52 protein-coding genes and 1 tRNA gene (1 of these 53 cut by a window edge) are annotated in these 55,459 nt (G+C 65.0%); 23 read left to right on the forward strand and 30 right to left on the reverse strand.

Going from position 1 to position 55,459, the window contains the following annotated elements; translation table 11 throughout:
- Positions 1-212: 212 nt before the first annotated feature.
- From tkt to trmFO, 12 genes are all read right to left on the reverse strand, one after another.
- The gene (tkt, locus tag ACQRBR_RS10095; protein ID WP_427812906.1) at positions 213-2,207 is read right to left on the reverse strand and encodes a transketolase; all 1,995 of its coding nucleotides are present in this window, start codon (positions 2,205-2,207) and stop codon (positions 213-215) included.
- Between the two features lie 19 nt (positions 2,208-2,226).
- Entirely contained in the window at positions 2,227-2,958 is a 732-nt protein-coding gene (gene rpe / locus ACQRBR_RS10100) for a ribulose-phosphate 3-epimerase (RefSeq protein WP_168935532.1), read from the reverse strand.
- Between the two features lie 71 nt (positions 2,959-3,029).
- Positions 3,030-3,371 (reverse strand): MerR family transcriptional regulator, encoded by a 342-nt coding sequence (locus tag ACQRBR_RS10105; RefSeq protein ID WP_006008090.1) that lies wholly within the window; start codon positions 3,369-3,371, stop codon positions 3,030-3,032.
- 156 nt (positions 3,372-3,527) lie between these two features.
- The gene (gene pheT, locus ACQRBR_RS10110; protein WP_427812907.1) at positions 3,528-5,930 is read right to left on the reverse strand and encodes a phenylalanine--tRNA ligase subunit beta; all 2,403 of its coding nucleotides are present in this window, start codon (positions 5,928-5,930) and stop codon (positions 3,528-3,530) included.
- Between the two features lie 41 nt (positions 5,931-5,971).
- Positions 5,972-6,355, reverse strand: a complete 384-nt coding sequence (locus ACQRBR_RS10115) for a translation initiation factor IF-2 (RefSeq protein ID WP_427812908.1) — start codon at positions 6,353-6,355, stop codon at positions 5,972-5,974.
- A gap of 10 nt (positions 6,356-6,365) precedes the next feature.
- Positions 6,366-7,409 carry a phenylalanine--tRNA ligase subunit alpha gene (gene pheS, locus ACQRBR_RS10120; RefSeq protein ID WP_204625616.1) on the reverse strand — a complete coding sequence of 348 codons (1,044 nt, stop codon included), beginning with the start codon at positions 7,407-7,409 and terminating at the stop codon, positions 6,366-6,368.
- A 262-nt stretch (positions 7,410-7,671) separates the two neighbouring features.
- Entirely contained in the window at positions 7,672-8,022 is a 351-nt protein-coding gene (gene rplT, locus ACQRBR_RS10125) for a 50S ribosomal protein L20 (RefSeq protein ID WP_006008100.1), read from the reverse strand.
- Between the two features lie 273 nt (positions 8,023-8,295).
- Positions 8,296-8,493, reverse strand: a complete 198-nt coding sequence (gene rpmI, locus ACQRBR_RS10130; protein ID WP_006008104.1) for a 50S ribosomal protein L35 — start codon at positions 8,491-8,493, stop codon at positions 8,296-8,298.
- 160 nt (positions 8,494-8,653) lie between these two features.
- Complete coding sequence (gene infC, locus ACQRBR_RS10135) at positions 8,654-9,184, reverse strand: translation initiation factor IF-3 (RefSeq protein ID WP_006008106.1); 531 nt, start codon at positions 9,182-9,184, stop codon at positions 8,654-8,656.
- Between the two features lies 1 nt (position 9,185).
- A complete protein-coding gene (thrS, locus tag ACQRBR_RS10140; protein ID WP_427812909.1) occupies positions 9,186-11,132 on the reverse strand; it encodes a threonine--tRNA ligase in 1,947 nt (648 codons plus the stop codon).
- A gap of 159 nt (positions 11,133-11,291) precedes the next feature.
- Positions 11,292-11,368 (reverse strand) — tRNA-Val (locus ACQRBR_RS10145).
- Between the two features lie 238 nt (positions 11,369-11,606).
- Entirely contained in the window at positions 11,607-12,968 is a 1,362-nt protein-coding gene (trmFO, locus tag ACQRBR_RS10150; RefSeq protein ID WP_427812910.1) for a methylenetetrahydrofolate--tRNA-(uracil(54)-C(5))-methyltransferase (FADH(2)-oxidizing) TrmFO, read from the reverse strand.
- A gap of 849 nt (positions 12,969-13,817) precedes the next feature.
- On the opposite strand from trmFO, the gene dut reads away from it, so the two are divergent.
- The 3 genes from dut (at position 13,818) to ACQRBR_RS10165 (ending at position 16,162) form a co-directional block, all read left to right on the forward strand.
- Positions 13,818-14,318, forward strand: a complete 501-nt coding sequence (dut, locus tag ACQRBR_RS10155) for a dUTP diphosphatase (protein ID WP_239463900.1) — start codon at positions 13,818-13,820, stop codon at positions 14,316-14,318.
- Positions 14,319-14,497: 179 nt separating this feature from the next.
- The gene (locus ACQRBR_RS10160) at positions 14,498-15,700 is read left to right on the forward strand and encodes an aspartate aminotransferase family protein (RefSeq protein WP_427812911.1); all 1,203 of its coding nucleotides are present in this window, start codon (positions 14,498-14,500) and stop codon (positions 15,698-15,700) included.
- 243 nt (positions 15,701-15,943) lie between these two features.
- Positions 15,944-16,162 (forward strand): TraR/DksA family transcriptional regulator, encoded by a 219-nt coding sequence (locus ACQRBR_RS10165; RefSeq protein ID WP_040369802.1) that lies wholly within the window; start codon positions 15,944-15,946, stop codon positions 16,160-16,162.
- A gap of 442 nt (positions 16,163-16,604) precedes the next feature.
- Here the strand turns inward: ACQRBR_RS10165 and ACQRBR_RS10170 are convergent, their stop codons facing one another.
- The 4 genes from ACQRBR_RS10170 to ACQRBR_RS10185 form a co-directional block, all read right to left on the reverse strand.
- The gene (locus tag ACQRBR_RS10170) at positions 16,605-17,810 is read right to left on the reverse strand and encodes an FprA family A-type flavoprotein (RefSeq protein WP_303879173.1); all 1,206 of its coding nucleotides are present in this window, start codon (positions 17,808-17,810) and stop codon (positions 16,605-16,607) included.
- A 113-nt stretch (positions 17,811-17,923) separates the two neighbouring features.
- Entirely contained in the window at positions 17,924-18,058 is a 135-nt protein-coding gene (locus tag ACQRBR_RS10175; RefSeq protein ID WP_006008124.1) for a rubredoxin, read from the reverse strand.
- A gap of 19 nt (positions 18,059-18,077) precedes the next feature.
- Positions 18,078-18,458: a desulfoferrodoxin gene (locus tag ACQRBR_RS10180; protein WP_006008126.1), complete on the reverse strand. Its 381-nt coding sequence runs from the start codon at positions 18,456-18,458 to the stop codon at positions 18,078-18,080.
- Positions 18,459-18,684: 226 nt separating this feature from the next.
- Entirely contained in the window at positions 18,685-19,860 is a 1,176-nt protein-coding gene (locus ACQRBR_RS10185) for a phosphodiester glycosidase family protein (RefSeq protein WP_427812912.1), read from the reverse strand.
- 153 nt (positions 19,861-20,013) lie between these two features.
- Between ACQRBR_RS10185 and ACQRBR_RS10190 the strand changes: the two genes are divergently transcribed.
- The 6 genes from ACQRBR_RS10190 (at position 20,014) to ACQRBR_RS10215 (ending at position 28,603) form a co-directional block, all read left to right on the forward strand.
- Positions 20,014-20,886: a methylenetetrahydrofolate reductase gene (locus ACQRBR_RS10190; protein ID WP_427812913.1), complete on the forward strand. Its 873-nt coding sequence runs from the start codon at positions 20,014-20,016 to the stop codon at positions 20,884-20,886.
- Positions 20,887-21,188: 302 nt separating this feature from the next.
- Complete coding sequence (locus tag ACQRBR_RS10195; RefSeq protein ID WP_427812914.1) at positions 21,189-22,577, forward strand: MFS transporter; 1,389 nt, start codon at positions 21,189-21,191, stop codon at positions 22,575-22,577.
- 17 nt (positions 22,578-22,594) lie between these two features.
- Entirely contained in the window at positions 22,595-23,257 is a 663-nt protein-coding gene (locus ACQRBR_RS10200) for a flavodoxin family protein (RefSeq protein ID WP_427812915.1), read from the forward strand.
- Positions 23,254-23,733 carry a hypothetical protein gene (locus ACQRBR_RS10205; protein WP_427812916.1) on the forward strand — a complete coding sequence of 160 codons (480 nt, stop codon included), beginning with the start codon at positions 23,254-23,256 and terminating at the stop codon, positions 23,731-23,733. The genes ACQRBR_RS10200 and ACQRBR_RS10205 overlap by 4 nt, the downstream gene beginning before the upstream one ends.
- Before the next feature lie 417 nt (positions 23,734-24,150).
- Positions 24,151-24,486, forward strand: coding sequence for an ArsR/SmtB family transcription factor (locus ACQRBR_RS10210; protein ID WP_168935491.1), 336 nt, complete (start codon positions 24,151-24,153; stop codon positions 24,484-24,486).
- A 67-nt stretch (positions 24,487-24,553) separates the two neighbouring features.
- Positions 24,554-28,603 carry an MFS transporter gene (locus ACQRBR_RS10215; protein ID WP_427812917.1) on the forward strand — a complete coding sequence of 1,350 codons (4,050 nt, stop codon included), beginning with the start codon at positions 24,554-24,556 and terminating at the stop codon, positions 28,601-28,603.
- A 277-nt stretch (positions 28,604-28,880) separates the two neighbouring features.
- On the opposite strand, the gene dnaJ is transcribed toward ACQRBR_RS10215, so the two are convergent.
- Together dnaJ and rpoZ are read right to left on the reverse strand one after the other, a co-directional pair.
- Positions 28,881-30,002, reverse strand: coding sequence for a molecular chaperone DnaJ (dnaJ, locus tag ACQRBR_RS10220; RefSeq protein WP_168935493.1), 1,122 nt, complete (start codon positions 30,000-30,002; stop codon positions 28,881-28,883).
- A gap of 5 nt (positions 30,003-30,007) precedes the next feature.
- Positions 30,008-30,247: a DNA-directed RNA polymerase subunit omega gene (gene rpoZ / locus ACQRBR_RS10225; protein ID WP_006008148.1), complete on the reverse strand. Its 240-nt coding sequence runs from the start codon at positions 30,245-30,247 to the stop codon at positions 30,008-30,010.
- Positions 30,248-30,475: 228 nt separating this feature from the next.
- Here rpoZ and ACQRBR_RS10230 point away from each other — a divergent pair, with 228 nt between their 5' ends.
- Positions 30,476-31,282: a tRNA lysidine(34) synthetase gene (locus ACQRBR_RS10230; RefSeq protein ID WP_427812918.1), complete on the forward strand. Its 807-nt coding sequence runs from the start codon at positions 30,476-30,478 to the stop codon at positions 31,280-31,282.
- A 398-nt stretch (positions 31,283-31,680) separates the two neighbouring features.
- Here ACQRBR_RS10230 and ACQRBR_RS10235 read toward each other — a convergent pair whose 3' ends face one another.
- The 5 genes from ACQRBR_RS10235 to ACQRBR_RS10255 all read right to left on the reverse strand — a co-directional run bounded on the left by ACQRBR_RS10235 (position 31,681) and on the right by ACQRBR_RS10255 (position 35,166).
- Positions 31,681-32,307, reverse strand: a complete 627-nt coding sequence (locus ACQRBR_RS10235) for a tetratricopeptide repeat protein (protein WP_303879185.1) — start codon at positions 32,305-32,307, stop codon at positions 31,681-31,683.
- On the reverse strand, positions 32,304-32,708 hold the full coding sequence (locus tag ACQRBR_RS10240) for a hypothetical protein (protein WP_006008157.1): 405 nt from the start codon (positions 32,706-32,708) through the stop codon (positions 32,304-32,306). Before ACQRBR_RS10240 ends, ACQRBR_RS10235 begins: the two co-directional genes overlap by 4 nt.
- Before the next feature lie 10 nt (positions 32,709-32,718).
- Complete coding sequence (locus ACQRBR_RS10245) at positions 32,719-33,387, reverse strand: YkgJ family cysteine cluster protein (RefSeq protein ID WP_303879187.1); 669 nt, start codon at positions 33,385-33,387, stop codon at positions 32,719-32,721.
- A gap of 87 nt (positions 33,388-33,474) precedes the next feature.
- Positions 33,475-33,663, reverse strand: coding sequence for a ferredoxin (locus ACQRBR_RS10250; RefSeq protein ID WP_040369804.1), 189 nt, complete (start codon positions 33,661-33,663; stop codon positions 33,475-33,477).
- A gap of 147 nt (positions 33,664-33,810) precedes the next feature.
- Positions 33,811-35,166, reverse strand: a complete 1,356-nt coding sequence (locus ACQRBR_RS10255; protein WP_427812919.1) for a trypsin-like peptidase domain-containing protein — start codon at positions 35,164-35,166, stop codon at positions 33,811-33,813.
- 222 nt (positions 35,167-35,388) lie between these two features.
- Between ACQRBR_RS10255 and cobT the strand changes: the two genes are divergently transcribed.
- The 3 genes from cobT (at position 35,389) to ACQRBR_RS10270 (ending at position 38,058) form a co-directional block, all read left to right on the forward strand.
- Positions 35,389-36,486 (forward strand): nicotinate-nucleotide--dimethylbenzimidazole phosphoribosyltransferase, encoded by a 1,098-nt coding sequence (gene cobT / locus ACQRBR_RS10260; RefSeq protein WP_302260184.1) that lies wholly within the window; start codon positions 35,389-35,391, stop codon positions 36,484-36,486.
- Positions 36,486-37,472, forward strand: a complete 987-nt coding sequence (locus ACQRBR_RS10265; protein ID WP_303879271.1) for an ABC transporter ATP-binding protein — start codon at positions 36,486-36,488, stop codon at positions 37,470-37,472. Before cobT ends, ACQRBR_RS10265 begins: the two co-directional genes overlap by 1 nt.
- A 277-nt stretch (positions 37,473-37,749) precedes the next feature.
- Entirely contained in the window at positions 37,750-38,058 is a 309-nt protein-coding gene (locus tag ACQRBR_RS10270; protein ID WP_303879190.1) for a hypothetical protein, read from the forward strand.
- Positions 38,059-38,112: 54 nt separating this feature from the next.
- Here the strand turns inward: ACQRBR_RS10270 and ACQRBR_RS10275 are convergent, their stop codons facing one another.
- Positions 38,113-39,825 (reverse strand): DUF6056 family protein, encoded by a 1,713-nt coding sequence (locus ACQRBR_RS10275; RefSeq protein ID WP_427812920.1) that lies wholly within the window; start codon positions 39,823-39,825, stop codon positions 38,113-38,115.
- Positions 39,826-39,829: 4 nt separating this feature from the next.
- Entirely contained in the window at positions 39,830-41,746 is a 1,917-nt protein-coding gene (gene speA, locus ACQRBR_RS10280) for a biosynthetic arginine decarboxylase (protein WP_040369942.1), read from the reverse strand.
- 227 nt (positions 41,747-41,973) lie between these two features.
- On the opposite strand from speA, the gene ACQRBR_RS10285 reads away from it, so the two are divergent.
- Positions 41,974-43,056 (forward strand): efflux RND transporter periplasmic adaptor subunit, encoded by a 1,083-nt coding sequence (locus tag ACQRBR_RS10285; protein ID WP_427812921.1) that lies wholly within the window; start codon positions 41,974-41,976, stop codon positions 43,054-43,056.
- 275 nt (positions 43,057-43,331) lie between these two features.
- Here the strand turns inward: ACQRBR_RS10285 and ACQRBR_RS10290 are convergent, their stop codons facing one another.
- Together ACQRBR_RS10290 and ACQRBR_RS10295 are read right to left on the reverse strand one after the other, a co-directional pair.
- Positions 43,332-43,961, reverse strand: a complete 630-nt coding sequence (locus ACQRBR_RS10290) for a YigZ family protein (protein ID WP_427812922.1) — start codon at positions 43,959-43,961, stop codon at positions 43,332-43,334.
- Positions 43,958-44,527, reverse strand: a complete 570-nt coding sequence (locus tag ACQRBR_RS10295) for a cupin domain-containing protein (protein WP_303879198.1) — start codon at positions 44,525-44,527, stop codon at positions 43,958-43,960. Before ACQRBR_RS10295 ends, ACQRBR_RS10290 begins: the two co-directional genes overlap by 4 nt.
- 256 nt (positions 44,528-44,783) lie before the next feature.
- Here ACQRBR_RS10295 and ACQRBR_RS10300 point away from each other — a divergent pair, with 256 nt between their 5' ends.
- Complete coding sequence (locus ACQRBR_RS10300) at positions 44,784-45,296, forward strand: rubrerythrin family protein (RefSeq protein ID WP_168935504.1); 513 nt, start codon at positions 44,784-44,786, stop codon at positions 45,294-45,296.
- A gap of 345 nt (positions 45,297-45,641) precedes the next feature.
- Here ACQRBR_RS10300 and ACQRBR_RS10305 read toward each other — a convergent pair whose 3' ends face one another.
- From ACQRBR_RS10305 to ACQRBR_RS10315, 3 genes are all read right to left on the reverse strand, one after another.
- Positions 45,642-47,207: a sigma-54-dependent transcriptional regulator gene (locus tag ACQRBR_RS10305; RefSeq protein WP_427812923.1), complete on the reverse strand. Its 1,566-nt coding sequence runs from the start codon at positions 47,205-47,207 to the stop codon at positions 45,642-45,644.
- Positions 47,189-48,316 (reverse strand): sensor histidine kinase, encoded by a 1,128-nt coding sequence (locus ACQRBR_RS10310; RefSeq protein ID WP_427812924.1) that lies wholly within the window; start codon positions 48,314-48,316, stop codon positions 47,189-47,191. The genes ACQRBR_RS10305 and ACQRBR_RS10310 overlap by 19 nt, the downstream gene beginning before the upstream one ends.
- Positions 48,317-48,395: 79 nt before the next feature.
- Positions 48,396-49,379 carry a YIP1 family protein gene (locus ACQRBR_RS10315; RefSeq protein ID WP_427812925.1) on the reverse strand — a complete coding sequence of 328 codons (984 nt, stop codon included), beginning with the start codon at positions 49,377-49,379 and terminating at the stop codon, positions 48,396-48,398.
- Between the two features lie 280 nt (positions 49,380-49,659).
- Between ACQRBR_RS10315 and ACQRBR_RS10320 the strand changes: the two genes are divergently transcribed.
- The 8 genes from ACQRBR_RS10320 to ACQRBR_RS10355 all read left to right on the forward strand — a co-directional run.
- Positions 49,660-50,901 carry a sodium:calcium antiporter gene (locus tag ACQRBR_RS10320; protein ID WP_427812926.1) on the forward strand — a complete coding sequence of 414 codons (1,242 nt, stop codon included), beginning with the start codon at positions 49,660-49,662 and terminating at the stop codon, positions 50,899-50,901.
- A 234-nt stretch (positions 50,902-51,135) separates the two neighbouring features.
- A complete protein-coding gene (locus ACQRBR_RS10325; RefSeq protein ID WP_427812927.1) occupies positions 51,136-51,891 on the forward strand; it encodes a DUF3298 domain-containing protein in 756 nt (251 codons plus the stop codon).
- The gene (locus ACQRBR_RS10330) at positions 51,888-52,202 is read left to right on the forward strand and encodes a hypothetical protein (protein WP_427812928.1); all 315 of its coding nucleotides are present in this window, start codon (positions 51,888-51,890) and stop codon (positions 52,200-52,202) included. Before ACQRBR_RS10325 ends, ACQRBR_RS10330 begins: the two co-directional genes overlap by 4 nt.
- A gap of 300 nt (positions 52,203-52,502) precedes the next feature.
- Positions 52,503-53,231, forward strand: a complete 729-nt coding sequence (locus ACQRBR_RS10335; RefSeq protein ID WP_427812929.1) for an SDR family NAD(P)-dependent oxidoreductase — start codon at positions 52,503-52,505, stop codon at positions 53,229-53,231.
- Complete coding sequence (locus tag ACQRBR_RS10340) at positions 53,231-53,629, forward strand: acyl carrier protein (protein WP_303879215.1); 399 nt, start codon at positions 53,231-53,233, stop codon at positions 53,627-53,629. Before ACQRBR_RS10335 ends, ACQRBR_RS10340 begins: the two co-directional genes overlap by 1 nt.
- Positions 53,629-54,843 (forward strand): beta-ketoacyl-[acyl-carrier-protein] synthase family protein, encoded by a 1,215-nt coding sequence (locus tag ACQRBR_RS10345; RefSeq protein WP_427812930.1) that lies wholly within the window; start codon positions 53,629-53,631, stop codon positions 54,841-54,843. Before ACQRBR_RS10340 ends, ACQRBR_RS10345 begins: the two co-directional genes overlap by 1 nt.
- Entirely contained in the window at positions 54,840-55,313 is a 474-nt protein-coding gene (locus ACQRBR_RS10350; RefSeq protein WP_427812931.1) for a hypothetical protein, read from the forward strand. The genes ACQRBR_RS10345 and ACQRBR_RS10350 overlap by 4 nt, the downstream gene beginning before the upstream one ends.
- A protein-coding gene (locus ACQRBR_RS10355) for an aminotransferase class I/II-fold pyridoxal phosphate-dependent enzyme (RefSeq protein ID WP_427812932.1) crosses the window boundary here: on the forward strand, positions 55,274-55,459 show its beginning. The gene runs 1,011 nt beyond the window's last position; 186 of the gene's 1,197 nt are visible here — the first part of the coding sequence; its start codon is at positions 55,274-55,276; its stop codon lies beyond the right edge, outside the window. Before ACQRBR_RS10350 ends, ACQRBR_RS10355 begins: the two co-directional genes overlap by 40 nt.

Consider the following 55,459-nt stretch of genomic DNA (forward strand, 5'->3'; position numbering starts at 1 on the left):
TCATGTTCGTCCCGCTCTTGGCGGCAGGGACATTGTTGCAGTCAGATGCCGCCCACGCCCTCTACCATCGGACCGTCCTCTCCGGAGAGGACGCAAAAAGGCCCGGGACCTGGGGATATTCATCCCACGATCCCGGGCCTTAGTTTCCATGCGTGTTTTTGGGGGGCCTAAAGCACAGGCCTTTCCCCTCAACAGATCATGTCAGTCCCGCGTTAGCCCAGCAGCTGGCGGGCCATGTCGGCCAGGTGGGCGGCGGTGAAGCCGAAGTGTTCGGCCAGGGCCTTGCCCGGACCGGAAGCACCGAAGGTGGTCATGCCGAGCACGGCACCGTCCAGGCCCACATACTTGCGCCAGTAGTCGGCGGCAGCGGCTTCCACGGCCACGCGGGCACGCACGGCGGCGGGCAGCACGCTTTCGCGATAGGCGGCATCCTGGGCGTCGAAGCGTTCGCAGCAGGGCATGGAGACCACGCGCACCTTGCGGCCTTCGGCGGTCAGGGCCTCGGCGGCCTCAAGGGTGATGCCCACTTCGGAGCCGGTGGCCATGAGGATGAGCTCGGGGGTGCCGTCGCAGTCACGCAGCACGTAGCCGCCGCGGGCGATGGCCTGCACCTGGGCCTCGTCGCGGCTGACGAAGGGCAGGTTCTGGCGCGAGAGCGAGAGGCAGGTGGGACGGTGGGCGTTTTCCAGGGCGCACTGCCAGGCAACGGCGGTCTCCACGGTGTCGCAGGGGCGCCAGACATCCAGGCCGGGCATAAGGCGCAGACCGGGCACCTGTTCGATGGGCTGGTGGGTGGGGCCGTCCTCGCCCACACCGATGGAGTCGTGGGTGAAGACCCAGACCGCACGGGTGCCCATGAGGGCCGCCAGACGCAGGGCGTTCTTGGCGTAATCGGAGAAGACCATGAAGGTACCGGCGTAGGGGATGAAGCCGCCGTGCAGGGCCAGACCGTTCATGATGGCGCTCATGCCGAACTCGCGCACACCGTAGGCCAGATAGTTGCCGGTGCAGGTGGCGGGATCGAAGTTCACGGAGTGGCTGGTCTTGGTGCCCACGGAACCGGTCAGGTCGGCGGAACCGCCCAGCATCTCGGGCAGGTTGCCCACCAGTTCTTCCAGGGCCTTCTTGGAGGCCACGCGGGTGGCGATGCTCTCACCGGCTTCCACGGCCTTCTTGACCATGGCGGCGGCGATGTCGGCCCAGTCGGCGGGCAGGTCGCCCTTCATGCGGCGTTCCAGTTCGGCGGCCAGTTCGGGGCAGGCGGCGCGGTAGGCGTCGAAACGGACCTGCCATTCGGCTTCGGCCTTCTTGCCGGCTTCACGGGCGTCCCAGGCCGCGGCGATGTCGTCCGGCACGGAGAAAGCGGGCTGATGCCATTCCAGAGCGGCACAGGTGGCGGCGGCCACGTCCACGCCCAGGGGCGAGCCGTGGCAGGAGGCGGAGTCGGCCTTGGAGGAACCGAAACCGATGTGGGTCTTGCAGATGATGAGGCTGGGATGCTCGGCGTCGGCGCGGGCTTCGGCCAGGGCGGCGTCCAGGGCCTCGGCGTCATGGCCGTCCACGGGACCGATGACCTGCCAGCCGTAGGCTTTGTAGCGGGCGGCCACGTCTTCGGTGAACCAGCCGTCGATCTTGCCGTCGATGGAGATGCCGTTGGAGTCGTACAGGGCGATGAGCTTGCCCAGGCCCCACACGCCGGCCAGGGAGCAGGCCTCGTGGGACACGCCTTCCATGAGGCAGCCGTCACCAAGGAACACGTAGGTGTGGTGGTCGATGACCGTGTGCTCGGGGGTGTTGAAGCGGGTGGCCAGCATCTTTTCGGCCAGGGCCATGCCCACGGCGGACGAGATGCCCTGACCCAGGGGACCGGTGGTCATTTCCACGCCGGGGGTCACGTCGCATTCGGGATGGCCGGGGGTGCGGGAGCCCAGCTGGCGGAAGTTGCGGATGTCGTCCATGCTCAGGTCGTAGCCGGTGAGGTGCAGCACGGCATAGAGCAGCATGGAGGCGTGACCGTTGGACAGCACGAAGCGGTCACGATCCATCCAGCCGGGATTGGCGGGATTGTGTTTGAAGCCGTGGCGCCAGAGGGCTTCGGCCATGTCGGCCATGCCCAGGGGGGCGCCGGGATGACCGGAACGGGACTTCTCGATGGCGTCGATGGCAAGGGCGCGGATGGCGTTGGCACACTGTCTGCGGGTAGGCATGATGCGGTCCTTTGTTGAGTTATTTTTTCAGGGCGCGGCCGGGCTGCCATAGGGCGGCCGCAGCACAACGGGCATTGTGGGCGTTGTCGGCCGCAGCCTGGGCAGCGGCCTGGAATTTCTGATGGCACTGGTCATAGGGCGGATGGCCGAAGAAGGCCGAGCCCGAGACCAGTACGTCGGCACCGGCGGCCACCAGCTGCGCCGTGTTCTCGGGGCAGGCGCCGCCGTCCACCTGGATGAGCACGTCCCCGGCACCGGCGGCGTTGAGCATGGCGCGGGTGGCGCGGATCTTGTCGAAACTCTGGGGGATGAACTTCTGGCCGGAGAAGCCGGGGTTCACGCTCATGACCAGCACCATGTCCAGATCGGGGGCCAGCCAGCGCAGAGAGGCGATGTCCGTACCGGGGTTGAAGGCCAGACCGGCTTTCATGCCCAGGCGACGGATCTCGCTGAGGGTGCGTTGGGGATGGCGGTCGGCCTCGGCATGGATGACCAGCATGTCGGCCCCGGCGTCACGGAAGGATTCCAGATAGCGGGCGGGCTCCTCGATCATGAGGTGCACGTCGAAGAAAAGTTTGCTGCTGCGTTTGCGCAGGCTTTTGATGACGGGCTGGCCAAAGGTGATATTGGGCACGAAGGCCCCGTCCATGATGTCCAGGTGCAGCCAGGAGATGCCCGCGGCCTCAAGGGCGGCGAGCTCGTCGGCCAGACGGGAGAAATCGGCGGAGAGCAGGGAAGGAGAAAGGATCATGCGGCATCCTGTGTAGGCTGCCTGTCGTGCAGGACCGCCGCGGCGTACTGCCGGAGCGGCAGGACAGGGGATCACCGGCCGGCCAGAACGCGGCGCAGCTCGGTCAGCTCGTTTTTCAGCTTCAGCATCAGGGCCGGATCGCGCTTGCTGGCGGCGCGTTCCGGCAGGACCTCGTCCAGGGTGGCGCTGCCGTCCAGGATGCGGCGCGCGCCTTCTATGGTCATGCCCTTCTGGTGCAGCAGCTGCTGGATGCGGCGCAGCAGGGCCATGTCCTCTTCGGTGTAGAAACGCTGGCCCGAGTCCGTACGCCGGGGAGCCAGCTGGGGAAACACCGTTTCCCAGAAACGCAGCACGGAAGTATTGAGGTTGAGCAGGGCGGCGGCTTGGCCGATCTTGTAGAGTTTTTCCGACATGCTCCCTCTCTTGCGGGTTTCACCGCGCGGGCCGGGGCCGCACGCAGTGCCACGGACCGCGGCCCCGCAAGGGGGCCGCAGCCCGTGGAAAACCGTATCAGCAGCACTTCCGTCACGGGGCGGGCAAGACTCGCCCGGTACGGAAGGGGCAGGGGGCTAGATGCGTACGCCCAGCGCCTGCACCAGGGATTGTGCCACCTTTTCCCGCACTTTGTCCACTTCCGCATCCTTGAGGGTGCGCTCGGCATGACGGAAGGTCAGGCGGAAGGTGAGGTTGCGTTCGTCGCTGCCTTCGGGGCTGAAGCTGTCCACCAGCACGGCGCCTTCCAGCAGGGGCTGCTTCTGGCCCATGATCTGGTCCAGAATGGCGCCCACGGTCACGCCCACAGGGGCAGCCACGGTGATGTCGCGGCGCACCGGCGGGAAGACGGCCAGGCTCTGGAAGCGAACCTGGGCGGCATCATGCAGGCGGCGCAGCACGTCGAGGTTGAGCTCGGCCAGCCAGACGTCCTTGCGGGCGTGGAAGCTGTCGGCCATCTCGGGACGCACGCGGCCCATGAAGCCCACCTCGGTGCCGTCCACGCTCAGGCGCACGCAGGGCAGCAGGTAGGGGTGGCTCTCGGCCAGTTCGCACACGGGGGCGGACAGGTTGAGGAAGTGCAGCAGGTGCTCCACGATGCCCTTAAGGTCGCTGTAGTCCATGTCGGCTTCCACATGCGGCCAGGCGCTGTCGTGGCGCTGGCCGTAGAGGAGCACGCCCAGCATGCCGGTCTCGCTGGCGCCGGTGGCGTGGGGATCGTCGCTGGGAGCGGCCGTGAAGGTGTTGGCCAGCTCGAACAAACGCACGCCCGCGGCACCCTGGGCCAGGTTGTTGCGCAGGTCATGCAGCAGGCCGGGGGCCAGCACGGTGCGCAGGGCATCCTGTTCGGCGGAGAGCGGGTTCATGATGGAGATGCGGCCTTCGGCGGGCAGGCCCAGCAGGTCCAGATCCTTGTGGCCCACGAAGCTGTAGTTGACGGCTTCGTTGAGGCCCAGACCGGCGCCCCAGTGGCGCAGGCGGGACCAGAACTGGAAGGTGGACATGGGTTCGCCGGCGCGGCCCAGATCCTGCAGAAAGGCGGGCAGTTCGGGGGCGATGGTGTCCAGACCGTGCACACGGCCCACTTCTTCGATGAGGTCGGCTTCGCGGGTCAGGTCGGGGCGCCAGCTGGGCTGGGTGACCTGCCAGCTGTCGTCGCTGGTCTTCTCGATGGCGCAGCCCATGCCGGAGAGCACCTTCTCGTCGAAGTCGCGGCTCAGTTCCACGCCCAGCAGGGCGTTGGCGCGGGCGGGACGGAACTCGATCTGCACGGGCACGAAGGGCTTGGGCTCGGCCAGGGTGTAGCCGGGGCAGACCTTGCCGCCGGCAGCGGCCACCATCATGGCGCAGGCACGGTCCAGGGCCCAGATGGAGCGCTTGTGGTCGATACCGCGCTCGAAGCGGTAGGAGGATTCGGACGACAGGCCCAGACGGCGCGAGGTCTTGCGGATGGTGCCGGGACGGAACACGGCGCTTTCCAGGAAGACGTTGGTGCTGGCATCGTCGATCTCGGTGGCCTGGCCACCCATGACACCGGCCAGGGCCACGGCGCGTTCGGCGTCGCGGATGCAGAGGTCACGGGGATCGAGGGTGCGTTCCTGGCCGTCCAGGGTGACGATCTTCTCGCCCTGGGCGGCGGGGCTGACGATGATGCGGTTGCCGCGCAGCTTGTCCAGGTCGAAGGAATGCAGGGGCTGGCCGCATTCGAAGAGGATGTAGTTGGTCACGTCCACGATGTTGGAGATGGGACGCACGCCCACGGCATGCAGACGGTGACGGATGCGCATGGGCGAGGGAGCGATCTTGACGCCGGCGATGACGCGACCGGCGTAAAGGTTGCACAGCTCGGGATCGCTGACTTCCACGCTGGGCAGGTCGCGGGCCGGGCCGTCCTCGCACAGGGGCAGTTCGGGGATGGTCAGGGGCAGGTTGAAGGCCAGGGCGGTCTCGCGGGCCAGACCCAGCACGGAGAGACAGTCGGCGCGGTTGGGGGTGATGGAGATGTCCAGCACCTCGCGGTCCAGCTCCAGGGTGTCCACCAGACGGGTGCCGGGCACGGCGCTGTCGGGCAGGACCATGATGCCGCTGTGGTCTTCGGTGAGGCCCAGCTCGCGTTCGGAGCAGATCATGCCGAAGGAGGGAGCGCCGCGCAGCTTGGCCTTTTTGATGACCAGGCCGCCGGGCATGGTGGTGCCCACCAGGGCCACGGGGACTTTCTGGCCGGCGGCCACGTTGGGGGCGCCGCAGACGATGTCCAGCAGTTCGCCCTGGCCGGCGTCCACCTTGCAGATGTGCAGGTGGTCGGATTCGGGATGGTCGACGCATTCCACCACATGGCCCACCACGATGGGGGCGATGGCGTCATAGGGGCGCACGATTTCTTCCAGTTCCAGGCCCAGCATGGTCAGCCGGTCGCCCAGCTCCTGTGCCGTGCCTTCATACGGGACGAATTCGCGCAGCCACGAAAGAGAAAGCAGCATATGTCATCTCACTGGCCCCGCAGGGCCGGTTAGCAGTTGATTCAGTTGAAGTCCCAAGCCGGTTTGCCCGGCGTGTCGGCGTCGGGATCCGGCAGGGGGCGGCTCTGTTTGCGTCCGTAAGTGCCGTAGGCGCCGCCGCGGGGGCGCTTGCGGGGTTTCACTTCCTCGGGGCCGTAGTCCTTGAGCGGGCGGCCGTAGGCATCGGTATAGCCCATGCCGCGCTCGGTGGTGTTGCCGGCATTGCCCATGGCGGGCAGGCCTTCTATGGGCTTGGGCCCGCCGGGCGGCTCAAGGCCGCTGTGGCGGGGGCTCAGGGCCGAGGCGGCCCAGGCATCACCGGCATCCAGCGCGGCGCTGCCGGCGGCGCAGAACAGGGCCAGCAGCACGGGGACGCAGGCACGGCGGAGGCAGACGGACAGAGGCACGGGACCCACCCTAGGCGTGCAGGCCGAACTGGCCGAGGAAGCGCACGTCGTTCTCGAAGAACATGCGCAGGTCGCCGATGCCGTACTTGAGCATGGCCACACGTTCCACGCCCAGGCCGAAGGCGAAGCCGCTCACATCGGCGGGATAGCCCACGGAGGCGAACACGGCGGGGTCCACCATGCCGCAGCCCAGGATCTCCACCCAGCCGGTGGTCTTGCACACGCGGCAGGGTTCGCCGTTGATGTGGCCCTTGCCGCCGCACATGCAGCAGCTGATGTCCACTTCGGCGGAGGGTTCCGTGAAGGGGAAGAAGCTGGGGCGGAAACGCACTTCGGTATGGCCGCCGAACACGGAGCGCACGAAGGCCGTGAGGGTGCCGCGCAGATGGGCCATGCTGATGTTCTGGCCCACCACCAGGCCTTCCACCTGATGGAACATGGGGGTGTGGGTCAGGTCGGAGTCGCGGCGGTAGACCTTGCCGGGAGCCACGATGGCCAGGGGAGGCTTGCGGCCCAGCATGGTACGCACCTGCACGGGGGAGGTGTGGGTGCGCATGAGCACGCGCTCGGTGATGTAGAGGGTGTCCTGCATGTCGCGGGCGGGATGTTCCGGCGGCATGTTGAGGGACTCGAAATTGTAGAAGTCGTTTTCCACTTCCGGGCCGGAAGCGATGTCGAAGCCCAGCTTGCTGAAGATGCCGCAGATTTCTTCCATCACCAGGGTGGTGGGGTGCAGAGAACCGCGCCAGGGGGCGCGACCGGGCAGGGAGGGGTCGAAGCGCTTGAGGGCCTCGGCTTCGCGGGCCGCTTCCAGGGCGGTCTTGCGGGCGTCGAACAGGGCGGTGAGGCGCTCCTTGACGCTGTTGGCCTTCTGACCCACGGCGGGGCGTTCCGCGGGGGGCAGCTTGGCCATGGAGCTCATGGCCTGGGCCAGTTTGCCCTTGCGGCCCAGAAAGTCCACCCGCAGTTCTTCCAGTTCATCCAACGAAGAAGCCCGGTCAAGACCTGCTTCGAGGTCTGTAACCAGGCTTTCCAGTACAGTCATCAAATCCATGCGAATTCCCGGAGCCGCCGCAGGCGGCGTTACGGTCAAAGGGACGGCCCTGACGGCCGCACACAACAGCGGCGGAGGGACACCATGTCCCGCCGCCACACGACAACAGGGCGCATGCCGCCGGGGCCGCATGCCGCGGCATCCGGGGCGCGCCCGATCTTACCGGAATCTCCGGCGGAAAAAAAGAGCGCGGCATATCCCGCACGAGGAAAAACCTCACGCCAAGACATGCCGCGCACTCAAAAAAGCTGTGGCGTGCCGACTACAGGGCAGCCTTGGCCATTTCCACCACCTTGGCGAAGTCGTCCTTGTGGTAGACGGCGAGGTCGGCCAGAACCTTGCGGTTCAGGGCGATGCCGGCCTTGTTCAGGCCATGCATGAGGCGGCTGTAGGACAGGCCGTTCAGGCGCGCGCCGGCGTTGATACGCAGGATCCACAGGGTGCGGAAGTCGCGTTTGCGGTGCTTGCGGCCGATGAAGGAATACTGGAGCGAACGCTCCACAGCCTCACGGGCGGTACGATACAGACGGCTGCGGCCACCACGGAAACCCTTGGCCGCGCTCAGGTACTTTTTGTGCCGACGATGAGCGGCGAGACCTCTCTTCACACGCATGGGGGGTACCCTCCTTTCGCCCGGCCAAGGCGGAGGTATTGTGCCTGCCGGGGAAAAAAATTGATCCCAGATGGGGCGCAAATTGCTTGAAAAGAACGGCTTTGCGCTGGCCGTCGCCCCTGTGGGGCGCTGCGCCGCGCGGCGGTGCTGCGGCGGTCATGCCGCCTCCCGCATGCGGGCGCGCAATCCGGACGGATCAGAATTCACGCCGTCACGCTCTCGCGTTCCGGCACGGACGCTCCGCGCACGGAGCTTCCGCAAGGCTCGGGATGACTAGCCGTTGGGCAGCATCCGGCGCACGGCCTTCTCGTTGGTGCGGTCAACGATGGCGGCCTGGCCCAGGCGCATCTTGCGGCCGGGAGCCTTCTTGGTGAGGATGTGGCGCAGATTCTGACGACGACGCTTGAACTTGCCGCTGCCGGTGAGCTCGAAACGCTTGGCCGCGGAACGCCGGGTTTTGATCTTGGGCATGATATACTCCTTAGCGAATAACCTGTCCGTACACTACGGGCAGGAACGGCATATTGCCTGAAAAAGCCGTGCGGCGCAAGTGCAAAAATGCAGGGGCGCGCAGGCAGCCCTGACGGCACAGGCCACCTGTGACGTCAGGAAAAAAGGCTCTGGCGAAGGACTACTTCTTGGGCACCAGCAGCATCTGCAGGGTGCGGCCTTCGGCACGGGGCTCCTGGTCCACCTTGGCCACATCGGCCAGGTCCTGCACGACGCGTTCGAGGATGCTGATACCACGGTCCTTGTGGACGATCTCGCGGCCACGGAAGAACACCGTCACCTTGCAGCGGTCGCCGTCTTCCAGGAAACGGCGGATGTGGCGCAGCTTGGTCTCGTAGTCATGGTCGTCGGTCTTGGGACGGACCTTGATTTCCTTGATCTGCACCACGCTCTGGCGCTTTTTGGCTTCCTGCTTCTTTTTCTGCTGCTCGTACTTGAACTTGCCGTAGTCCATGATGCGGCAGACAGGCGGTTCGGAGGTGGAAGCGACTTCCACCAGGTCCATACCGGCTTCCTTGGCAAGGGCAATAGCCTCGTTGCGCTGCAAAATACCCAGTTGTTCCCCATCGGCGCCGATGACGCGCACTTCGCGGGCGCGGATCATCTCGTTGCGACGCACGCCGTCCTGCGGCACGTCGCGCCGGGGTCTCATGTTAGGAGAAGCTATAGCGCATCCCTCCATTCTTGAAAGGCTCTTCGCTGTCCGTGCGGATCAGGGCAGCCACTTCCGCCACGGACTTGAGCCCCAGGTTGTCCCCATTGCGCAGACGCACATTGACGCCGCCCGCCTGCGCTTCCTTTTCTCCAACCACCAGAATATACGGCACCTTGGCCAGCTGCGCCTCGCGCACCTTGAAGCCCAGCTTCTCGTTGCGCGTATCGGCCGTCACGCGGATCCCCAGAGCTTTCAGCTCCTCGCAGGCCTTGAGCGCGGCTTCGTTGTGGGCATCGGTGACCGTCAGGATCCGGGCCTGTTCGGGCGCCAGCCAGGTGGGCATGGCACCGGCGTACTGCTCGATGAGCACACCGATGAAGCGCTCCAGCGAGCCCATGATGGCCCGGTGCACCATGACAGGACGATGACGTTCGCCGTCCTGGCCCACATAGGTCAGGTCGAAACGTTCGGGCAGGGTGAAGTCCACCTGGATGGTGGAGCACTGCCATTCGCGACCGATGCAGTCCAGCAGGCGCACGTCGATCTTGGGACCGTAGAAAGCGCCGTCGCCCTCGTTGATCTCGTAGGGCATGTCGGCCTTTTTCACGGCCTCGATCAGGGCATTGGTCGCCAGTTCCCAGGCTTCGTCGGTACCGATGCTGTCCTTGGGACGGGTGGAGATGCCCACCTTGTAGTCGAAGCCGAACAGATGCATCAGGTCGCGGATCAGGTGGATGACACCGAGGATCTCGCCTTCCAGCTGTTCGGGCGTGCACAGGATGTGGGCATCGTCCTGGGTGAACTGACGCACACGCAGCAGGCCGTGCAGGGTGCCGCTCTTTTCGTGGCGGTGCACCACGCCCAGCTCGAAGTAGCGCTGGGGCAGGTCACGGTAGCTGCGCAGATCGTTGCGGTAGATCAGCATGTGCGAGATGCAGTTCATGGGCTTGATGCCGTACTGATCGTCCTCGATCTGGGTGAAATACATGTTCTGGCGATAGTGGTCGTAGTGACCGGAACGCTGCCAGGTCTCCACGCGCAGCAGCTGCGGGCCCTGCACCAGGTCGTAGTTGCGCTTGATGTGCTCGCGACGCCAGAAGTCTTCCAGGATGGTGCGCATCAGCATGCCCTTGGGCAGCCAGAAGACCATGCCGGGGGCCACGTCTTCATGGAAGGTGAAGAAGCCCAGTTCACGGCCCAGCTTGCGGTGGTCGCGGCGCTTGGCTTCTTCCAGCTGCTTCAGGTAGGCGTTGAGGGACTTCTCGTCGGCAAAGGCGGTGCCGTACAGGCGGGAGAGCATGGGATTCTTTTCGTCGCCGCGCCAGTAGGCGCCGGCAGCGGAAAGGATCTTGCTGGCCTTGGAGAAGCCGGTGTGCGGCACGTGGGGGCCGCGGCACAGGTCGGTGAAATCACCGCAGGTGTACAGGGAGACCGTGTCGCCCTCGATGCCTTCGATGATCTCCACCTTGAAGTTCTCGCCCATCTTGCTGAACTTCTCGATGGCGTCGGCCTTGCTCATGGTGGTGCGCACGAAGGGCAGGTGTTCGTTGACGATGCGCTGCATCTCGGCTTCGATGGCCGGGAAGTCTTCGCTGGAGAAGGGCTTTTCCACGTCGAAGTCGTAGTAGAAGCCGTTTTCCACAGCGGGACCGATGGTCACCTTGGCCGAGGGATAAAGCTTTTTCACCGCGGCGGCCATGACATGGGCCGTGGAATGGCGGATCATGCTCAGGCCTTCGGGAGAATCAGCGTACACGGGAGTGATGTCGGTACACTGGGCGGGAACGGTGGCGGAAAGATCGCACAAAGTCTCCGTGCCCTCTGCGGTCACACGCGCAGCCACCACGGATTTGAATTTTTTGCCGCTCAGCGCTTTCTGCAGAACAGCGGCCACATCACCCTGTTCGGGGGCGTCCACCACCTGTCCTTCCACGCGGACATCCATGCTTATACTCCTTCAGGCGCCCTTGTCGGGCGTATGGTACAAAAAAAGGAATGGGGAGGCTGAAAAACCTCCCCATCTTCAAAAAACGTGCTGCTTTCGTGCAGCTATCTGGCGGGCACCGCCCCTGTCGCCACGGGCTCATGCCCTTATTATTTTATTTGGTAGGAACGAGCAGACTTGAACTGCTGACCCCTTCCGTGTCAAGGAAGTGCTCTAGCCACCTGAGCTACGCTCCTACTCCAAGAGGCGAAGTCTTATCTAGCGAAAACGACCCCCTGAGTCAACAACTTTTTTTAATTTTTTTTTATTTTTTATTTTCAATGGGTTGTGGACTCATTTTTATCTCTCATTTTGCCCGTTTTTTTCGGTGGTCGTCAAAAATGGGCAAAACGCTCTGGAAGCGGGGAACAAAAAAAGCGCATTTTTTTCGAAAAAAATGCGCTTTTTTTGCAACAGAGCCGAAAGTCGAGGCTGCTACAGCCCCTGTTCCGCACGCCAGGCGGCGAAACGTTCGCGCGCCCGGGCCGAGTAGAGGGCCTTGCGGTCCTTCTTTTTGGCTTTTTCGTCCAGCTCCGGCATGAGGCCGAAATGGGCATTGGACGGCTGGAAGTGCTTCACCGGGGTGCGCAGATGGTTGAGCAGGGCACCCAGCGCGCATTCCAGCGGCGGCAGGGCCAGCTCCCTGCCCTGGGCGCGGGCGGCCAGCAGCATGCCCAGCCACATGCCGCAGGCGGCGGATTCCAGATAGCCTTCCACACCGGTGATCTGTCCGGCCAGGAAGACGCGGGGCCGCGCCTTGAGCGACAGGTCTTCGTTCAGGGCCACGGGCGAGTTCACATAGGTGTTGCGGTGCATGCTGCCGAAGCGGGCGAATTCCGCCTTTTCCAGACCGGGCACCATGCGGAACACGCGCGCTTGCTCGCCGTAGGTCAGCTTGGTCTGGCAGCCCACCAGGTTGCAGGTCTCGCCGTTGAGGGTCTCGGCCCGCAGCTGCAGGATGGCCCAGGGACGGCGGCCGGTGCGCGGGTCCACGAAGCCCACGGGCTTCAGCGGGCCGAAGGTCAGAGTGCGCGGGCCGCGTTCGGCCAGGGCCTCCACCGGCATGCAGCCTTCGAAATGCTTTTCCTTCTCGAATTCCCGTGCGCCCACCTTTTGCGCTTCCAGCAGGGCATTATAGAATGCTTCGTATTCTTCCTTGTTCATGGGGCAGTTGAGGTAGTCGCCGCCCGTTTCGCCCTTTTCCTGCCCGTAGCGCGAGGCACGGAACACGATGTCCATATTCAGGGAGTGCGTCCAGACGATGGGCGCGATGGCATCATAAAAATAGCAGTGGTCGCCGCCCACCACCTCGGCCAGCGAGGCGGAGAGGTTCTCCGAAGCCATGGGCCCGGCCGCCAGCACTACGGTCTCGAAGCCGTCCAGCGCGGGATCGTCCAGAGACGTGATTTGCCGGTGCACCAGCGTGATGCCGGGCGTGGACCGGATACGCTGCGTCATGGCCGCCGAGAAAGCCTCGCGGTCCACGGCCAGCGCTTTGCCCGCAGGCACGCGGTGGGCGTCGGCCAGCTCCATGAAGTCGCTGCCCAGTTCGCGCATCTCGGCCTTGAGCAGGCCGATGCCGGACGTCAGTTCGTCCGAGCGCAGAGAATTGGAACAGACCAGCTCCGCCAGCCCGTCATTGACATGGGCCGGGGAACGGAACTCCGGCTTCTGTTCGAACAGGGTCACTTGCAGACCGGCCCGCGCCAGACGCAGGGCACATTCGCAACCGGCCAGGCCGCCACCAATAACCGCATAGCTGTGTTCAGTCACGCCATCTCCTTTTGTTGGCCGCATCTTTGCCCAATCTGGGCCTGGAAGGCAAGGGGGAGCAGGAGCGGAGACGGGGGAAGTGGGGCCTGTTCGCTTTATTGGAGGAAAGGTGGGCTGTCGCGGGGGAAGGGAGGCCTTTTGGAAAAGGCTCCCCTTCCCCCGTGCCCCCATCCCCGCGAAAACTTTTGTTCTGGTCAGTGCAAGGGAGTTTGCGGGCGGTGAGCCTTCCGAGCACGACGGTCCCCAGAGGAGATGCTGACCCCGCTCATCGGCCATACCCGGGCGTCCCGGAACGTATGGGGCCCCTCGCGTGGCTCCATTGCCGGTCGTGATGCGGATGAGGTCTTGATGCCGGCGGGGATTGAGCCTGCGGGTTTGGGGTACCGGAGGGAGAGGGCGTTTTGTGGAATCTGTCGTTAGGGCAGTGCCTCAGCTCATAAGGGGGGTATCTGGAGGAGACGGGCGGGGCAGCGCCACACTGTTTTATATTATAGGAGGTGAGAGGGGGAGACGGGGCTCGATGCGCGGAGGGGGTGTCCGCCGTATCCCGACCGGAAGGGAAAGCACGTTTGCTGGTGGGGCATACCTCTTTTGCAGGGACATGGCTGGAGGAGCGTATGCCGGACAAGGGAACGCCTGGAAGGATTAAAAAAATTTTTTTGCAGATGTTCCAGCTGGGAACTTGCTGGCAATGTTTCCTGAAAATCCCCGCAGATGGCCTAGTTGCTCACTGAAAGAGCGAAGGGGGGACCGCTGTGTGGAGCCGGCCGCCGGGCCGGCGGGGGCCTGTCCATGAGCACGGGCACAAAGCGGCTGTCCTGTGGCCGTATCCTGCGGGCCCGCAAGGCTTTGGGCCTCTTGCCCGCTGTCCGCATGTGCGCTACATCTCACGCCATGAGCAATTTTTCCGTACCCACCTGCCCCGTGCGCCTCGCTTTCGTGCGCGAAGGGGCCCGTTCCCTGTACGCCGGTCAGCTTGAACCGGCCACGGCCTTCTCGGCCGGTATCGACCTGCGCGCCTGTCTGGACGAGGACTGTGTGCGCATCCCTGCCGGAGGCCGTTTTTGCGTGCCTGCGGGCATCAGCGTGCAGCCTTGCGAGGCCGGTTTCGCGGGTTTCCTCTATTCCCGCAGCGGCCTTGGTGCGCGTGAGGGCCTGACCGTGGCCCAGGGAGTGGGGGTCATCGACCCCGACTATACGGGCGAGATCCTCGTCATGCTGCTCAACACCTCGGGCGAGGAGCGCATCCTCAAGCGTGGGGAGCGCATGGCCCAGCTTGTTTTCCAGCCCTTTGTCCGCCCTGTCTGGCAGGAGGTGGAGAGCCTTTCTGCCACGGAGCGCGGTGCGGGCGGCTTCGGACATACGGGGCGCTAGTCTCCATCAGGGGATGCCGCCGGTCGGGGCCGCGTGTGCCGCGGGTATATCCGCCGTCGGGCCGGGACGTCTGTTTTCCCGGCAGGTCTCCCGTTTTTTCCCAAGCCTTTTCTGTTTCACGATTGCCGGGGCGCGTGCCCCGTGGGATGGCGCAAGGCCTCCCAGCAAAGGAGTTGACCATGTCCGACACATTTTCCGCCGTCAAAGCCCAGGAAGAAGCACTGCTTTGCCGTTCCTACAGCCGATATCCCGTGGCTGTGGTCCGAGGCAAGGGCTCGCGGTTGTGGGACGTGGACGGTAAGGAATATGTGGACCTGCTGGCCGGCATCGCGGTGACCGCCCTGGGCCACTGCAACGACGAGGTCTGCGCCGCCCTGGAAGCCCAGGCCCACAAGCTCTGGCACGTCAGCAACCTTTTCTATCAGGAAGAACAGCTGGAACTGGCCCGTCTGCTGCTGAGCACCAGCCATCACGGCAAGGCCTTCTTCTGCAATTCCGGCGCCGAGGCCAACGAGGCCTGCATCAAGCTGGCCCGCCGTTACATGCGCAAGGTCAAGCAGCGCGACGCCTACGAGATCATCACCCTGGGCGGCTGCTTCCACGGCCGCACGTTCGGCGCGCTGGCCGCCACGGGCCGCGAGAGCCTGAGCGACGGTTTCACGCCGCTGCCCGAAGGCTTCAAGCAGGTGCCCGCCAATGACCTGGCCGCGCTGGAAGCCGCCATCACGCCCGCCACGGCGGCGGTACTGGTGGAAGTGGTGCAGGGCGAAGGCGGCATCGTGCCCCTGCCGGGCGAGTACCTGCGCGGTGTGGAGGCCCTGTGCCGCAAGCACGACATCCTCTTCATCTGTGACGAAGTGCAGGCCGGTCTGTGCCGCACCGGTACCTTCTGGGCCTTCCAGCAGCATGGCCTGACCCCGGACGCCATCAGCATGGCCAAGTCCCTGGCCAACGGTCTGCCCATGGGCGCCATGCTGGCCACCGACGAGATGGCCAAGGGCTTCGAGGCCGGCAGCCATGCCACCACCTTTGGCGGCGGCGCGCTGGCCTCCGGTGTGGCGGCCAAGTGCGTGGAGATCATGCTCCGCGACAAGCTGGCCGACCGTGCCGCCGAGCTGGGCAAGCATGTGATGGACCGCGTCCGCGCCATCCAGGACAAGCTGCCCGGTACCGTGCGTGAAGTGCGCGGCCTGGGCCTGATGATCGGCATCGAGCTGGCTGTGGATGCCGCTGCCGTGTGGCGTGAGCTCATCGCCCGCGGCTTCATCTGCAATCTGAGCCACGGCGTGACCCTGCGTCTGCTGCCTGCCCTGACCATCGACAAGGCCGACCTCGACGCCTTCATCGACACGCTGGAAGATATCCTGCGTACGGCGAAGTAAGGCGGCGTTTCCCGGTACATATCCAGGCTCCCGTGCCGCTGACCGGTGCGGGAGCCTCTTTTTACCGTTTTCCAGGGGCGGCCATCACGGTCGCCTCAGGAGCCTGCCGGCCCTGATTTTTTCCTGGTGGCTGCGGGTGGGCTCTTTACAGGATGGGGCGCCTGTGCTACACAGGCCCGCACCAATCCACTACGGCAATCCCGGCTCATGCGGGATTGCCGCTTGCTTTAAGGAGACAGATGCATGGATGTTTTTGACCAGGCCACTGAACTTGAACGTCTGGACCGTGAAGCTGCCCTCTCCCGCGCCCGCGCTGCCATGGACCAGGGCGGTCCCGACTGGATCGACGGCGTGGCCTGCTGCCGCGAATGCGGCGAGCCCATCCCCCAGAAGCGTCTGGAGGCCCTGCCCGGTGTCGGCCTGTGCCGTGCCTGTCAGGAAGAACGCGAAAGCGGACGCTAGCATTTTTTGATAACGGACAACCGGAGGCCGGGGCCCTTGAGGCTCCGGCCTTTTTGTTTTGGGGCTGCAAGCTGTTGAGCCGCGCAGGCGTGGCGCAAGGATACCGATCATGCAGGGCGGGGCCGGGCGCATGCGTCCGGAAAGATGCCTGGCTACGGGCAGGAGCCTTGTCTGCTTTCTGGCCGGGGTCCGAAGACGGGCAGCAATGCTGATACGCCTCTCATTGCTGTCTTTACGGTGAGTTCTGATGAAGCTGGAGGAACAGACCCGCTCATCAGGGATGGAAGCCTTTGCCTGAGAGGGGACGCAGGTCAGGCCCGTCACGCTGCCGGGTCTGGCCCGCCTGCCGGATGGGACGGGGCTCTGTGCCGCTTCTCGCTGGGCATAAAAAAACGGCGCCCCCGTTTTGGGGACGCCGTAGGGCATTCGGAAGGCTGCGGGCTTATTCGCCCTGGCACTTCTTCTTCAGGGCCTCGCCCACGGTCTTGCCCAGTTCCACGCAGGCGCGCAGGGCTTCGTGGCGCGGGGTCCAGTTGCACTTCACGAAATCGGCGGGCATTTCCATGCCCATGGAAGCCAGCATCTCGTGCAGGACCTTGGCGGATTCACCGGACCAGCCGAAGGAACCGAAGGCGCCGCCCACGCGGTTCTGGGGACGCAGGCCCTTCATGTAGGTCAGGGTGGAGGCCATCAGGGGCATGATGGTGTTGTTGTGGGTGGGGGAGCCCGCGATCACGGCGCCGCAGTTGGCCAGTTCGGTCATGATCTCGCTGTGATGGTTGCTCTTCACGGACATCAGGCGGGTAGGCACGCCCACTTCTTCCAGACCGCTGCACACGGCATAGGCCATCTTTTCGGTGGAATGCCACATGGTGTCGTAGATCACCATGGCGCGCTGCTGGGGCTTCTGTTCGGCCATCTGGCGGTACATATCCACGATGAACTTCACGGACTTTTCGCCGCGATGGATCAGGCCGTGGTCAGGGGCGATCATGTCGATGTCCAGGCTCTCCACGATGGGCAGGGTCTTCAGCACCTGGGGAGAGTAGGGCAGCACAATGTTGTAGTAGTATTCCTTGATGGCGCGCACGAAGTCGCCCTGGTCGTGCTCATCGGCATAGCGGTAGCTGGTGGCGATGTTCTGACCGAAGGCGTCGTTGCTGATGAGCAGCTTGTCTTCGGGGATGTAGGAGACCATGCTGTCGGGCCAGTGCAGCATGCGGGTCTCCTGGAAGATGATGTTGCGCTTGCCGATGTTCAGCTTGTCGCCGCTCTTGACCACTTCGATGGGCCAGTCCTTGCAGTCGAAGTAGCCCTGCATGGACTTGTAGCCCAGGGTGGAGACGAAGATCTTTTCGGGCTTCACGCGGGCCACCACTTCAGCCAGGCTGCCGGCGTGGTCGGGTTCCATGTGGTTGCAGACGATGTAGTCGATCTTTTCAGGGTCCATGATCTTGGCGATGCGGCACAGCATGTTGCCGGCCCAGCCGGGATACACGGTATCCATCAGGACGTTCTTTTCGTCGCGGATCAGGTAGGCATTGTAGGTGGAACCTTCGGGGGAGCGGGAATAGCCGTGGAAGTCACGGTGATCGTAGTCCACGCAACCGACCCAGAAAATATCTTTTTTGATTTCAACGGGCTGCATGAAAATTCTCCATTAGGGGATATTGTTCACGGTCAGGATGCCGCAAAGGGCATAAACGAGCCTGCCCTGCCGCAGGGCGGCAGGGCAGGCGGAAAGAGCGGAAGAAACAGGGCTTAGGCCTGTTCGAACTGATCCTTGCTCACGCCACAGACGGGGCAGGTCCAGTCATCAGGCAGCTGATCGAAGGGCACGTTGTCGTTTTCGGCGGGATCGTATTCGTAACCGCACACGCTGCAAACGTATTTCATGGTGTCTCTCCTTATGAGCCTAGTTTTCGGCCTTCCAGTGGCCGTGAAGGTTGCAGTATTCGCGGGCAGTGACCTTTTCGGCGTCGGTCTTGAACACCGCTTCAGGCTTGTCGCCCGGCTTCAGGAAACAGGTCAGGCTCTGGTTGTCGGCCAGCAGTTCGATCCACTCGATGTAGTGGTTTTCGTCCATGGGATGGGCCACGCTGCCCACGGTCACCTTGTAACCGCCTTCGATCTTTTCGATCACGGGCACGTGCTTTTCCATGGCGCCGTCGGTGGAGCCTTCCTTCATGAGCTTCATGTTCTCGCCACAGCAGACCAGGCTGGCGCCGCCGCCGTGGATGACTTCAACGATATTGCCGCAATGGGTGCACTTATAAACTTCAAGCTGATTCGGCATGATATTTGTCTACCTTTGTCCGCAGCCGGACAGTTGGGATCGGTGTTTACATGTTGCCGGAACTCCTTCCGACGGAGCTACTTTGAACCAAGACGGCCCCGCTGTAAAGAGGTTTTCCGGCTATAATAGTAATTTTTCTTAATAAAGAAGTTTTTCACAAAAGTCGTGTCCGTCCTGGCGCAGAGGATGCAGAGGAAAAAGTCTGTCTATCCGGTATGTTCCGCCATCATTCGGCGGGAGCGGCGGGGACGGCCGTCTGCTGGAGCATGGTGGGACAGTCAGGCAGGGCCGGAGCATGACGGCGACGGATGCCCAGCACATTGGGCAGCTGGGCCCGCACATTGCCCGTGACCCAGAAATCGGCTAGGTGCCGTCCGCGCAGTTCCTGATGCAGCCCGGGGGAGCGGATCACCAGCCCGGCCTGCATGCCGCCTTCCACATACATGACGGTACGGACATCCAGCGGCAGGTGGAGCAGGGCGTGGGCAAAGCTGTAGGCTTCCAGCGGTTCGCGGCAGTGCAGGAACAGGATCTTGCCCGCCCCGTCCTCGGCCACCGCCGAGATGGCGTACAGGGGGCCGCCGGGAGACCAGAGGATGCGGCGCTCGTCATTGATCATGCGGTAGTTCTGGATGACCAGGCGGTATTGCTCCAGCAGTTCCTGCCACTGGGGATCCTCGCGGGTCAGGATGTCGGCGCGGGGCAGGCCCTCCTGGCGGGGACCGGCCACGAAGAAGGCGCCGAAGCGGCGGACCAGGCGCTTGTTGTTGATGTAGTCGTCCTGCCGCATGTAGCCCGTACTGGTGACGCCGTCGGGAAGATACATGCTGGCATTGATGGCGGCCACCAGATCATGGCTGTCGGCCCACTGGCCAAGGGTCAGGGCCGGATGCTTGTGGGCCGCGCTGGCATAAAGGCGAAAGTCGAACAATTCCGGGTCGATACGCAGGACGGTCAAAGAGGCCTGCTGCCCGGCTTCGGATTGCAGGGAAAACTCCGCATATTCGAGTCCCTCTTCCAGGGCGTTCCAGCGGGGGGCTTCCGGCAGGGCCGCATCGGCCTCGGCGCTGGCGTCCGCTGCCGGGGCCTCGTCCGGGAGCGGCAGGGCCTGGGTGGCTGCCGCAGGCAGGACTTCATCCTCGGCGGGCAGCGGGGGCAAGCCGGGCAGGCCGGAAAGATCGAGCTGTTCCAGTTCCAGACTCAGGGAAGGCGCGGGTGGAACAGGGGGAAGGTTCTCTTCCGCTTCGGCTTCGGCAGGGCAGAAGACCAGCAGGCAGACCAGCAGGCAGAGCAGCAGGCAGAGCGAGCGAAGGCAGCAGGCAAGAAGGGCGTGCTGCCTGCGGCGGAGCAGAGCGGCAGGGAAGGCGGAATGGCAAAAAGCGGGTGCGACCGAAGCGTCCATACCTGCTGACATAGAGCGCCCTTGTTTTTTTGGCAAGCATCGGGCGCTGGCAGGAAGGGGTGGGCAAACTATATTGACTTATCAAGTTATATTGATATAGTTGGAGGCATCGAAACCGTTTTTTTATGATTCACAGTTCCCAGGAGTTTTGTCATGCAGATCGCCCAGGCTCTCCGCCAGACAACCAAGCCTTTTGTTTCTTTGGAATTTTTTCCCCCTGCCGCGGAAAGTCATCTGCCGGAGTTCTACGAGACCGTGGAGCGCCTGCGCTCGATCGATCCTCTTTTCCTCTCCGTCACCTACGGTGCGGGGGGCGGCAAACAGCAGAACACGCTGAACGTCACGGCGGAGCTGGCCCGTCGGGGCTTCACCGTCATGGCGCACCTGACCTGTGTGGGCGCCGAGCCGCAGGCCATCAGCGATTTTGTGAGCCATCTGCGCGCTGCCGGGGTCCACAACGTGCTGGCCCTGCGTGGGGATGCGCCGCGCGGCGTGAGCGACTGGGACTGGAATGCGGGGCATTTCCACAACGCCCGTGACCTCGTGCGTTTCCTGCGTTCGGAGCATCCTGACCTGGGCATCGGTGTGGCGGGCTATCCCGCGCCCCATCCCGATGCGGCCACCTTCGCGTCGGACCGGGCCTATCTGGCCGACAAGCTGCGCGCCGGAGCGGATTTCGTCATCACCCAGCTTTTCTTCGATGTGCGCGAGTATGAGTCCCTGGTCAGCTCGTTGCGCGCCGCCGGTCTGGAGACGCCGGTCATCCCGGGCATCCTGCCCATCCAGAGCTTCGATTCCCTGCGCCGTGTGCTCTCGCTGTGCGGGGCCAACATCCCGGGCAAGCTCTATCTGGAACTGGAAGCGGCCCACAACGAAGGTGGTGTGGAGGCCGTGCGCGAAGCGGGCCTGCGTTTCGCCGCCCACCAGATCCGGCAGCTGCTGGATTGCGGCGCGCCCGGCATCCACCTGTACAGCCTCAACAAATCCGAGATGTGCCTGCGCCTGGTGGAAGAAGCGGGCCTGTAGGCCGCTTCCCCGGTGGGGGAGAATATGAATGATGACGGGAGCTGCCGGGACCGTGCGGCTCCCTGAAAAAACGGGAAGGGACAGGTTGCCTTCCCGTTTTTTCGTCGCATCCCGATAGCCCCCGCAGGGAAGGGGACCGTGCTCCGGACCGGCATCGCCTGCGTCACTGCTGCGGGCATGGCCCGGCCCCGGGCCGCCGTCTTGTGCCCTGCACGGAGGCGCCGTCTCCCGCCATAACTGTTCTTTTTTTCACGATTTCACATCCGGTTGACCACCCCCGGCCTCCGGTTTTAGGGTTGTCCATGAGTATCGCAAAAGAACATCGCTGGTTGTTGCTGGCCGTCTGCGCGGCGCAGTTTTTCATGCCGTTCATGGTGGCCGGGGTCAACGCCGTCCTGCCGCCCCTGGGGGAAAGCCTGGGGGCCAGTGCCCGTGAGCTCAGTCTGCTGGGGGCCGTCTATACGCTGGGGCTGGTCGTGTTCCAGCTGGCCGGAGGCACCCTGGGGGATATCTACGGACGGCGCCGGGTCTTCCTTTTTGGCCTGAGCCTGTTCAGTGTGCTGGCTCTGGTGCTGGGCTTCATCCCGCATATCGACGTATTCATCGGCCTGCGCCTGTTCCAGGGGATGGGGGCCGCCATGCTGAGTTCCTCCAGTCTGGCCCTGCTGGCGTCCGCCGCGCCCAAGGAGATGCGGGCCAGTTATCTGGGCCTCAGCAATGTGGCCGTTTATGCGGGCATCGCCTGCGGTCCGCCGGTGGGCGGCCTTGTGGCCGGTTGGCTGGGCTGGCGCTGGCTGTTCTGGGGCACGGGCCTGGCCGCACTGGCCGCCATGTGCATCATGATCTTCCGGGTGCCGCTGGAGTGGCGCACCGCCGATAAGGAACCCTTCGACGTGCCGGGCTGCCTGCTCTACGGCGGGGCCATGGCGGCGCTGACCTTTGGCGCATCCTCCGTGGCGGATGATCATCTGCTGGGCGGGGGGCTCTTTCTGCTCTGTTTCGTGCTGCTGGCCTGCTTCGTCTGGCGGGAGCTGCGCAGTCCCTTCCCCATGGTGGACGTGCGCCTGCTGTGCAGGAACAGGGTCCTCAGCCTGTCGCTGGTGGCGGCCTTCGTCAACTACTGTTCCTTTTTCGGTATGGTCTTTTTCTTCAGCCTCTACCTGCAGGTGGGGCGGGGCTTCAGCGTACAGGAAGCCGGTCTGATGCTGGCCCTGCAGGCCGCCGTGCAGTCCCTGTCCAGCCCGCTGGCCGCCCGCCTTTGCGACCGCTATGACCAGGGCCTCATCAGTACCGTCGGGACGGTATTCTGCGGCCTGGGGCTGCTGAGTGCCGCCTTCCTGGACATGGATTCCTCGCTCTGGGTCATCGTGGGAGCACAATGTCTTATTGGCGCGGGCGTCAGTCTGTTCGCTCTGCCCAACACCACCATCATCCTTGAAGCAGCCGGACCGCAGCGGGTGGGGCAGGCTTCCGGGCTGGTGGGCACGGTGCGTACGGCCGGCATGCTGGGCAACCTGACCATCATCACCCTGACCTTGAGCCTTTTCCTGGGCCATGAGCCGGTGGGCAAGGACAATATCGACGCCTTCCTGCACTGCATGCGGGTGGATATGGTGCTGTTCGGTATTTTGAGCCTGCTGGCCGTGGGCTGTACCCTGGCCCGTAACAGCAGCGGCGCGAAGACCGCCTGAACCGGAGGCATGATGCCATGAAGATATTCGCCGTCAACGGCAGCCCGCGCAAAAAGGGCAATACGGCCACGGTGCTGGAACACTTTCTGGAAGGGGCCCGCAGCGCCGGGGCGGACACGGAGCTGATCCATCTGTATGATCTGCAGGCCTCCGGCTGTCGCAGCTGTTTTGCCTGCAAGCTCCGGGGCGGGGCCTCGTACGGGCATTGCGCCCTGAAGGACGACCTTTCGCCCGTGCTGGCCGCGCTGGAAAAGGCCGATGGGCTGGCCCTGGGCAGTCCCGTCTATTTCGGCAACGTGACGGGCGCCATGCGTTCGTTCCAGGAACGCCTGTGCTTCCCCTATCTGGTCTATGACCGCCAGCGCACCACCATCGCGCCCCGCCGCCTGGCGATGGCCTGCATCTACACCATGAACGTGGATGTGGAGACCATGCGGCAGCACGGCTATCCCGAGACCCTGGCCGTCATGGATGGTTATTTGGGGCGCATCTTCAGCACGCCCTCCGTCCTGTATGTGACCGACACCTGGCAGTTCGACGACTATGCCAGATATGTGGCCGACCGTTTTTCCGAGGCGGACAAGCGGCGTCGGCGCGAGGAACAGTTCCCGCAGGAGTGCCGTCAGGCCTTCGTCATGGGGCAGGAGATGGTCCAAAAGTTGGCAGGGGCGGGCGCGTGATCCGGCAGGGCGATCCGGCGGAGGCGGAAGACGACGTGCTGCTGTTCCGCCCCTTGTCCCCGGCAGGGGAGGCTGTCCCGGTGGCATGGCATTTCCCGGCCGGGCTGGAAGATTTTCCCGCTGCGGCGGACTTCCATTTCTGGCGCCGGGCGCCGGGGAGCCCTGTGGGCGTGCTGCATCCGGCCGGACAGCCGGAAGAGGGCCTGCTGCTGGGCGAGGCCTGTGCTTTGGGCTGCACCGGCCCCCTGCGTCTGACAGCGGCCGAGCATGCCCTGCTGGGGAGTTGCCCGACCGAAGGGCTGGCCTTTTTCCTGTGCCTGGGGGCCCTGCCGGAGGAGCCCGGGCGGGCCGAGTTGCGCGTCTGCGCTGTGCTGGCCGTGGCTCTGGACGGGGGGAGGGCCCTGCGCCTGTCCCTGCCGCAGGAGCTGCCGGAGTGCTTGCCCATGACGCGACTGTCTGCAGTTTCCCCGGCCTGAGCCTTTGATTCTGTGACGGGCGAGAGGACAGGGGGGGCCGTGCCGTGGCGTGGGGCATCCGTCCCGTGCGGGAGGATGGGCCTTTACCGGCATGGTGGTGCAGTCCGCCCCCGCGTTGCGGTCAGGCAGCCATCGCCGTTGCGGGGCATGTGGCGGTATTTGTAGTCATGACATGTAAATATCTATCTTGAAATTATCGATATCGGCAGGGCTGCACCGGTGCTGTGCGGCCCTGTTTTTTTGTGTCCTTTATAGGGGAAACGTTCCTCGTTCCGGCTGGCAGGGCGTGTGCCCATGGAGCCTGCAGGCGGAGAGGACGCTATTAAAACTATAAAACTAGTTTTTTAGTTGACACGATAAAACTACTTTTTTAGTTTGATGTTGACAGCATACTTTCCCAGCGTCTACACCAAGGGCATGAATTCCTCGTATATCACCGCCCTGCCGGACGACTGGGAACGCGTGGCGCGGGTCTTTTCCGCCATGGGGGACGCCACCCGGCAGAAGATCCTTTTGCTCTTCGAGCCCGGGGAGAGCATCAGCCTCAGCAGCCTTGTGGCGACCGTGGGCCTGAGCCGTACGGCCGTGAGCCATCATGTGAACGTCCTCGTGCGGGCCGGACTGCTGATCCCCCGGCGGCAGGGCCGGGAAGTGCTTTACCGGCGCGACCTGCCCTTTGCCGTGGAGATGCTCGACCGGGTGCGGGATTACGCGCTGGCCGAGCTGGCCGCGGAGCAGGGCGACCGTTCCTGAGCCTGCCCGGCTGGGCAGAGGCTTTGGCAGGGATCGCCGCCATGCACGGATGCTGCAAGGAGTGCGCATGAGCAGGCGATTTTTGCGACAGACCGTCTCGCTGGGGGTGAGCTATACCCTCGGTACCTTCAACGACAATTTCTTCAAGCAGGCCATCCTGCTGCTGGCCGTGAGCATGGGCCATACGGCCGTGCAGGCCTGGGGCACCGTGCTTTTTTCACTGCCCTTCGTCCTGTTCTCCGCCTGGGCGGGCTGGCTGGCCGACCGCTATCCCAAGTGCCGTCTGGTACTGGCGGCCAAGGCCCTGGAAGTGTGCGCCATGCTGGCCGGGGGCTGGGGGCTGCTCCAGCTGCACTGGAGCGGCATGCTGGCCATGCTCTTCTGTATGGGGGCCAGCGCCACCCTGTTCAGCCCGGCCCTCAACGGCTCCCTGCCGGAACTGTTCGCCCGCGAGGACGTGCCCCGCGTCAACGCCCTGTTCAAGCTGGCCACCACGGCGTCCATCCTGCTGGGCATCACGCTGGCAGGCGGGGCCCTGGAACGGCAGTGGTTCGCCACGGAGATCCCCTTCGGGCGCTGGCTGGTGGCTGCCGTAGCCGTGGGCGTGGCGGTGCTGGGTCTGCTGTCCGTGTTCTTCATCCCCTACCGGCCCGCTGCCGCCCGCAAGGCAGATCTGCCGCCCTTCCCCTGGCTGGGGGCCCTGGATTCCGCCCGTGAGCTGTGGCGCCTGCGCGCCCGCCAGGGCATCTTCTGGTGCCTGTGCGCCGATGCCTTCTTCTATACCCTGTCCACCCTCGTCCTGCTGGAGATCAATGCCTACGGTGTGGCCCAGCTGGGCCTTGGCCCCACCATAGCCAGCCTGCTGCCCGGGGGGCTCATGCTGGGCATCTGTGCCGGGGCCGGGCTGGCGGCCCGTCGTGCCCGTGGGGACTGGCGGCGGAGCGTGCCCCGCGCCTGCGCCGGTATCGGCCTGTTGCTGGCGGTCGCCGGTTGCGTGCCCGCCGCGCCCGAGGCCTTCCGTTTCGGTCTGCTCTTTGCCTGTTATGCGGCGGTGGGCATCTGCGGCAGCCTGTACATCGTGCCGGTGTCCAGCCAGATCCAGCTGCTTCCGGCAGCGGAGGAAAAGGGCCGCATCCTCGGCACCAGCAATTTCTTTTCCTTTTCCGGCATGGCGCTGGCCGGGCCGGTCTATGCCCTGCTGTCCTTCCTGCCGCCTTCCGTGGCCCACATGCTGCTGGGCGGCCTTACCCTGATCTGGGCCGTCTTTTTTGCCCGTCGCCTCAAGGCCGCTTTTCCTGATGGCGACGATGGCGGCAGCAGCGGCGGGGCGGGGGACGACGAGGGGAAGGCGGACGGGCCCCGGGGGCATCGCCGGGTCGCTTCGCGTGTCCGTATCCTGTTTTCCCGCATGCTGCTGGCTTGCGGCCGCTATGTGCTCTCCCTGCGTTACCGTGTCCGTCTGGAAGGGCTGGACGTCCTGCAGAGCGAAGTGGCGCGGGCGCGTGAGCGGGGCAGGGGCGTGCTTGTGCTGCCCAACCATCCCGCCTTCATGGATCCGGCCCTGCTGTGTACGCATCTTGCCGCTTTTGCCCTGCGGCCGCTGGCGGACAGCCATCAGATACGCCGCCCGTGGTTGCGGCCGGTGGCCGCGCTGACGGGCTGCATCTCCCTGCCGGACCTGCGCCGTGACGGCCTCTCCGCCCGTGACCAAGTGAGGGAAGCGCTGGACAGCTGCGCCGCTGCGCTGGCCCGGGGCGAGAACGTCCTTTTGTATCCCTCCGGCGGCCTGAGCCGGGACGGCGGCACGCATCTGGGCGGCAACAGCGGCGCGTACCGGCTGTTGCAGGCCGTGCCCGACTGCGGTCTTGTCCTCGTGCGCACGCGCGGCCTTTGGGGCTCGTCCTTCAGCTGGGCGGCAGGCGAGCCCGTGCTGGGCCGGGCCCTGCTGCGTGGGCTGGTGTCGCTGCTCTGCCACGGCCTGTTCTTCCTGCCCCGGCGGGAGGTACGCATCACCTGCGCCCTGCCGCCCCGTCGACCTGTGGCCGGGGAGGGCGTCCGGCCGTATAATGCGCTGCTGGAGTCTTTTTATGATGCCGTCGGCGGCGAAAAGGCCTGCCCGCAGATCCTTTTTCCCTGGCGGGCCGAGATGGCGTTCGGGACGGGTACAGGTGCGGCATCGGCCCGGATGGCCGCCACGCCGCCTCCGCTCGCCGCTGCCGACAGGGAAGCCGTGCTGCGTCTGCTGGCGGAAGCGTCGCCTCTGGACCCGGAGTGGGGCAGCCTCAAGGAAGACCAGCGCCTGGACACGGATCTGGGGCTGGACAGTCTGGCCCTGACGGAACTGGCCGTGCAGCTGGAAGAGCGTTTTGGTCACGCTCCCGCCAGTCTGGAAGGCTTACGAACGGTGGGGGACTGTCTGCTGCTGGCCGCCGGACAGATGCCGGAGGCCACGCCGACGGAGGCGGAGGAAGCCTCTTCCCCTTGGCTGGATGCCGTGAGGGCCCGGCCCGCACGGGCGCTCAGCCTGCCTGATGCCCCCAATTTGCCGCTGGTCATGTTGCGGCAGTTGCGGCGCGCCCCATCCCGCCCCCTGCTGGCCGACAACGACCGGATACTGACGGCGCGTGCGTTCTGGATACGGGCCGTGGCCCTTTCCCTGCATCTGCGCCGCCGTTTGGGCAGCGGACAGCGGGTGGGCATCATGCTGCCCGCCTCGTCAGCGGCCTGTGTGGCCTGGCTGGCCGTGCTGCTGGCCGGACAAACGCCGGTCATGCTGAACTGGACCACAGGGCCGCGCAATCTGGGCCACTGTCTGCGTCTGGCCGGGGTGCGGCATATCCTCAGTGCCCGTGCCCTGCTGGATCGTTTGGAAGGCAGCGGCCTGCGCGAAGCCGCCGAAGAGGCCGGGGCCGTATGGCTGCCGCTGGAAGATACGGCAGCCTCCCTGTCCCCCTGTCTGCGGCTGGAGGCCGCCTGCCGTGCGTTCCTCTCGCTGGCAGGGCTCGAAGGCTGCGCCGTGCCCCGAAAGCTGTCCCCGTTGGCGGCCATCCTGTTCACCTCGGGCTCGTCGGCGGCACCCAAGGGCGTGCCGCTCAGCCATGACAACATCCTGGCCAACTGCCGGGACGTGGCGGCCATCCTGGCCCTGGACAGCCACGACGCCATGCTGGCCATGCTGCCGCCCTTCCATACGCTGGGCCTCACGGGCAACATCGTGCTGCCGCTTTGCTTCGGCGTGCCGGTGGTCTTCCACGCCAATCCCACGGAAGGCGCCCGCCTGGATGCCGTATGCCGCCAGTGGCGGCCGACCCTGCTGGTGGCGGCCCCCACCTTTCTGGACGGTATGTTGCGGCAGGCCCGGCCCGGGGATCTGGCATCGTTGCGCGTGGCCTTCGTAGGGGCAGAGGCCTGTCCGCAGCGCCTTTATGATGATTTTGCCCGCCTGAGCGGCGGCGGGCTGCTGTGCGAGGGCTACGGCGTCACGGAATGTTCGCCGGTCATCAGCCTCAACCTGCCCACGGATGCCCGCACGGGCACCATCGGCCAGCCCCTGCCTTCGGTGCGGACGGCCATCGTATCCGTGCAGGAGCCCCGGCAGCGGCTGGCGGCCGGAGAGACCGGCCTGCTGCTGGTACGGGGCCCCAATGTGTTCGACGGCTATCTGGGACAGGGCTGTGACGGCGGCCCGGCGTCCCCCTTCCTGCGTCTGGACGGTGAGGACTGGTACTGCACCGGCGATCTGGTGCGGGCGGACAGCGACGGGCATATGACCTTTGCGGGGCGGCGGGAGCGTTTCGTCAAGCTGGGCGGGGAGATGATCTCCCTGCCGCAGATGGAGGCCGTGCTGGGGCGTCACTTCATGGCCCCTGCCGGACAGGAAGGCCCGGTGCTGGCCGTGGATGCGCTGGAAGAGGAGGGGCAGACCGTGCTGGTGCTGTTCACGACCCTGCCTCTGGAGCGCGAACAGGCCAATGCCGTGCTGCGGGAGGAAGGTCTTTCCGCCCTGTACATGCTGCGCCGGGTGCGGCGGCTGGCGGCCCTGCCTTTGCTGGGGTCGGGCAAGGTGGATTACCGAAGCCTGCGGGCCCTGGCCATGCAGGAGGGGCAGGGCGTCTAGCCGGGACGCCAGGATGCCGGGCCCGTGAGCCGGACAGAGGGGAGGGATGGAGGCAGCATCCGGCCGGCACCATGAGGGCACAGGCGCAGCGGGATTCACGCTTTTGCCGGTGGCCGTTCCCTGATGGTGTCAGCCCCGACAGCGCCGGGCGGATACGTCGGCCCGCGCCGCAGAAAGCTTGCATAACAGAAAAAGGGTGACAGTCCTGGCGACTGTCACCCTTTTTCATAAGAGCTCGTTTGTGGGGTGGGCTCCTGTCCTCGCGCGCATCAGCGCCCTAGTCCAGGCCCATTTTTTTGCTCAGCTTCTTGCCCAGGTTCTTGACCTTGTCCAGCGGGCTTTCACTTTCCAGGCGTTCGAATTCACGCAGCAGTTCGGCCTGCTTGTCCGAGACGCGGGTGGGGGTCAGGACTTTGACTTCCACCAGCAGGTCGCCGCGGTTGCTGCGACCGGGGTAGGGCATGCCTTCGCCCTTGAGGCGCAGCAGGGTGCCGCTCTGGATGCCCTTGGGGATGTCCAGGGGCAGCGGGCCCTTGAGGCCGGGCACTTCCACGCGGTGGCCGAGGGCCGCCTGCACGAAGCTGATCTCGCAGGTGTAGATGAGGTCCTGGCCCTGGCGTTCGTACTTTTTGCTGGGCTCCACATGCAGGACCACATACAGGTCGCCTGGAGGCCCTCCGTGCTCGCCGGGTTCCCCTTCACCGCGCACACGCAGGCGGGTGCCGGTATCCACACCGGCAGGGACGCGCACCACGATCTCGCGGCGTTCTTCCACGATGCCCTGGCCCTTGCAGCGGGGGCAGGGCTTTTTGATGACCTGACCGGTACCCTGGCAGGTGGAGCAGGGCATGGCGATCTGGAAGAAGCCCTGGGAATGGCGCACCTGACCGGTGCCGTGGCACTGGGGGCAGGTCTCGGGCTGGCTGCCCGGAGCGGCACCGCTGCCGGAGCAGTCGGGGCAGGTCACATGCTTGGGCAGGGTCAGGGGGATCTCGTCGCCCGTGGCGGCCTGCTCAAAGGTGACTTTCAGGTTGTAGCGCAAGTCGGCGCCCTGCATGGGGCGGGGACCACGTGCGCCACCGGCGGAAGCAAAGCCGAAAAGGTCGCCGAAGATATCGCTGAAATGGGCGAAGATGTCTTCGTTGCTGGTGAAGCCCCCACCGCCCATGCCGCCCTGCACACCGGCATGACCGAAGCGGTCATAGCGGGCGCGCTTTTCGGCGTCGCGCAGGACGTCATAGGCCTCGGCAGCTTCCTTGAACTTTTGTTCGGCTTCGGCGTCACCGGGGTTGTGGTCGGGATGGTAGCGCATGGCCAGCTTGCGATAGGCTTTTTTGATCTCGTCCTCGCTGGCGCTGCGGTCCACCCCCAGAACTTCGTAATAGTCTCGCTGTGCCATGGCCTCTAGCCTTCGTTCTTGGCGGGCTCCTGACCTTCGGGCAGGGGATTGTACAGGCTCATGTCGTCAGGCAGCACCTTGCCCGCGGCGATCTCGCGCAGAGCGGTCACGGCTTCCTTGTTGCGGCTTTCGATGAGGGGCTCATAGCCTTCACGGTACTGGCGCACACGCTTGATGGCCATCTGGACCAGCAAAAAGCGGTTGTTCACGCGTTCCTGGCAATCTTCCACAGTAATGCGGGCCATAGTTCCTCCGGCTTGCCCGCGAGACAGCGGGCGGAGTGTAAAAATGAATGCCGCCGTACCCGACAGCAGCGGGCGCGGCGCAATAGGGGCAGAACTCTTTGCCTGCCCAAGCGAGTTATGCTATTGGTCTTTTGTGCGGCTGTCAAGGTCAGAGGCGCGGAAAATCGTCCCTGCCCTGTCTGCCGCCCCCGATCAACGCAACACATGCCCTGCGGGGCAGGAGGATATATGCGCGAAAAACGCTCCTATGCGCAGGAGGTCTGCGTCAAGAGCGCCGGCAAGGCCATGCAGCAGACCGGCATGATCTGGCCCGGCTGCCGCATCGGCGTGGCCGTTTCCGGCGGGGTGGACAGCTTCGTGCTGCTCAAGACCCTGCATATCCGGCAGGGCATCGTGCCCTTCCGTTTTGAGATCATGGCCATCCATCTCAACCCCGGTTTCGATCCGCAAAGCCATATGCCGCTGGCCGCCTGGCTCTCGCAGCACGGCATCCCCTCGCATCTGGAGGTGACGGACTTCGGCCCGCACGCTCATTCGGCCGAGAACCAGCGCCGTTCCCCCTGCTTCCGCTGCGCCTGGCTGCGCCGCAAACGCCTGTTTGAGCTCTGTTCGCAGTACAAGCTCACCCATCTGGCCCTGGGGCACAATGCCGAAGACCTGGTCTCCACCTTTTTCATGAACCTGTGCCGCAACGGGCGCGTGGACGGCATGAGCATGAACGAGCCCTTCTTCGGCGGCAAGCTGCATCTGATCCGGCCGCTGCTGCTGGTGGAGAAGAAATACATCATCAAGGCCGCCAAACAGTGGGAGTTGCCCCTGTGGGCCAATGCCTGCCCTTCGGCCGGCAATACCGCCCGCAGCGACATGAGCGAGACCCTCAAGGCCCTGTACGGCGTGGCCAAGGATTCCCGCCGCTGCATCCTTAACGGCCTGAGCCGCTGGCAGCTGGAAAAGAACAGCCTGCCTGATGTGACGGATGCCGGAGAGCAGGAGAGCGGGGCGTTTGTCCGGGGGAAAGGGACCCCCTTTAACTAGCGCGAAAAGGGGGCCCTTCCCTCCGGGCCCCCCATCCTTCCCAACCGCGCTTTATTACAGGAAACGGGCAGCCATACGGCTGCCCGTTTCCTGCTTTTTCAGGCGGGATGATGACGTCATTCTGTTGGCGTGCTGCCTGTTGGCGGGGCAGTATGTGGGCCGCTTGATGCGAAGGAATCGGGGCGGGACTGGCTTCGTGCGAAAAAGATTTTTCGGAGGCGGCAGGCAGGATGTCCTGCCCGTCATCCGAAGACGGGGACCTGCCATACAGACCAGAGTAAAAGTTTTGGGGAGGAGCGGGGGAGCATGAGGGGGAGAGGAGACCTTTTTGAAAAAAGGTCTCCTCTCCCCCTCATCAAAAAACACTGCCCCAGGGCAGCGATAGCACGCGTCGTGTACTAGACGCCCTTGGCCTTGAGCTCTTCCAGGAAGCCTTCGGGCACTTCAAAGCCCAGTTCGGCGGCCTTGTTGGCGGACTGGCGGGCTTCGGCGTACTTGCCAAGGTCGAACTGGGCAAGGGCCATGTTGTTCCAGGCGGGAGCAAAGGCGGGTTCCTTGTCCAGGATCTCCTTGCAGAGCTTTTCGCAGGCTTCAAAGTCGCCCTGCATGTAGTAGGCGGTGGTCAGGGCGTTCTTGGCCTGCACGAAGTCGGGATCCCACTTGAGGGCCTTCTTCAGAGCGGTGATGGCCTTGTCCGGCTCGCCGCGCTGCAGGTGCACGAAAGCGATGTTGCTCCACGGCACGGGGAACTTGGCGCGGCACTGGGCGGCCTCTTCATTGTAACGCAGGCAGCCTTCCAGGTCGCCGCGTTCCAGACAGATGCCGCCGAGCTGCACATATGCTTCGGCCAGGTGGGGGGAGTTGCGCACGGCGTTGAGCAGGGCTTCTTCGGCGCCCACGAAGTCACGCTTGCTCAGCAGGGCCAGGCCCAGGTTGTAATGATGGTTGGCGCACTGCTCGTTGGCCGCGATCTCCATCTTGAGGTCGGCAATATATTCGTCGATATCGTCGTAACGCTGTTTCATAGGATGTGGCCCTCTTTTTTCAGCAGATCATGGTACCAGAGGCAGAAGTCGGTGATGCCCTGGAATTTTTCGTCACGGTTCACAATACCCAGAGCGCATTCCAGCACGCCGCGACCGTAGTCGTTGCCGTACTGTTCGTTCCTGGCGGCCTTGAGCTGGAGGAACTCGCGCACCAGCTGCTGGGTGGTGCGCTTGGTCACGTCCAGGCGCACGTCCAGAGGATCGTTGGGCTTCTGGAAGGGGTCCCAGTTATCGTAGCCGATGCGGTCCACGAACTTGCGGCGCCGCGGGTTCATGCGCTCGTAGATCTCACGCTTGAGCTGTTCCTGTTCCTCGTTGAGGCGCTGGGGCGTGCCGTCGCGGAACACGGTAGCGGGAATGAAACTGAGCTCGGAAGGCATGGTGCGCTCCCTATTTTTCAGGCTTGGCCGGGCCGATGCCCAGATAGGCCTCGTCGTAATTGGTGATGAGTGCCATGGAGAGCGGCACGTAGACTTCGTGCAGCTCGCGGAAGCGGCTGTTGACGGTGCGGCCGATCTCGCGGCTCAGGTCTTCCAGGCGGCTCTGGATCTTGTCCAGATAGACGGTGGGGTAGGATTTACCCTTTTCGAAAGCGGCGAAGCCACAGACGTGGCCCTGACCGGCGATGGCGGTGGGCACGCCGTAAAGGCGACAGGTGATGGGACGGGCCTGGTAGAGCAGGCAGCGGTCGTCATCGCCCAGCAGGGGGCAGCGGCACTTGATGCGCGCGGCTTCTTCCATGATGGCTTCGGGGCTCTTGCCGGACTTTTCTTCCCGGAAGAGTTCGCGCTTGAGACGGGTCAGGTGACGGTCGGTCTCGGCGGCCCTGGTCAGGATGGCCGAGCGCTGCGGACCGTAGTCGAAAGCCTGCTGGAAAGCCCGGTTGATGTACATGGCCTCCACCAGGGAAAGGTCGAACAGGGCATGACAGCAATCGCTGCAGCCTTCCTTGCAGGTGACGCACTGGGCATGGTCGTGCCGGATACGTTCGAACACGGCGTCACAGCTGGCGCGGAGTTTTTCGTATTCGGCAAAAATGGGCTGAAGATCAGGAATCATTGGGGTCGTTCCGCTGGTTATGAAAGTGCCGCCAGACGAAACGCCCGGCGGCACTTTGATTTGCAGGTGCTTGGGCACCCTTAGGGCTTAGGCTTCTTCAACGGTGATGGCGCTGGTTTCACAGACTTCCACACAGGATTCGCAGCCCAGGCACTCTTCGGAGTTCACGGGTTCGGACTTGCCGTCCTTGATTTCGTAAACTTCCACGGGGCAAACGTCCACGCATTCGCCACAGCCCACGCACTTGTCGGTATCGACATTCACATTGTAGCCCATTGTGTCCTCCAGATGTTGAAACGTACGTTTCTTGTAGTCCTCGGGGGGAGGGGTCTCCCCACCCAAGGGAATGCATAGCGTCCCCCCCCTTGGGCTGTCAAGGGAAGATTTCTCCGCACATCGTCGCAGGGGACGTGTCCGGCGCGTTTATTGCAGCAGCACGCGCGCGTAATACGGACGGCCGTCGCGGACGATCTGCATCAGTACCTGATTGGCCAGGCGTTCCCGGCGGAATGCGTTGACCAGATCGGCGGTGGTGCGGATACGCATACCGCCGATGGCCGCGATGACGTCGCCGGGGCGCAGGAAGTCCGTGGGGCCGGGGCGGCGCGTCTCGCGCACCAGCATGAGGCCGTCGGCCTCGCGCACGCGCAGGCCCCAGATCTCCTGCATGAGGGAAAGGGCCGTGTCATCATCGAAGGAGGCGGGCTTCACGCGGATCTTTTCCGGCTTGTCGCCGCGCAGCACGCCCAGGGTCAGTTCGGCGCCGGGCACCTGGTTGCGCAGGATGTTCACGTATTCGCGGCGGTCGCGCACGGGCGAACCGTTGATGCTGTCGATGACGTCGCCGGGCTCGATGCCGGCCTTGCCCGCCGGGCTGCCGGGGTAGAGGCGGGTGACGATGATGCCGCGGGGCTCACGCAGGCCCAGGGCCATGGCCATGCGCTGGTCCACGTCGTCGGCGGCCAGGCCCAGCCACAGGGGCGCCACACGACCCTGGCCCACAAGGTCATCCATGACGCGGCGGGCCTTGTTGACCGGGATGGCAAAGCCGATGCCCTCGCCGCGGGCGTGGACAGCGGTATTGATGCCCACCAGACGGCCTTCGAGGTTGAGCAGGGGACCGCCGCTGTTGCCGGGGTTGATGGCGGCGTCGGTCTGGACAAGGTCGGTGAACACGCCGCTTTCGCTGCGGATGGTGCGGCCCAGGGCCGAGACCACGCCCGTGGTGACGGTGTGGTTGAAGCCGAAGGGGTTGCCGATGGCAATGACGGTCTCGCCGGGCATGAGGTCGGAGGAGTCGCCCAGGGGCACGGCGGGCAGGTCATGGGGCCCCTGGATCTCCAGCACGGCCAGGTCGAAGTCCGGCTCCGCGCCCTTGACCACGGCGGGGAACTGGCGGCCGTCCTGCAGGTGGATCATGACCTCGTCACCCCCGGCGATAACGTGGGCGTTGGTCAGCACCAGACCGCGCTTGCCGTCCACGATGACGCCGGAGCCGAGGCTCACGCGTTTTTGCCGGCGGGGCTGGTCGAAGCCGGGGCCGAAACCGAAAAACTGGTCCATGGGCGAGATGCGCTGGCGCTCCACCACATGGGTGCTGGTGATGTTGACGACGGCGGGGGCCGTGGCCTGGACGGCGCGCACCACCGGAGTCATGCGCGGGCTGGAATCCGGCACGGGCGCGGCGGCAGGGGCCGTGGCCGTACAGAGCAGGGCCAGACAGGCCAGGGTGCCTGCGGCACGGCGCAGGCCGGGGAACAGGGAAAACGACGGATGCATGGTCAACTCCGTGATCGTTGCGGATGGAAAAAAAGACGGGAAGGCCCAGGGGCAGGGGCGCGGCAGGCGTGGACGGACGGCGGCGATGCCCTGCTTTCGTCCGGGCGGGCCGTGGGCCACGCGGGCATTCCCGGCAGGATCCGCCTTTTCTAATACAGGCCGTCACACAGGTAAAGACGGGCCATGCTTGCGCCGGGCCGGGCAAGACGTTACACAGAAAACATGAAACAAGTTCCCGTATATCGTGAGGCTGTGGAAGTGCCCGCCCTGCCGGGCCTCTTTATCCGTCCCCTGGAAAGCTCCCTGCTGGAGAAGGCCCAGGCCCATCTGGACAACCTGACCAAGCCGCGCGGCAGTCTGGGGCGTCTGGAAGAACTGGGCCGGCGCCTGTATGCCATGGCAGGCGGGGTCACGCCCCTGAGCGTGAGCCCGGCCCTGATGCTGACCGTGGCCGGGGACCACGGCGTGACGGCCCAGGGCGTCTCACCCATGCCGCAGGCCGTGACCCGCCAGATGACGCGCAATTTCCTCAACGGCGGCGCGGGCGTCAACGTGCTGTGCCGCAGCAGCGGCATGGACCTGCGCGTGGTGGATGCCGGTTGCGCCGGGGGCCCCTATGAGCCGCACGAGCTGCTCATCGACCGCCGCCTGGGCGACGGCACCGCCGACATCAGCAAGGGCCCGGCCATGAGCCGTGAGACCTGCCTGCAGGGCCTGCGTCACGGCATCGCCCTGGTGGAGGAGTTCGCGGACAAGGGCTACCGCTGCTTCGGCACCGGCGAGATGGGCATCGGCAATTCCACGCCGGCCACGGCCATCAACTGTGCGCTGTTCGGTTTCGATCCTGACGAGGCCACGGGCCCGGGGGCCGGTTCCGATCCCGAACGGGTGCGCCACAAGGCCGCCATCGTGCGTCGCGCCCTGGAGGTCAACGCCGCGGCCCTGAAGGGCGACGGGGTGGACATCCTGGCCGCGCTGGGCGGTTTCGAGCTGGCCATCATGGCCGGCATCATGCTGGGGGCCGCCTCGCGCTCCCTGCCCATACTGGTGGACGGCTTCATCTGCAGCGCCGCCTATGCCGCTGCGGTGCGCATCTGCCCGCTGGTGGCCCAGTACGCCATCCTGTCCCATGCCTCGGCCGAGCCCGGCCATGTGCCCGCCTTGGGCGCTCTGGACAGCGGCACGCCCCTGCTGCATCTGGACATGCGGCTGGGCGAGGGCACTGGCGGCGCCGTGGCCTATCATTTGCTGCGCTGCGCCGTGAACATCTTCAACGAGATGGCCACCTTTGCCGAGGCGCAGGTGGATGAAGGCCTGTGATGGAGACCGGGAACAGGGACGACGTGCTGACGCTGGAAGATGTGCGCTGCCATTTTCCGGTGCGTCAGGGCATGCTGGGCGAAGTGCGCCATCTGCGGGCCGTGGACGGGGTGGATCTTGTCCTGCGGCCCGGCCAGAGCCTCGGGCTGGTGGGCGAATCCGGCTGCGGCAAGTCCACGCTGGGGCGTCTGGCTTGCGGTCTGCAACGTCCCACCGGCGGCCGCATCCTGTTCCGGGGCGCTCCGCTGCCGCCTGCCGGAGCGGGCAGCATGGCGGCCGGACGCATCCAGATGGTCTTTCAGGACCCGTTCTCTTCCCTCGATCCCCGCTGCACGGTGGGCACCTCGGTGGAGGAGAGCCTGTTGGCCGGGGAGCGTCTGAGCCGCAGGGAACGCCGGGAGCGGGTGCGCGATATGTTCGCCACTGTGGGCCTGGCCGGTCTGGAACGCCGCTACCCGCACGAGTTCTCCGGCGGTCAGCGGCAGCGCATCGCCGTGGCCCGGGCGCTCATGACTCATCCTGATCTCATCGTCTGCGACGAGCCCGTCTCGGCGCTGGATGCCTCGGTGCAGGCACAGATCCTCAACCTGCTGCGGCAGGTGCAGGAGGATTTCGGGCCCGCCTATCTGTTCATTTCCCACGATCTGGCCGTGGTGGGCTTCATGTGCCCCCGTATTTTGGTCATGTATCTGGGTCGTTTCGTGGAGGAGGGCCCGCGCGAGCGCCTGCTCCGGGAGCCCGCCCATCCCTATACGCGCGCCCTGCTGGCCTCGGTGCCTTCCTTTGAGGATCTGCGCGACGGCAAAAGCCCGGTGCGCGCGCCCCAGCAGAACATCCGGGGCGAGCTGCCGAGCCCGCTGGATCCGCCGCCGGGCTGCCGCTTCCATCCCCGCTGTCCGCAGGCCACGGAACGCTGCCGCGAGGAAGCCCCGCAATGGAAGGAGCTGGAACCCGGCTGGCGGGTCCGCTGCCATCTGTATGGGTAAATGATACGTTATCCAGGGGGAGGGGCCCTTGCGCTGCCGTCGATGCCCGCAGCTTTTTTTCGCCGCAACGTGCACGGCCTGCGGGCCGCCGGCACGTGCGGCAGAGGGCCCCTTCCCCCTGCATCTCCCCCCTAAAACGTGTCTTATGAGGAAAGACGGAACGCTGCGTACCCGTTACGAAGGAGTGCACAGCGTCAGTAAAATTGCTGGGATATTTTAATTGAAAATGAAATTCTTTTTCTATAAACTGGTACAAACACCCAGCAAAGGAGAGCGTATGGATAATCGCTTCGGCACTACCTCCGGCATGGTCATCCAGACCGTCATGGAAAACGGGCAGGAATTTTGCCTGGCCATCGACGAGCGCGGCCTGTATCTGACCAGCGCCCGCTATCTGGACAAGAACCTGGCGGACCCCCACCGCTATTCCGGCAGCAGGGCCACCACCAAAGCTCGGCTGCTGGCCCTCGATCTGGACCCCGTTCGCCTGGCCGAGGCCAATGCTCATCGCATCCCGGTCTATGCCGACGAAGCCAAGAAGAAGATCAACCCGCTCAAGGCATCCAAGCGCGGTCTGAAAAGCTGATGGCAGGACGTTGCTGATCCCGGCGGCCCGGTGGTGATCACCGGGCCGTTTCGTTTACGGTCGGGCGGACGTGGCGGATGACCAGTCCAGGCGCTGCCAGACCACCTGCCCGCCGGCATCTTCCCGGCCGATGTAGGTGATGTCCTCAAGGCGCCGCAGTCCCCGAAGATGCAGCAGTGCCTTGCCGTCCTTGCCTCTGATCTCGGCTGGTTTGAACCAGGGGTTCAGGGCGTTGGCTCCGCGCGGGGCCGCAGGAGGAGGGGCGATGGAGAGCATGGCATCCCGCAGCATGGACGAGATGGTTTGCTCATGGGAGTGGCAGGCCAGGTGGAGAGGGCGGTCATCTATGCCGTCCAGATAGAGCATGTTGCTGGTCGCGAACGCTTTGATGCCGGGCATCCCCGGCAGGGGACGGGCATCCTGCCAGGGAACCAGCCGGCTCCACCCCTGTGCCGGGCCCATGAGAATGGCGTCCCGCGTATGGTAGCTGGGATAGAAATATTTGTCGCTGCCTGGATAATCCATATGGCGGACATCCAGCGTACCGTTCCGCGCAGCGGCATTCTTGGCCGCCACCAGGGGGGCTGCCTGCCGGAAAATTTGGGCCTGCTGCCAAAGAGAGAGGCTGAGCAGCAGCAGGAACAGGATGCGCGCCGTGTATTTGAACAGGCGGGGGACAGAAAGGCGGAACAACAGGGCGCAGGTAGACAGGACCAGCCAGAAATAACCGGCGGTCATGGCCCTGTCGGCGCGGGAGGGGCTCAGGACGAAGGCGCCGATACAGGCGTGCCCCATCAGGAACAGGAGCAGGGCAGGCAGCCAGATATCCTGGGACAGCTCTCGGCGACGATACAGGAACACAAGGGCCCCCAGATCCAGCAGATAGAGCGGCAGCAGCTCCAGCTGCTGGGTGCTCCAGAAGATGAGGAAGCTGTGGAAGGCCTTCCAGGAGGTCAGCGGGACCAGCCCTGTTCCCAGCGCGGCGGCACGGACTAGGTTGCCCGGCGCAGCGATGAGCGCCAGCCAGCCGGCCACGGTTCCTGCCAGGCCGGCCACAGCCCAGAGCGGCAGGGGGCGGTCTGTTTTTTTCTGGACGACACAGGCCCCCAGAGCCAGCAGGATCAGGAGCATCCCCAGGCTTTCATTGCTCCAGCCGGCCAGCAGACCGACCAGCAGGAAAGCCGGTCCGCCGGGAAGACGGGACAGGCTCCCGTCCAGCCAGAAACGGTAGGGCAGGAGGAAGAGGACGGCCAGCAGCAGGGTATAACCGTAGTTGGCCGTACCTGTGCGCCAGAAAAAGGCCGACCCGAAGGCCGGCAGCATGAACCATAGCAGCCCGCCCAGCAGGATGATCTGCCAGGGAACGAGCCTTTCGCGCCACCGTTTGCCCCAGAGCAGGAGCAGGCTGAAGAACAGCAGGGCCGTATGGACCAGCGGCGTGAGCACCGCATGCAGCCAGTCCGGGGCCAGCAGCAGGCAGCGGGCCAGGAACTGGCCGATGAAGCGGCCGTTCCATTGCAGATATTCCTGCCACTGGAGACGCAGCAGATCGCCCAGTGAAGACGGCGGGGCCGTCGCGGACACATGCTGCCCCGCTGATGTCAGGGCAGGCATGGAGAGCCCGGCGGCGTAGATGATGTCATCCGCTTCCCGGGGACTGAGCCAGCAAAAAAAGGCCATGACAAAGCTGCTGGCCATCAGGGTCAAAATGATGGCCAGCAGGGGAGCTCCCCTGCCGGCCATCACGGAAGATGTATGCGGCGGCATGTGCCTAGCGTTCGAAATAGGTGTAGCCGCGCAGGCCGTCTTCAAAAGCCTGGAGCACGGCAAAGCGGTCGCTGGGGGTCAGGCGTCCGGCCCGCACGGCGCGTTCGGCCGTGGCGCGCAGGTCGTCCAGGATACGGCGGGGGTCGTATTCCACATAGCTCAGGATGTCGGCCACGGAGTCGCCCCGGATCTCGCGCACATACTCGTAGCCGCCGTCGGGATTGACGCGGATGGAGACCACATTGGTGTCGCCCATGAGGTTGTGCAGGTCGCCCAGGGTCTCCTGATAGGCACCCACCAGGAAGACGCCCAGGTAGTATTCCTCGCCGTCCTTCAGGGGATGCAGGTCCAGAGTGGTCTTGAGGCCCTGCGGGTCGATGAAGTGGTCGATGCGGCCGTCAGAGTCGCAGGTGATGTCCGAGATGATGCCCTGGCGCGAGGGGAATTCGTTGAGGCGGTGCACCGGCATCACCGGGAAGAGCTGGTCGATGGCCCAGCTGTCCGGCAGGGACTGGAAGACGCTGAAGTTGCCGTAGTAGATGTCGGCCAGGCTCACGTCGATATCCTGCAGGTCGCGGGGCACGGTCTTGAGTTTCACCTTTTCCTGGGCGATGCGCATGATGATGGCCCAGAAGAAACGCTCCGAAAGGGTACGCTGGCGCAGGTTCACGCGGCCCGTGGAGAAGAGCTTGCGCATCTCGTCACGGTAGTAGATGGCGTCGTTGTAGCATTCCTGCAGGTTGCGCAGGCTGATGTTGCCGTAGACCTCGCGCATGTTCAGCACGGGCTCGGGGGTGTCTTCGGGCAGCTCGGCGGGCAGCTGGGCCTCTTCCACGGCGCTCACGTCCAGCACGTTGAACAGCAGCACGGAGTAGTAGGCCACGGTGGCGCGGCCGGATTCGGTGATGATGTGCGGGTGCGGCACCTGCTGCTCGTCGAGGATGCTCATGATGGCTTCCACGATGTCGGCGCTGTATTCGTCCAGGTTGTAGTTGCGCGACGAGATGTAATTGGTGTGCGAGCCGTCGTAGTCCACGGCCAGACCGCCGCCCAGGTCAAGGTAGCCCATGGGCGCGCCTTCCTGCACCAGACCCACATAAAGGCGCGCGCCTTCCATGACGCCGGTGCGGATGTCGCGGATATTGGAGACCTGCGAGCCCAGGTGGTAGTGCAGCAGGCGGAAGCAGTCCAGCATGTCGCAGGCCTTGAGCTTGTCCACCACGTCCACGATCTGGGCCGGGGAAAGGCCGAAGGTGGAGCGCTCGCCGCCGGAGTCGGTCCAGTGGCCGCTGGCCTTGACCGAGAGCTTGGCGCGCACGCCGATGTTGGGGCGGATGCCCAGTTCACGGCTGCGGGAGAGCAGGACGTCCAGTTCGCTGGGCATCTCCAGCACGAAGAACAGGTTGAAGCCCAGGCGCTGGGCCTGCAGGCCCAGGTCGATGAACTCCTCGTCCTTGTAACCGTTGCAGACGATGCAGGCTTCGGTATCGCGCATCAGGGAGACGGCGGCGATGAGCTCCGCCTTGGAGCCCACTTCCAGACCGTGATGGTAGCGGGAACCGAACTGGGCGATCTTTTCCACCACCTGTTGCTGCTGGTTGACCTTGATGGGGAAGACACCGCGGTACTGGCCCTGATAGTTCAGGTTCTTGATGGCCTTGCGGAAGGACTCGTGCAGGCTGGCGATACGGGAGTCCAGGATGTTTTCCACGCGCAGCAGCACGGGCATGTCATAGCCGCGTTCACGCAAGCCGGAGATGATCTCCGGGATGGAGATCTGCGGGCCCTTTGGGCCCTGCGGGCAGACGACCACGTCCCCTTCATCGGACACCGTAAAAAAGCCGGCTCCCCAGTTGCGGATACCGTACAGTTCGATGGAATCTTCCACCCGCCACTGTTGCAATGCGCGGTTTTTTGCCAATTCTTGTGCCTCCAGCATCGGAAATTTCGGATGAGTTCGCGGGCTCTCCCGCCGCGGGATTATTATGCCCGCACAGGGGGGAAAGTCAATTGTCCCGGGGCCGCGGTCCGTCCGGGAAGGCAGGGAGGACAAGCGCTCCCGGGCAGGACCACCATTTGTTTTCTTGACGCGATGTGTCTGGTGTGCAACGTTTTTGAGGCATCATTCAGAAAATCGTGAGGACTGCCATGAAACATCTTGCCATCTTCCTGCTGCTGCTCGTCCCTGTGCTGGCTTCCTGTTCCGGCGACAAGGACGGACAGGGCGGCAGACAGGCCGCGCCCGTGCACGTGATGACGGTACAGCCGCAGGACGTGCCGCGTGTGCTCGGCGCTGTGGGCAACGTCAAGGCTTCCGCCAGTGTGGGGCTCACTCCCCGCGTGACCGGCGAGATAGAAAAGGTGCATTTTACGGAAGGCCAGGACGTGAAGGAAGGCGATGTGCTGCTGACCATCGATACGCGTCCCTTTGAAGCCACCCTGCGCGAAAAGAAGGGCCAGCTGGCCAAGTCCGAGGCCCAGCTGCACAAGGCCACCAACGATGCGGGCCGTTACGGCAAGCTGGTGGGCAACGGCTATGTGAGCCGCGAGGCCTACGAACAGACCGCCACCGAGGCCGCGGCCCTGCGCGCCACCGTGCAGGCCGACAAGGCCGCGGTGGAAAGTGCCGCCCTCGACCTTTCCTACTGCACCCTGCGTGCGCCCATCAGCGGCCGCGTGGGCGGTCTCAAGGTGGACAAGGGCAATATGGTGCGCAGCTCCGATACCACCCCCATCGTCAGCATCGACACCCTTTCGCCCATCTACGTGACCTTCTCGGTGCCGGAACGGCATCTTTCCCTGATCCTCGACCGCATGCATGCCGGACCGGTGGAAGTGGACGTGACCCCCACGGGCGGGCAGACCGAAAAGGGCCTGCTGACCCTGGTGGAAAACAGCGTGGATACCACCACCGGCACCATCCAGTTGCGTGCCACCTTCGCCAATGAGAACCGTCGCCTTTGGCCCGGCCAGTTCGTGACCGTGGAACTGCCGCTGGGCATGGCGCGCCAGGCCCTGGCCATCCCCAGCCGGGCCGTGCAGAGCGGCCGTGAGGAAAATTATCTCTATGTGGCCGGTGCTGACGGCAAGGCCTCCTACCGCAAGGTGAACATCGTTTTCGAGGCCGGTGATATCAGCGTGGTGGAAGGCGAGCTCAAGGCCGGGGAACAGGTCATCATCGACGGTATCGTGCGCCTGGCTCCCGATGTGCCGGTGAAGGTGATACAGTAGGGAGGCTGCCGGGGGAGAACGGATCTCCTCCCGCCGAGTTTGAAGAATGGACGAGCCCCGTCTGCCGGACAGCAGGCGGGGCTTGTTTTTTATGTTGGGGAAGGCCCTGTTCCGGGGGGGGAGGCTGCTGGTCATCTTCCTCTGGAGGGGCGCGTCTGAAAAGACGGACGCGCCTGCCGGGTGCGCGGGTCGGCTCGGGCGGGAATCTTTCTTATGGATATGCCGGAGGCGCTTTGACGGGGATGACAGGACGTGTCTTGCGGCAAGCCCCTGCCTTACGCTTCTTCGACCAGCGTACAGCGGGCGCGGCCGTCGGTACGTCCGGCGATGGCTTCCTCGAAGGGGCCGCGCAGGGCCTCGGGCAGGCAGATGCGCACCCGGGCGGCCTGATCGTAGGCCTCGGCGCAGACGCGGGCCTCAAAGGTGGGCAGCAGGCGGTGCAGACGGTCCAGATGGGCATAGTCCAGCTGCACGTCCAGCTCCACGGTAGGCACCTTTTCCGCCAGCGGCAGGGTGGCCAGGTTCTCGCGCACTGAATCCTGATAGGCGCGCACCAGGCCGCCGGTGCCCAGTTTGACGCCGCCGAACCAGCGGGTGACCACCATGGTGATCTCGCCCACGCCGCAATGCAGCAGCACCTGCAGCATGGGGCGCCCGGCCGTGCCGTGCGGTTCGCCGTCATCCGAAAAGCCCACCTGGCCGCTGTGCCCCGGAGCTCCGGCCACGAAAGCCCAGCAATTGTGGGTGGCGTCGGCGTGCTGGGTACGGATCTGCTCCACGAAGGCGCGGGCGGCTTCCATACCGGGCGTATGCGCGCAGTGGGTCAAAAAACGGCTGCGTCGGATGATGATCTCGGTCTGGAAAGGAGCGGCGGCATCGGCCGCGGGGATGGGGAAGCGGCTCATGCCCGGCAGCCTTTCCCGGGCTCGGGACAGCCGTCAGGCAGCTGGCAAAAATGTTCGATGCGTTCTTTGGCAAAAGGATAGCGGCGCACCAGACAGGCCGCCTTGGCCAGCTCGAAGTCACGAAAATCGAAGCCCGGCGCCACCGTACAGGAGACCAGGGAAAAATCCGTCCCCGGGCAGGGTTCGGCACCGAACCAGCAGCCGCCGGGCATGGGCAGCAGCAGATGCTGACCGGCAAGGATGTCGGCCCCCAGTATCCTGTCCAGCTCCTTGCCGTCAGGGGTCAGGCAGTACAGGCGCAGGGGGCCGCCCAGATGGAAATGCCATAACTCATCCTGGCGGATGCGGTGCAGGCGTGAGCGCTCGCCCGCCTGCAACAGATACAGGATGCTCGTGCTGCACGGGCGGCTGCCGCAGATGCCGCAGGGAAGGCTCTCGGGTTGCAGATCCTGCGAGCTGCACCAGACGCGCCGGTAGTGGCCGCCTTCCACATGGGGCATCAGGTCATAATGGCGGATGATGTCCTGGGCCGAAAGGGCTTGTGCAAGGGATGTGGTCGCTGTCATGCCGTTTTTTTAGCCTGCCTTGGCCCGGCTCGCAAGCTTTGCGGACAGGGCATGGAACAGAGGGCGTTTTTGCACAGGAAGATGGTGCTAATCCGGCTCCAGGACATTGACGCGGGCCATTCGGGCCTTATTTATTGGGGGCGGAAATAAAATACGCAAAAAAATGCTTTACAAAGGCATGAGTTTTCAGTAAACAGGAATTGTTCCTGATTAAGACAACATTTTTTTGAACATATACCCCCCAAGGAGAACCACAATGAGCAAGACTCTCGAAAACCTGATGGCTGCTTTCGCCGGTGAATCCCAGGCCAACCGCAAATACCTCGCCTACGCCCAGGCTGCCGACAAGGAAGGCCTGTCCGGTGTGGCCAAGGTGTTCCGCGCCGCTGCCGCCGCCGAAACCATCCACGCCCACACCCATCTGAAGAACGCCGGCAAGATCGGTGACACCGCTGCCAACCTGCAGGACGCCATCGGTGGTGAAACCTACGAATTCACCAAGATGTATCCTGAAATGATCAAGGAAGCCGAAGCCGAAGGCCAGACCGCCGTGGCCAAGTACATGGACATGGTGAACAAGGTGGAAGAAGTGCACGCCAACCTGTACAAGAAGGCTGCCGCTGACAACCACGCTTTCGACAACGTCGACTTCTACGTCTGCAAGGTCTGCGGCTACACCCACGAAGGCCCCTGTGACAGCTGCCCCGTGTGTGGCGCCAAGGCCGCTGCCTTCTTCAAGGTGGACGACGCCTGCTGCCTGAACAAGTAAGTTCGGCCAGTCCTGACTTTTCCAGGCGCTGCCCTTCGGGGCGGCGCCTTTTTTTGTGCCCGCCGGCCGGGAAAGATGGCCTTGCCATGCCATAAAAATCGTGTGGCGGGGAAAGGTGCCGTCATCGGGCGGGGCGCTTGCGGCTGTGCCTGGGGGCTGAGGGCGCGGCAGAGCTGCGGAGGGAGCCTTGCGCGCGTATGCCGGGCGGTTTTTACCGGGGCATCCGTGCCGAGGTGTGCCGGGAAGGCAGCCGTGCCGACAGGAAAAAAAGAAGGCCCGCCGGAGACCGGCAGGCCCTGGGATGGCGCGGCATTGAAAAGATGACGGGCGTTTGTCCCGCGGCTTTCATTCGTCGCTGATGCGGGTCTCGATCTTCAGACCGTATTTTTCCATGCGTGCCAGCAGGGTGGGGCGGGAAAGACCCAGCAGGCGCGCCGCCTGCGAGCGGTTGCCCCGGCACTGGCGCAGGGCCTCGCGCACCACGGCCCTGCCCATGATGTCCATGCAGGTGTCGAAGGGCGAAGGATCGCCGGACTGGAGGCAGGCCGTGACGATACTGGCCAGGCTGCGCTGTTCGTCGTTGTGAGGTACACCGGCAGGGGCCGGGGCGTCTTCGACAGGAGCTTCCCCTTCGTGGAAGCCGTTCCCGGTGCCGATGGGGGAGCGGCGTGCGCCCGAGGCAGGGCCGGTATCGCCGTTGCCGTTGATGCTGAGGGCCGCTGCGGAGGAATGCGTTGTCGGGGAATCCAGCACCAGCTGCAGGTCGCGGATGCTCACCGGGGCTCCGCTGTTGAAGACCAGGGCCTTCTGCAGGGCATTGGAAAGTTCGCGCACGTTGCCGGGCCAGTCCAGACCGGCCAGATAGCGCAGAGCCTCTTCTTCCAGACCGGGGTCGGGCCGGTGCAGCTCGGCGGCCTGCCGGTGCAGCAAAAAGGCCGCCAGGGCCGGGATATCCTCGCGGCGTTCGCGCAGCGGCGGGGTCCAGAGGGTCACCACCTTGAGGCGGTAGTACAGGTCCTCGCGGAAGCGCCCGTCGGCCACGGCCTGCTCCAGATTGGCGTTGGTGGCGGCGATGATGCGCACGTCCACGTCGATGGAGTCATGCCCGCCCAGACGCTGGATCTGTTTTTCCTGCAACAGGCGCAGCAGTTTGGCCTGGATGCCCGGCGGCATGTCGCCGATCTCGTCCAGGAAGATGGTGCCGCCCGCGGCTTGTTCGATGCGGCCGATGCGGCGGTGCTGCGCGCCGGTGAAGGCCCCGCGTTCATACCCGAAAAGTTCGCTTTCCAGCAGGGTGTCGGGGATGGCCACGCAGTTGATGACCGAGAACGGACGGCGGGAGCGCGGACTGTAACGCCAGATGGCATTGGCCACCAGCTCCTTGCCCGTGCCGGATTCGCCCCGGATCAGCACCAGGGCATCGGTGGGCGCCACGCGGCCGATGGCCTTGTACAGCTCCTGCATGGGAGGCGTATGCCCCACCAGGCGGATGTCGTCCTCTTCGCCCAAAGATTCCTCGGCGGACTGGGCCTCGTGGCGGCGCTGGCTCTCGCCCGCGGCCAGGGCCCGTTGCAGCAGCTCCAGCACCTGCGGGATGTCGAAGGGCTTGAGCATGTAGTCGAAGGCCCCCAGCCGGGTGGCTTCGATGGCGGTCTCGGTGGTGGAATAGGCCGTCATGATGACCACCGGCGGACAGCCCTCCAGGGCACGCATCCGCTTGAGCGCTTCCAGACCGTCCATGCCGGGCATGCGCACGTCCATGACCACGCATTGCGGCATCTTTTCCCGCATGAGGTTCAGGGCCTCCTCGGCCGAGGCGGCGGTGCGCGTTTCGTAGCCTTCGGCGTCCAGCAGGCGCTGGAAGCCCTGACGCAGGTGGTGGTCGTCGTCGACTATGAGGATCTCAGCCATACGTCGTCCCCCTTGCGGACAGGCAGTACTATGACGAAGCTGGCCCCGTGTCCCGGTGCGTTGTGCAGGTGCAGCCAGCCGCCGTGTTCTTCAAAGATGCGCCGGGCGATGGGCAGGCCCAGGCCCGTACCTTCCACCTTGGTGCTCATGAAGGGCTGGAAGATGACCTCGTGCAGCTCTTCGGGCACGCCGGGGCCGCTGTCCTCGATGCGGATGACCACCACGGGCCCCAGCGGAGCCAGGCGGCCGCGCTCTTCGCTGATGCGCACTTCCCCGTCGGTACCGGCGGCTTCGCAGGCGTTGATGATAAGATTGGCCAGGGCCTCGCGCAGCTGTTCGGCATCGCCGTCCACCCGCGGCAGGGGCGCGTGGCGCGTGCGGCGCAGGGTCACCTTGTAGGCTTCCATGCGCGGTTGCAGCAGGATGAGGGTGCGGTCCAGCACCTCGCTCATGTCCAGCGGCTCTTTGCTCAGGCGCGGACGGCGCGAAAATTCCAGAAAGTTGCTGGTGATGGCTTCCATGTGCCGCACGGCCTCGTTCATGGCCTGCACGTCTTCCTGCTGGGCCGGGGAAAGCTCCATGCCTCGGGTAAAGGAGAACAGGCGCAGCTTGAGGCCCGTCAGCGGGTTGCGGATGGAGTGGGCCACACCGGCGGCCAGCTTGCCCACCAGGGCCATCTTTTCGGTCTGGCGCAGGTTTTGGCGCAGGTTCTCGTGGCTTTCCTCAAGGGCCAGGCGGGTGCGCTGCATGTTCTCGTGCATGCGGCGGATGCGGCAGGTGATGGCGGGTACGGGCGAGCCCTGCGGCATGCGCCCGTCGGCATCGGGGCCCAGTTCGCGCAGGGCCGTGAGCAGGGGCAGATAGATGCCGCGCCACAGGCATGCGCCCAGGCCCAGCAGCAGGAGCAGGGCAAACAGCAGAAGGCACATGAGGATGCGCTGGCGCGTGCCCAGCGGCCAGGTAAAGATGTCGATGCACAGCCAGATGCAGAGCAGCAGGCACAGGGCCAGGACGATGCCCCCCGGCAGCAGCAGCCGGGTGAGGTCGAAACCGTTTTTTTCTCCAGGAGCGGGAACGTCCTGAACGGGCTGGGAAGGGTTTTCGTTCATGGGTGGCACGGGCGGAGGGTGGAAAAGGCCCGCGCTGGCGGCAGCGGCGGGCCCGGAAAACGTCAGGGGCGGTACAGGGCTAGAGCATCTGCATCACCTGCAGGAGCAGGAACATCTCCAGCAGGAAAACGGGCGCGTAGCCCAGCAATGTCTGGCTCCAGTCCAGGCGCAGCACGGTCTTGTAGCCCACAAGGGTGCAGGCCAGGCTCCAGACCAGGCCGGTGAGCGCTCCCAGCACGGGGATGACGCACAGCAGCATGGGCGCCGAACCATAGGCGCTGACCTGGAAGATCAGGTCGAATTCCGGCTTGTCGCGCAGGATGAGCCGGTACATGAGATAGAGCAGGGCGCTTTGCACATACAGTTGCAGGGTCACGAAGGCCACCTGCTTGAGCACGAACAGGGGCATGCTCTCATGGATGGCCAGGGTGCTGGCCATCATCTGCTGCATCTGCGGGTCCATGCCGCCGTCCACGAGCATGGAGGTCATGCCGCGCATCCAGAGCAGCTGCACCACGGAAAGGATGACGCTGACGATCAGGTAAAAGCTCAGGGCGCGCAGGGAGCGGCGATGCGGGCGCAGGCAGCTGAAGAAGGCCGGCGCGCCGAACATGATGCGCGTGGCCGTACGGTAAAAGGCCACCATCCAGCCCGAAGGCGCGGGCGCCACGTCCCAGGGGTTGCCGGAAGGCAGGCCGGGGCGGTCATCGTCGGCGTCGTCCCGGAAGTCATCTTCAAGCGGCTCATCGTCTGCCTGCGGCTTGGGCTCCTCCTGCCGGTCACGGGGCCGGAAGGGCGGGATCTCCTCGCGGGGATCTTCGCGGCGGCGGGCCCCGCCTTCCCCATCATCCCCCATGCCGGGGATGATGGCGCCGGGGGGCAGGTCGCTGGCCGCCGGGGCGGCGTCATTGCGGACGGGCGAAAGCTGCTCGCTGCTGCCATCCTGGGGATGGAAGCGGAAGCGGCAGGAACACTGGGGGCAAGTGGCGATCACCGAATGCGCCGGAGCGCGATCGGGAGGGAAAGGACGGCTGAAACCGCATTGAGGGCAGATGATGTTCATGACGCTACTCATAGCAGAGAGGCATCTGCCCTGCAATCCGGGGAACGGCCACAGGGCGGAAAAGGCGGATTCAGGCTTGACAGGCGGAGAGAGAGCAACTATTTTGTCCGCACCTAAGGGGAGTAACTGGGTCCTTGAGACCCTGGCAGCATCAACAGCCTGACATCACGTCTGGTGCTGCCGTTGGCCCTGCCGACTAGTGAGACCTTGGCCGCATGACTGCATGCAGCCAAGGTCTTTTTTTTTTGTGTAAAACCCAAACCCCGCCAAGGAGACCGTCATGTCTTTGCGCGACCTGCGTCCCTACCTTCTGGCTATCCTCATGACCTTGCCGGGCCTGGCTCTGCGCCTTGCCCCTGCGGACGTTTCCCCCATGCTGGTGGCCGTACTGGCCGGCCTGGCCATCCTGGGCGCGTCCTTCCTGCTGACCTGGGCCTGCGAAGTGGCCCAGCTCGACATCCCCCAGGCTGTGGCCGTGGCCGTGGTGGCCTTCATCGCCGTGCTGCCCGAATACGCCGTGGACATGTACTTTACCTGGATGGCGGGCCAGCATCCCGAAAGCGCCTACTCGCATTACGCCATCGCCAATATGACGGGCGCCAACCGGCTGCTTATCGGTATCGGCTGGACGGCCATCGTGCTGATCTTCGCGGGGCGCTTCCATAATTATGTGGCTCTGCACGAAGAGAAGCGTACCGATATCCTCTTCCTGGGCATGGCCACCCTCTATGCCCTGCTGATCCCGCTCAAGGGCTCCCTGACCCTGTTCGACGGCGTGGTCTTCCTGGGCATCTATGTGGGGTACATGTGCATCATCGCCCGCCGTCCCTGTGAGGAAGAAGAGCCCGAAGGTCCGGCGGCCACCCTGGCCAAGCTTTCGCGTCCCGCCCGCATGCGGGCCGTGGCCGGTCTGTTCCTGTTCGCGGCCCTGGTGATCCTGTTCAATGCCGAACCCTTCAGCGAAAGCCTGGTGGCCAGCGGCAAGATCCTGGGCATCAACGAATTCCTGCTGGTGCAGTGGCTGGCGCCCATCGCTTCCGAAGCGCCGGAATTCATCGTGGCCCTGATGTTCGCCTTCCGCGGCAACGCTGGTCTGGCCCTGGGCAGCCTGCTGTCCTCCAAGCTCAACCAGTGGACCCTGCTGGTGGGCATGATCCCCGGTGTCTACGCCGTGTCTTCCGGCGGCACCACCCCCATCAACCTGGACCCGCATCAGTTCCAGGAGATCTTCCTCACGGCCGGTCAGTCCATCTTTGCCGTGGCCCTGCTGCTGGATCTGCGTCTGGGCCTGCGCGAGGCGGCGGCCCTGCTGGTGCTCTTCCTGGCCCAGCTGTTCTCGCCCTTCTATGACGTGCAGCTGGAAGCCCTGCTGGGCCTGGCCCACGACCCGCTGCGCCTGCACAACTTCTATGCCTGGACGTATCTGATCCTGGCGGGCCTGCTCCTGCTGCGCCACTGGCGTCTGGTGGCCGAGCTGCGCTACGGCTTCCACGTCAAGGTCCGGGATATCGTGCATCATTAAGGTCTTGCCTCCGTCTGGAGGAAAGGCTCCGTACGGCCGGTCTTCCCCCTGTCCGCGCAGGGTCGGCAGACCGGCCTTTTATTTGCTCCCGCAAGGCTTGACAGGGCCGCGGGAGCTCTCTACAAGCAGCTTGCGGCGCCATGCCGCGATCTCTTTTTCCGTCGTCTGGGGGGTATGATGTTCAGCTCTGGGAATCTCCGTCATCTGTCGGGATCCTGTTGCCGGTCCGTTCGCATGGTCGCGCTGGCGGCCCTGCTGTCGTGCTTTGCACTGTCTCCTGACCTGTGCTCCACGGCCAGTGCTGCGCACGGGCACGGCACCATGCTGGCCGATTCCCGCCCAGAGCCTGCCCTTGCCCCCATCTCCGTCACGGATTGCAACCTGCGCCGAGTTTCCCGTCCGGGCAAGCCGGACATCACCATCACCTACCCCATGCTGGGCCGTAAGGACGTAGACCGCGACGTGGCCGACTGGGTGGAGCGCATCGCCTCGACCTTCGAGGCCGAGCTGGCGCCGCTGGCTCTGGAATGGCAGGAGCAGGAACTCCCGCCCTGCGAGCTCATGGGCTCCTATACCCTGACGCGCCCCTCGGCCAATGCCCTGAGCATCGTCTTTGAGATCTGGACCTACACCGGCGGCGCGCACGGCAACCTGGATGTGATCCCGCTGACCTATAGCCTGCTTTCCGGTCAGCGTCTGGGACTGGTGGATATCTTCGAGAACGTGGACAAGGCTCTGGAGATCATGTCCGCCGTGTCCCGGAAGGAACTGTCCACCCGTCTGGGCGGCGGCCGGGTGGACAGCATGATCCACGACGGCACCGAGCCCCTGACGGACAATTTTTCCGCGCTGGCCCTGGTGCCCGGCGGGGTACGTGTCTACTTCCAACCTTATCAGGTGGCTCCCTGGGCCGCGGGGACGCAGCGCGTCTTCATCCCGCTGGAAAAGCTGGCTCCGGCCGGTCCCCTGCATCTGCTCTGGGGCGAATGATGCCGCCCCTGGAGGCCGTGCTGCGCTTTCCCGGCCATGCGCCCTTGCTGGCCGACCATTTTCCCGGTGCGCCCCGTGTGCCCGGTTCCTGCCTTTTGGAAGCCATGCGCCGGGCCGTGGAAGAGGCCTTCCCGTCCCGTCGTGTCTGTGCCGTGCGCCGGGCACGCTTTCGTCATTTCGTCCTGCCTGACAGCGACCTGCTGTGCCGTATGGAGCCTGAAGATGCGGGGGATGTCCTGCCGTCGGAGGTCCGTTGCCGTCTGCTGCACGGCGATGCCTGCCTGGCCGAAGCCGTGTTCTCTCTGGAGTGAGGAGAAGGCAGCCCTATTTTTAAGGGGATCTTACCGAAGGGAACGAAAGACGCTTAGGGAAAGTTCCCTTTTCGCCTTCAGGTTCTCCCATCTCCCCGCAAAAAATTTTCTTCCGGTCATTGGCGGTCCTGCGCTGCGCAGAGCGGACGCGCGGCTGGCTGTCTCCCGTTTTTGTCGTAAGCTCGATGGGCCTTATGCCCGGCGCATCTTCAGGCTTTCTCCCGGCCTGTCCATGCCCTGGCGCAGGCCGTGTGCGGCAGGGCCCTTGCGTCCGGGCCGCTTTTTTTTCACTATGCGGCCATGCGATTGACGTTCCATGGTTCTGTCCTCATCCTTGGCGGCAGCAGCGAGCTGGGCCGTGCTCTGGCGCTGGCGCTACGTGCCGAAGGGGCGCAGGTCTGCTGTGTCTGCCGTGATGATGCAGGCTGCGTCCGCTGCGCGCAGGACGGCCTGCCCGCCCTTGTCCTTGCCGATCCCGAGACCCTGCCCGCCCGCTGTGAAGCCCTGCTGGGCCGGCCGGTGGGGCATCTGGCGGATCTGCTGCATTCCCGTTTCGAACAGCTGGTGGCCATGGCGGCCCCTGAAGCCATAGAACGCTGGGCGGATGATGACATCGCCCTGCGGGCCCGCTGCCTGCGTGCCGTGAGCCGGGCCATGCTGGCCCGCCGTTTCGGCCGTTGTGTCTTCGTCTCGTCCAGTGCCGCGCAGCGGCCGTCGCCCGGGCAGGGCTGGTACGCCGCGGCCAAGCTGGCCGGTGAGGGCCTGTACCGCAGCCTCGGCGTGGAGCTGGCCGGACGCGGCCTTAGCGCGTGTTCCGCCCGTCTGAGCTGGCTGGATGCCGGACGCGGGCACGAATTTCTTTCCCGCCACGGGCAGGTGGCCCGTGCCATGCCCGCCGGGCGCTGCCTTGGCCCGGACGATGTGCTGCCGGGCCTGTGCTTCCTGCTGTCGGCGGAGGCCGCGGCCATCAACGGCAGCGTGGTGACTCTTGACGGGGGCCTCGGGGCCCTCAAACTCCCGGAGCTGTGATGCGATACGACGAGATCAGCCTCAAGGTGCGCGAGATCGTGGCCCATCTGTTCGAGCGCGATGCCGCGACCCTGAGCGACGATACCCTGCTCATGCAGGATCTGCCCTGTGAATCCATCGACCTGCTGGAAGTGAGCGTGCAGCTGGGCGCCACCTTCCATATTTTTGTGGACGAGGAGCGCGCCTTCCTGCGTTCCCTGCGTTACCAGCTGGCCGGCGCCCCGGATGCGGCCGCCTTTTTGCGCGAGCATTACGGCCATCTTGACGAAGCGCGGCGGCAGCAGCTGGCCGCCTATTATACGGATGCCGACGGCATGGCCCTGCAATCGCCCCTGACCCTGGGCGACATCGCCCACTGGGTGGAACAGGCCCTTGAGGCCACACGGCAGGGGGCCTGATGGCCGTGCCTGAGCGGGTCGTCATCAGCGGTGCGGGCTGCTGCACGGCGCTGGGCCATGATCTGGACGGCGTGGCCCGCAGCCTGCGCGAGGGCCGTGATGCCTTCCGGGCCTCCGGCGCGCTGGAAGGGCTTTCCGTCTGCCCGGCGGAAGACTGGGGCCAGGATGGGGCCCGGCAGCAGTTTGAAGGCTGGCGGCATCGCCATTACCTGAACCGGGGCAGCCGGATGGCTGTCCTTTCTGGCCTGCGCGCCCTGCGTGATGCCGGGTTGGATGCGGGCCTGCCCGCCCGTTCGCACATCATCGCCGCCGTGGGCCCCATGCTGGACGTCACCGGAGAACCGGGCCTGCCGCCGCAGGATACCGCGACGCTGGGCGCGCTCTGGCTGCTGCGCTGGCTGCCCAATACCGCCGCCGGGGCCCTGGCCCGTTTTGCCCGCTGCCATGGCGAGGCCCTGACCGTCAACGCGGCCTGCGCCTCGGCCTTGCAGGCCCTGGGCGAAGGCTGGCGGCGCATACGCTTCGGTCTGGCCGACGCCGTACTGGTCGCGGCCGGGGACAGCCGCCTTTCGCTGGGCGGCCTGCTGGGCTATCACAAGGCCCGGGCCCTCAGTCTTTGTGCGCCCGGTACGGGCCCGCGTCCCTTCGACATGGGCCGGGACGGCTTCGTGCCCGGTGAGGGCGGCGCGGCCTTCGTGCTGGAGAGCCTGTCCTCGGCGCAGGCTAGGGGCGCCCATGTCCATGCGGAGATTCTGGGCTACGGGGCGTCCGTGGATGCCGAGAGCCTGACCGCGCCCGAAGCACGGGGGACCTGGGCCGAACTGGCCGTGCGGGGTGCTCTGGAAGAGGCGGGCCTCGATGCCGCCGGACTGGGCTGGCTTTCGGCCCACGGCACGGGAACGCAGCTCAACGATCAGGCCGAGAGCCTGCTGTGGGAACGCCTGCTGGGCGATGTTCCCGGCGGCCCGGCCGTCATGGCCTTCAAATCCTGGCTGGGGCACGGTTCCTCGGCCTGCGGGGCGCTGGAGCTTTGCTGCGCGCTGGCAGCCTGGCGTGACGGCAGGATGCCGCCCGTGCGCCATCTGGAGCGGCCCTGTTCCGCCCGTCTCGACTTCGTGCGGGAGCCCCGTCCCTTCCCGTCCTCCCGCGGCCTGCTGGAGAATTTCGGCTTCGGTGGCCAGAACGCCGCCCTTGCCGTGGATCTGCGGCCATGACCACGGATTTCTTTCTGGATGCGCCGTCGCCCTTCGTCCTGCTGGATGCGGCCCGGGCCATGGACTCCCCACCGGGGCTCACGGCCTGGCGCCGTTGTGAGGGCGTGCCTTTCTGGCAGGTGCTGGAGGCCGCCGCGCAGGCGGCTGCCCTGCAGCAGCGTGTGGCGCGGGATTTTTCCTGCCATGCCTTCCTGCTGTCCGTGGAACGTGCCCCGTGGCCTGCCGGGCCCCTGTCCGGCACGGCGCGGCTGGACGTGCGGGTGACGGCACAGGGCGGCAGTGTGGCGGCCTCGCTGGTACGCGTGCGGGGCCTTTGCGGGCCTGGGGGCCCTCTGCCGCCGCTGGAGCTGGAACTGCGCGTGGGCCTGGTGCCCTATGATGCCTCTTTTTCCCGTGAACTGCTGGAGAGCCGCTACAGGGAGCTGTACTCATGTCTGTCCCGCAACGCCGAAGCCTTTATGACTGTCTGAACGATCGCCTGCGCGCCGATGCCCGTCTGGGCCTTGCCCGCGATAGCGCCGCCATGGCCGGGGGAGCCGCCGGGCCGCTGTTGCGGCGAAACGGCCGGGAGTACATCTCCTTCATGAGCAACGACGGTCTGGGCCTTGCCGCCGAT

The organism is Desulfovibrio sp. SGI.133, from assembly GCF_050313955.1.
Lineage (GTDB): Bacteria > Desulfobacterota > Desulfovibrionia > Desulfovibrionales > Desulfovibrionaceae > Desulfovibrio.

Coding starts and splice junctions, on each gene's coding strand:
- rpe (WP_168935532.1), bottom strand. CDS start 2,958: ATGATCCTTTCTCCTTCCCTGCTCTCCGCCGATTTCTCCCGTCTGGCC.
- ACQRBR_RS10290 (WP_427812922.1), bottom strand. CDS start 43,961: ATGAGCCGCTTCCCCATCCCCGCGGCCGATGCCGCCGCTCCTTTCCAG.
- ACQRBR_RS10185 (WP_427812912.1), bottom strand. CDS start 19,860: ATGGACGCTTCGGTCGCACCCGCTTTTTGCCATTCCGCCTTCCCTGCC.
- ACQRBR_RS10195 (WP_427812914.1), top strand. CDS start 21,189: ATGAGTATCGCAAAAGAACATCGCTGGTTGTTGCTGGCCGTCTGCGCG.
- dnaJ (WP_168935493.1), bottom strand. CDS start 30,002: ATGGCACAGCGAGACTATTACGAAGTTCTGGGGGTGGACCGCAGCGCC.
- ACQRBR_RS10255 (WP_427812919.1), bottom strand. CDS start 35,166: ATGCATCCGTCGTTTTCCCTGTTCCCCGGCCTGCGCCGTGCCGCAGGC.
- ACQRBR_RS10240 (WP_006008157.1), bottom strand. CDS start 32,708: ATGCCTTCCGAGCTCAGTTTCATTCCCGCTACCGTGTTCCGCGACGGC.
- ACQRBR_RS10335 (WP_427812929.1), top strand. CDS start 52,503: ATGCGATTGACGTTCCATGGTTCTGTCCTCATCCTTGGCGGCAGCAGC.
- ACQRBR_RS10250 (WP_040369804.1), bottom strand. CDS start 33,663: ATGGGCTACAATGTGAATGTCGATACCGACAAGTGCGTGGGCTGTGGC.
- ACQRBR_RS10160 (WP_427812911.1), top strand. CDS start 14,498: ATGTCCGACACATTTTCCGCCGTCAAAGCCCAGGAAGAAGCACTGCTT.
- ACQRBR_RS10180 (WP_006008126.1), bottom strand. CDS start 18,458: ATGCCGAATCAGCTTGAAGTTTATAAGTGCACCCATTGCGGCAATATC.
- rpoZ (WP_006008148.1), bottom strand. CDS start 30,247: ATGGCCCGCATTACTGTGGAAGATTGCCAGGAACGCGTGAACAACCGC.
- infC (WP_006008106.1), bottom strand. CDS start 9,184: ATGAGACCCCGGCGCGACGTGCCGCAGGACGGCGTGCGTCGCAACGAG.
- ACQRBR_RS10215 (WP_427812917.1), top strand. CDS start 24,554: ATGAGCAGGCGATTTTTGCGACAGACCGTCTCGCTGGGGGTGAGCTAT.
- ACQRBR_RS10345 (WP_427812930.1), top strand. CDS start 53,629: ATGGCCGTGCCTGAGCGGGTCGTCATCAGCGGTGCGGGCTGCTGCACG.
- ACQRBR_RS10275 (WP_427812920.1), bottom strand. CDS start 39,825: ATGCCGCCGCATACATCTTCCGTGATGGCCGGCAGGGGAGCTCCCCTG.
- cobT (WP_302260184.1), top strand. CDS start 35,389: ATGAAACAAGTTCCCGTATATCGTGAGGCTGTGGAAGTGCCCGCCCTG.
- ACQRBR_RS10265 (WP_303879271.1), top strand. CDS start 36,486: ATGGAGACCGGGAACAGGGACGACGTGCTGACGCTGGAAGATGTGCGC.
- pheS (WP_204625616.1), bottom strand. CDS start 7,409: ATGGATTTGATGACTGTACTGGAAAGCCTGGTTACAGACCTCGAAGCA.
- ACQRBR_RS10285 (WP_427812921.1), top strand. CDS start 41,974: ATGAAACATCTTGCCATCTTCCTGCTGCTGCTCGTCCCTGTGCTGGCT.
- ACQRBR_RS10325 (WP_427812927.1), top strand. CDS start 51,136: ATGGTCGCGCTGGCGGCCCTGCTGTCGTGCTTTGCACTGTCTCCTGAC.
- ACQRBR_RS10235 (WP_303879185.1), bottom strand. CDS start 32,307: ATGAAACAGCGTTACGACGATATCGACGAATATATTGCCGACCTCAAG.
- ACQRBR_RS10340 (WP_303879215.1), top strand. CDS start 53,231: ATGCGATACGACGAGATCAGCCTCAAGGTGCGCGAGATCGTGGCCCAT.
- rpmI (WP_006008104.1), bottom strand. CDS start 8,493: ATGCCCAAGATCAAAACCCGGCGTTCCGCGGCCAAGCGTTTCGAGCTC.
- ACQRBR_RS10190 (WP_427812913.1), top strand. CDS start 20,014: ATGCAGATCGCCCAGGCTCTCCGCCAGACAACCAAGCCTTTTGTTTCT.
- ACQRBR_RS10305 (WP_427812923.1), bottom strand. CDS start 47,207: ATGGCTGAGATCCTCATAGTCGACGACGACCACCACCTGCGTCAGGGC.
- trmFO (WP_427812910.1), bottom strand. CDS start 12,968: ATGCGGCCAACAAAAGGAGATGGCGTGACTGAACACAGCTATGCGGTT.
- ACQRBR_RS10330 (WP_427812928.1), top strand. CDS start 51,888: ATGATGCCGCCCCTGGAGGCCGTGCTGCGCTTTCCCGGCCATGCGCCC.
- ACQRBR_RS10350 (WP_427812931.1), top strand. CDS start 54,840: ATGACCACGGATTTCTTTCTGGATGCGCCGTCGCCCTTCGTCCTGCTG.
- ACQRBR_RS10310 (WP_427812924.1), bottom strand. CDS start 48,316: ATGAACGAAAACCCTTCCCAGCCCGTTCAGGACGTTCCCGCTCCTGGA.
- ACQRBR_RS10315 (WP_427812925.1), bottom strand. CDS start 49,379: ATGAACATCATCTGCCCTCAATGCGGTTTCAGCCGTCCTTTCCCTCCC.
- ACQRBR_RS10210 (WP_168935491.1), top strand. CDS start 24,151: ATGAATTCCTCGTATATCACCGCCCTGCCGGACGACTGGGAACGCGTG.
- tkt (WP_427812906.1), bottom strand. CDS start 2,207: ATGCCTACCCGCAGACAGTGTGCCAACGCCATCCGCGCCCTTGCCATC.
- pheT (WP_427812907.1), bottom strand. CDS start 5,930: ATGCTGCTTTCTCTTTCGTGGCTGCGCGAATTCGTCCCGTATGAAGGC.
- ACQRBR_RS10300 (WP_168935504.1), top strand. CDS start 44,784: ATGAGCAAGACTCTCGAAAACCTGATGGCTGCTTTCGCCGGTGAATCC.
- ACQRBR_RS10200 (WP_427812915.1), top strand. CDS start 22,595: ATGAAGATATTCGCCGTCAACGGCAGCCCGCGCAAAAAGGGCAATACG.
- ACQRBR_RS10270 (WP_303879190.1), top strand. CDS start 37,750: ATGGATAATCGCTTCGGCACTACCTCCGGCATGGTCATCCAGACCGTC.
- ACQRBR_RS10175 (WP_006008124.1), bottom strand. CDS start 18,058: ATGAAATACGTTTGCAGCGTGTGCGGTTACGAATACGATCCCGCCGAA.
- rplT (WP_006008100.1), bottom strand. CDS start 8,022: ATGCGTGTGAAGAGAGGTCTCGCCGCTCATCGTCGGCACAAAAAGTAC.
- ACQRBR_RS10170 (WP_303879173.1), bottom strand. CDS start 17,810: ATGCAGCCCGTTGAAATCAAAAAAGATATTTTCTGGGTCGGTTGCGTG.
- ACQRBR_RS10230 (WP_427812918.1), top strand. CDS start 30,476: ATGCGCGAAAAACGCTCCTATGCGCAGGAGGTCTGCGTCAAGAGCGCC.
- ACQRBR_RS10245 (WP_303879187.1), bottom strand. CDS start 33,387: ATGATTCCTGATCTTCAGCCCATTTTTGCCGAATACGAAAAACTCCGC.
- thrS (WP_427812909.1), bottom strand. CDS start 11,132: ATGGATGTCCGCGTGGAAGGACAGGTGGTGGACGCCCCCGAACAGGGT.
- ACQRBR_RS10165 (WP_040369802.1), top strand. CDS start 15,944: ATGGATGTTTTTGACCAGGCCACTGAACTTGAACGTCTGGACCGTGAA.
- ACQRBR_RS10295 (WP_303879198.1), bottom strand. CDS start 44,527: ATGACAGCGACCACATCCCTTGCACAAGCCCTTTCGGCCCAGGACATC.
- ACQRBR_RS10105 (WP_006008090.1), bottom strand. CDS start 3,371: ATGTCGGAAAAACTCTACAAGATCGGCCAAGCCGCCGCCCTGCTCAAC.
- ACQRBR_RS10320 (WP_427812926.1), top strand. CDS start 49,660: ATGTCTTTGCGCGACCTGCGTCCCTACCTTCTGGCTATCCTCATGACC.
- dut (WP_239463900.1), top strand. CDS start 13,818: ATGTGCGCTACATCTCACGCCATGAGCAATTTTTCCGTACCCACCTGC.